The organism is Mesorhizobium sp. M1273 (genome assembly GCF_040318195.1).
In the GTDB taxonomy this organism is placed as follows: Bacteria; Pseudomonadota; Alphaproteobacteria; order Rhizobiales; family Rhizobiaceae; genus Mesorhizobium.
In genome coordinates this window covers 399,253-455,943 of the sequence record NZ_JAMYLV010000001.1, presented here as the reverse complement: position 1 = coordinate 455,943, position 56,691 = coordinate 399,253, and the positions used below count along the sequence as shown (strand labels likewise).

At 63.8% G+C, this 56,691-nt stretch carries 54 protein-coding genes and 1 pseudogene (2 of these 55 cut by a window edge); 18 read left to right on the top strand and 37 right to left on the bottom strand.

Annotated features, from left to right (window positions below; all coding sequences use genetic code 11):
* The 8 genes in view from NKH30_RS02120 to NKH30_RS02085 are tightly spaced (at most 55 nt apart) and all read right to left on the bottom strand, a layout consistent with a single transcriptional unit that may run on beyond the window.
* Positions 1-669, bottom strand: the 5' portion of a protein-coding gene (locus NKH30_RS02120; protein WP_352472915.1) for an ABC transporter permease. Its footprint begins 297 nt before the window's first position; 669 of the gene's 966 nt are visible here — the first part of the coding sequence; the start codon lies at positions 667-669; its stop codon lies beyond the left edge, outside the window.
* 5 nt (positions 670-674) lie between these two features.
* Positions 675-1,625, bottom strand: a complete 951-nt coding sequence (locus NKH30_RS02115) for an ABC transporter permease (RefSeq protein WP_352472916.1) — start codon at positions 1,623-1,625, stop codon at positions 675-677.
* Positions 1,622-2,365 (bottom strand): ATP-binding cassette domain-containing protein, encoded by a 744-nt coding sequence (locus NKH30_RS02110; protein ID WP_352772059.1) that lies wholly within the window; start codon positions 2,363-2,365, stop codon positions 1,622-1,624. Before NKH30_RS02110 ends, NKH30_RS02115 begins: the two co-directional genes overlap by 4 nt.
* Positions 2,358-3,095 carry an ATP-binding cassette domain-containing protein gene (locus NKH30_RS02105; RefSeq protein WP_352472918.1) on the bottom strand — a complete coding sequence of 246 codons (738 nt, stop codon included), beginning with the start codon at positions 3,093-3,095 and terminating at the stop codon, positions 2,358-2,360. The genes NKH30_RS02110 and NKH30_RS02105 overlap by 8 nt, the downstream gene beginning before the upstream one ends.
* A 55-nt stretch (positions 3,096-3,150) precedes the next feature.
* On the bottom strand, positions 3,151-4,338 hold the full coding sequence (locus NKH30_RS02100) for an ABC transporter substrate-binding protein (protein WP_352472919.1): 1,188 nt from the start codon (positions 4,336-4,338) through the stop codon (positions 3,151-3,153).
* 21 nt (positions 4,339-4,359) lie between these two features.
* Positions 4,360-5,502, bottom strand: a complete 1,143-nt coding sequence (locus tag NKH30_RS02095; protein WP_352814748.1) for an ABC transporter substrate-binding protein — start codon at positions 5,500-5,502, stop codon at positions 4,360-4,362.
* Between the two features lie 20 nt (positions 5,503-5,522).
* Positions 5,523-6,683: a CaiB/BaiF CoA transferase family protein gene (locus NKH30_RS02090; RefSeq protein ID WP_352472920.1), complete on the bottom strand. Its 1,161-nt coding sequence runs from the start codon at positions 6,681-6,683 to the stop codon at positions 5,523-5,525.
* A gap of 3 nt (positions 6,684-6,686) precedes the next feature.
* Positions 6,687-7,238 (bottom strand): MaoC family dehydratase, encoded by a 552-nt coding sequence (locus tag NKH30_RS02085; protein ID WP_352472921.1) that lies wholly within the window; start codon positions 7,236-7,238, stop codon positions 6,687-6,689.
* A gap of 190 nt (positions 7,239-7,428) precedes the next feature.
* On the opposite strand from NKH30_RS02085, the gene NKH30_RS02080 reads away from it, so the two are divergent.
* On the top strand, positions 7,429-8,526 hold the full coding sequence (locus NKH30_RS02080; protein WP_352472922.1) for a lactonase family protein: 1,098 nt from the start codon (positions 7,429-7,431) through the stop codon (positions 8,524-8,526).
* A gap of 52 nt (positions 8,527-8,578) precedes the next feature.
* Here NKH30_RS02080 and NKH30_RS02075 read toward each other — a convergent pair whose 3' ends face one another.
* The 6 genes from NKH30_RS02075 to NKH30_RS02050 all read right to left on the bottom strand — a co-directional run bounded on the left by NKH30_RS02075 (position 8,579) and on the right by NKH30_RS02050 (position 17,509).
* A complete protein-coding gene (locus NKH30_RS02075; protein ID WP_352994012.1) occupies positions 8,579-11,827 on the bottom strand; it encodes an AfsR/SARP family transcriptional regulator in 3,249 nt (1,082 codons plus the stop codon).
* A gap of 437 nt (positions 11,828-12,264) precedes the next feature.
* Positions 12,265-12,987 (bottom strand): phosphoadenylyl-sulfate reductase, encoded by a 723-nt coding sequence (locus NKH30_RS02070; RefSeq protein ID WP_352502966.1) that lies wholly within the window; start codon positions 12,985-12,987, stop codon positions 12,265-12,267.
* 36 nt (positions 12,988-13,023) lie between these two features.
* A complete protein-coding gene (locus tag NKH30_RS02065) occupies positions 13,024-13,464 on the bottom strand; it encodes a di-heme oxidoredictase family protein (RefSeq protein ID WP_352814634.1) in 441 nt (146 codons plus the stop codon).
* A 26-nt stretch (positions 13,465-13,490) separates the two neighbouring features.
* A complete protein-coding gene (locus NKH30_RS02060) occupies positions 13,491-14,453 on the bottom strand; it encodes a YeiH family protein (RefSeq protein WP_352814636.1) in 963 nt (320 codons plus the stop codon).
* On the bottom strand, positions 14,450-16,456 hold the full coding sequence (locus tag NKH30_RS02055) for a di-heme oxidoredictase family protein (RefSeq protein WP_352994009.1): 2,007 nt from the start codon (positions 16,454-16,456) through the stop codon (positions 14,450-14,452). Before NKH30_RS02055 ends, NKH30_RS02060 begins: the two co-directional genes overlap by 4 nt.
* A gap of 339 nt (positions 16,457-16,795) precedes the next feature.
* Positions 16,796-17,509, bottom strand: a complete 714-nt coding sequence (locus NKH30_RS02050) for a GntR family transcriptional regulator (protein ID WP_023676076.1) — start codon at positions 17,507-17,509, stop codon at positions 16,796-16,798.
* Positions 17,510-17,767: 258 nt separating this feature from the next.
* On the opposite strand from NKH30_RS02050, the gene NKH30_RS02045 reads away from it, so the two are divergent.
* The 6 genes from NKH30_RS02045 to NKH30_RS02020 all read left to right on the top strand — a co-directional run bounded on the left by NKH30_RS02045 (position 17,768) and on the right by NKH30_RS02020 (position 23,698).
* Positions 17,768-18,856, top strand: a complete 1,089-nt coding sequence (locus NKH30_RS02045; RefSeq protein WP_352472207.1) for an ABC transporter ATP-binding protein — start codon at positions 17,768-17,770, stop codon at positions 18,854-18,856.
* Positions 18,857-18,892: 36 nt separating this feature from the next.
* Complete coding sequence (locus tag NKH30_RS02040) at positions 18,893-20,182, top strand: ABC transporter substrate-binding protein (protein ID WP_352472208.1); 1,290 nt, start codon at positions 18,893-18,895, stop codon at positions 20,180-20,182.
* Between the two features lie 196 nt (positions 20,183-20,378).
* Positions 20,379-21,290 carry an ABC transporter permease gene (locus tag NKH30_RS02035; protein WP_352472210.1) on the top strand — a complete coding sequence of 304 codons (912 nt, stop codon included), beginning with the start codon at positions 20,379-20,381 and terminating at the stop codon, positions 21,288-21,290.
* Positions 21,291-21,294: 4 nt separating this feature from the next.
* Positions 21,295-22,113: an ABC transporter permease gene (locus NKH30_RS02030; RefSeq protein ID WP_352451583.1), complete on the top strand. Its 819-nt coding sequence runs from the start codon at positions 21,295-21,297 to the stop codon at positions 22,111-22,113.
* Between the two features lie 2 nt (positions 22,114-22,115).
* Positions 22,116-22,856 carry an aspartate/glutamate racemase family protein gene (locus tag NKH30_RS02025; RefSeq protein ID WP_352994005.1) on the top strand — a complete coding sequence of 247 codons (741 nt, stop codon included), beginning with the start codon at positions 22,116-22,118 and terminating at the stop codon, positions 22,854-22,856.
* A 5-nt stretch (positions 22,857-22,861) separates the two neighbouring features.
* Positions 22,862-23,698, top strand: coding sequence for a GNAT family N-acetyltransferase (locus NKH30_RS02020; RefSeq protein ID WP_352994002.1), 837 nt, complete (start codon positions 22,862-22,864; stop codon positions 23,696-23,698).
* Positions 23,699-23,749: 51 nt separating this feature from the next.
* Here the strand turns inward: NKH30_RS02020 and NKH30_RS02015 are convergent, their stop codons facing one another.
* The 6 genes from NKH30_RS02015 to NKH30_RS01990 all read right to left on the bottom strand — a co-directional run bounded on the left by NKH30_RS02015 (position 23,750) and on the right by NKH30_RS01990 (position 28,684).
* Positions 23,750-23,896: a hypothetical protein gene (locus tag NKH30_RS02015; RefSeq protein ID WP_352452379.1), complete on the bottom strand. Its 147-nt coding sequence runs from the start codon at positions 23,894-23,896 to the stop codon at positions 23,750-23,752.
* A gap of 76 nt (positions 23,897-23,972) precedes the next feature.
* The gene (locus NKH30_RS02010) at positions 23,973-25,265 is read right to left on the bottom strand and encodes an NAD(P)/FAD-dependent oxidoreductase (RefSeq protein WP_352994000.1); all 1,293 of its coding nucleotides are present in this window, start codon (positions 25,263-25,265) and stop codon (positions 23,973-23,975) included.
* Complete coding sequence (locus tag NKH30_RS02005; protein ID WP_352994061.1) at positions 25,262-26,239, bottom strand: branched-chain amino acid ABC transporter permease; 978 nt, start codon at positions 26,237-26,239, stop codon at positions 25,262-25,264. The genes NKH30_RS02010 and NKH30_RS02005 overlap by 4 nt, the downstream gene beginning before the upstream one ends.
* Positions 26,236-27,144 (bottom strand): branched-chain amino acid ABC transporter permease, encoded by a 909-nt coding sequence (locus NKH30_RS02000; RefSeq protein WP_352993997.1) that lies wholly within the window; start codon positions 27,142-27,144, stop codon positions 26,236-26,238. The genes NKH30_RS02005 and NKH30_RS02000 overlap by 4 nt, the downstream gene beginning before the upstream one ends.
* Positions 27,141-27,890: an ABC transporter ATP-binding protein gene (locus NKH30_RS01995; RefSeq protein ID WP_352993994.1), complete on the bottom strand. Its 750-nt coding sequence runs from the start codon at positions 27,888-27,890 to the stop codon at positions 27,141-27,143. Before NKH30_RS01995 ends, NKH30_RS02000 begins: the two co-directional genes overlap by 4 nt.
* Positions 27,887-28,684 (bottom strand): ABC transporter ATP-binding protein, encoded by a 798-nt coding sequence (locus NKH30_RS01990; RefSeq protein WP_352978638.1) that lies wholly within the window; start codon positions 28,682-28,684, stop codon positions 27,887-27,889. Before NKH30_RS01990 ends, NKH30_RS01995 begins: the two co-directional genes overlap by 4 nt.
* A 125-nt stretch (positions 28,685-28,809) precedes the next feature.
* On the opposite strand from NKH30_RS01990, the gene NKH30_RS01985 reads away from it, so the two are divergent.
* The 6 genes from NKH30_RS01985 to NKH30_RS01960 are packed head-to-tail and all read left to right on the top strand — an operon-like array spanning position 28,810 to position 33,189.
* Positions 28,810-29,547, top strand: a complete 738-nt coding sequence (locus tag NKH30_RS01985; RefSeq protein WP_352993991.1) for a GntR family transcriptional regulator — start codon at positions 28,810-28,812, stop codon at positions 29,545-29,547.
* A complete protein-coding gene (locus NKH30_RS01980) occupies positions 29,544-30,032 on the top strand; it encodes a DUF3830 family protein (RefSeq protein ID WP_352993989.1) in 489 nt (162 codons plus the stop codon). Before NKH30_RS01985 ends, NKH30_RS01980 begins: the two co-directional genes overlap by 4 nt.
* Entirely contained in the window at positions 30,033-30,392 is a 360-nt protein-coding gene (locus NKH30_RS01975) for a TIGR04076 family protein (RefSeq protein ID WP_352472221.1), read from the top strand.
* Positions 30,389-31,444: an aldo/keto reductase gene (locus NKH30_RS01970; RefSeq protein ID WP_352502977.1), complete on the top strand. Its 1,056-nt coding sequence runs from the start codon at positions 30,389-30,391 to the stop codon at positions 31,442-31,444. Before NKH30_RS01975 ends, NKH30_RS01970 begins: the two co-directional genes overlap by 4 nt.
* An 8-nt stretch (positions 31,445-31,452) precedes the next feature.
* Positions 31,453-31,881, top strand: a complete 429-nt coding sequence (locus NKH30_RS01965; RefSeq protein WP_352472224.1) for a DUF4440 domain-containing protein — start codon at positions 31,453-31,455, stop codon at positions 31,879-31,881.
* A 48-nt stretch (positions 31,882-31,929) separates the two neighbouring features.
* Positions 31,930-33,189, top strand: coding sequence for an ABC transporter substrate-binding protein (locus NKH30_RS01960; protein ID WP_352472226.1), 1,260 nt, complete (start codon positions 31,930-31,932; stop codon positions 33,187-33,189).
* A gap of 126 nt (positions 33,190-33,315) precedes the next feature.
* On the opposite strand, the pseudogene NKH30_RS01955 reads toward NKH30_RS01960, so the two are convergent.
* Together NKH30_RS01955 and NKH30_RS01950 are read right to left on the bottom strand one after the other, a co-directional pair.
* Positions 33,316-33,447: pseudogene (locus tag NKH30_RS01955) on the bottom strand (sigma factor-like helix-turn-helix DNA-binding protein); the annotation flags it as partial.
* A 201-nt stretch (positions 33,448-33,648) separates the two neighbouring features.
* Positions 33,649-34,188, bottom strand: coding sequence for an Lrp/AsnC family transcriptional regulator (locus NKH30_RS01950; RefSeq protein ID WP_352452390.1), 540 nt, complete (start codon positions 34,186-34,188; stop codon positions 33,649-33,651).
* 48 nt (positions 34,189-34,236) lie between these two features.
* Between NKH30_RS01950 and NKH30_RS01945 the strand changes: the two genes are divergently transcribed.
* Both NKH30_RS01945 and NKH30_RS01940 read left to right on the top strand, forming a co-directional pair.
* On the top strand, positions 34,237-35,418 hold the full coding sequence (locus tag NKH30_RS01945) for an MFS transporter (protein WP_352993986.1): 1,182 nt from the start codon (positions 34,237-34,239) through the stop codon (positions 35,416-35,418).
* A gap of 49 nt (positions 35,419-35,467) precedes the next feature.
* Positions 35,468-35,899: a GNAT family N-acetyltransferase gene (locus tag NKH30_RS01940; RefSeq protein ID WP_352993983.1), complete on the top strand. Its 432-nt coding sequence runs from the start codon at positions 35,468-35,470 to the stop codon at positions 35,897-35,899.
* On the opposite strand, the gene NKH30_RS01935 is transcribed toward NKH30_RS01940, so the two are convergent.
* From NKH30_RS01935 to murA, 9 genes are all read right to left on the bottom strand, one after another.
* Positions 35,896-37,026, bottom strand: coding sequence for an anhydro-N-acetylmuramic acid kinase (locus NKH30_RS01935; protein ID WP_352993980.1), 1,131 nt, complete (start codon positions 37,024-37,026; stop codon positions 35,896-35,898). The two genes, NKH30_RS01940 and NKH30_RS01935, sit on opposite strands and share 4 nt — an antisense overlap.
* Before the next feature lie 5 nt (positions 37,027-37,031).
* A complete protein-coding gene (locus NKH30_RS01930) occupies positions 37,032-38,033 on the bottom strand; it encodes a serine hydrolase domain-containing protein (RefSeq protein ID WP_352472236.1) in 1,002 nt (333 codons plus the stop codon).
* 69 nt (positions 38,034-38,102) lie between these two features.
* Complete coding sequence (locus NKH30_RS01925) at positions 38,103-39,851, bottom strand: ABC transporter ATP-binding protein (RefSeq protein WP_352993978.1); 1,749 nt, start codon at positions 39,849-39,851, stop codon at positions 38,103-38,105.
* The gene (locus tag NKH30_RS01920; RefSeq protein ID WP_352452396.1) at positions 39,848-40,687 is read right to left on the bottom strand and encodes an ABC transporter permease; all 840 of its coding nucleotides are present in this window, start codon (positions 40,685-40,687) and stop codon (positions 39,848-39,850) included. Before NKH30_RS01920 ends, NKH30_RS01925 begins: the two co-directional genes overlap by 4 nt.
* Positions 40,687-41,646, bottom strand: coding sequence for an ABC transporter permease (locus NKH30_RS01915; protein WP_352452397.1), 960 nt, complete (start codon positions 41,644-41,646; stop codon positions 40,687-40,689). The genes NKH30_RS01920 and NKH30_RS01915 overlap by 1 nt, the downstream gene beginning before the upstream one ends.
* Positions 41,647-41,680: 34 nt before the next feature.
* Positions 41,681-43,201: an ABC transporter substrate-binding protein gene (locus NKH30_RS01910; protein WP_352993975.1), complete on the bottom strand. Its 1,521-nt coding sequence runs from the start codon at positions 43,199-43,201 to the stop codon at positions 41,681-41,683.
* 100 nt (positions 43,202-43,301) lie between these two features.
* Positions 43,302-44,225 (bottom strand): N-acetylmuramic acid 6-phosphate etherase, encoded by a 924-nt coding sequence (gene murQ, locus NKH30_RS01905; protein ID WP_352819165.1) that lies wholly within the window; start codon positions 44,223-44,225, stop codon positions 43,302-43,304.
* A 184-nt stretch (positions 44,226-44,409) separates the two neighbouring features.
* Complete coding sequence (locus NKH30_RS01900; protein WP_352472242.1) at positions 44,410-45,300, bottom strand: glucosamine kinase nucleotide-binding domain-containing protein; 891 nt, start codon at positions 45,298-45,300, stop codon at positions 44,410-44,412.
* Complete coding sequence (murA, locus tag NKH30_RS01895) at positions 45,297-46,553, bottom strand: UDP-N-acetylglucosamine 1-carboxyvinyltransferase (RefSeq protein ID WP_352502988.1); 1,257 nt, start codon at positions 46,551-46,553, stop codon at positions 45,297-45,299. Before murA ends, NKH30_RS01900 begins: the two co-directional genes overlap by 4 nt.
* 187 nt (positions 46,554-46,740) lie before the next feature.
* Between murA and NKH30_RS01890 the strand changes: the two genes are divergently transcribed.
* From NKH30_RS01890 to NKH30_RS01880, 3 genes are all read left to right on the top strand, one after another.
* Positions 46,741-47,589, top strand: coding sequence for a MurR/RpiR family transcriptional regulator (locus NKH30_RS01890; RefSeq protein ID WP_352472245.1), 849 nt, complete (start codon positions 46,741-46,743; stop codon positions 47,587-47,589).
* Between the two features lie 212 nt (positions 47,590-47,801).
* Positions 47,802-48,911 carry a carbohydrate kinase gene (locus tag NKH30_RS01885; RefSeq protein ID WP_352472247.1) on the top strand — a complete coding sequence of 370 codons (1,110 nt, stop codon included), beginning with the start codon at positions 47,802-47,804 and terminating at the stop codon, positions 48,909-48,911.
* 12 nt (positions 48,912-48,923) lie between these two features.
* Positions 48,924-49,853 carry a pseudouridine-5'-phosphate glycosidase gene (locus NKH30_RS01880; protein WP_023676041.1) on the top strand — a complete coding sequence of 310 codons (930 nt, stop codon included), beginning with the start codon at positions 48,924-48,926 and terminating at the stop codon, positions 49,851-49,853.
* Positions 49,854-49,888: 35 nt separating this feature from the next.
* Here the strand turns inward: NKH30_RS01880 and NKH30_RS01875 are convergent, their stop codons facing one another.
* The 6 genes from NKH30_RS01875 to NKH30_RS01850 form a co-directional block, all read right to left on the bottom strand.
* Positions 49,889-51,304 carry an FAD-binding oxidoreductase gene (locus NKH30_RS01875; protein WP_352993972.1) on the bottom strand — a complete coding sequence of 472 codons (1,416 nt, stop codon included), beginning with the start codon at positions 51,302-51,304 and terminating at the stop codon, positions 49,889-49,891.
* 80 nt (positions 51,305-51,384) lie between these two features.
* Positions 51,385-52,659, bottom strand: a complete 1,275-nt coding sequence (locus NKH30_RS01870) for an amylo-alpha-1,6-glucosidase (protein WP_352472249.1) — start codon at positions 52,657-52,659, stop codon at positions 51,385-51,387.
* A gap of 32 nt (positions 52,660-52,691) precedes the next feature.
* Positions 52,692-53,732, bottom strand: coding sequence for an ABC transporter ATP-binding protein (locus NKH30_RS01865; RefSeq protein WP_352455248.1), 1,041 nt, complete (start codon positions 53,730-53,732; stop codon positions 52,692-52,694).
* Between the two features lie 21 nt (positions 53,733-53,753).
* Positions 53,754-54,596 (bottom strand): carbohydrate ABC transporter permease, encoded by an 843-nt coding sequence (locus NKH30_RS01860; protein ID WP_352502993.1) that lies wholly within the window; start codon positions 54,594-54,596, stop codon positions 53,754-53,756.
* Entirely contained in the window at positions 54,593-55,438 is an 846-nt protein-coding gene (locus NKH30_RS01855; protein ID WP_352993969.1) for a carbohydrate ABC transporter permease, read from the bottom strand. The genes NKH30_RS01860 and NKH30_RS01855 overlap by 4 nt, the downstream gene beginning before the upstream one ends.
* A 75-nt stretch (positions 55,439-55,513) precedes the next feature.
* Positions 55,514-56,691, bottom strand: partial view of an ABC transporter substrate-binding protein gene (locus NKH30_RS01850; protein WP_352993967.1) — the 3' portion only. The gene runs 91 nt beyond the window's last position; only the last 1,178 of its 1,269 coding nucleotides appear in the window; its start codon lies off the right edge, out of view; its stop codon occupies positions 55,514-55,516.

The following is a 56,691-nucleotide window of genomic DNA, read 5'->3' as shown; positions in this document are numbered from 1 at the left end:
GAAGGCGCTCGCGGCATAGGTCACGGTCCACATGCGGACCGGATCGATCAGCGCCAGCGGCGCAGCACCTGGATTGCTGCCTAGGGCGTAGAGACGGCGGCCGTATGGCGTGCGCGCCAGCACCAGCGCCACCAGCAAGGTCAACACCGCGACGCATGGCACCAGCCCCGGCACCGGCAGCGGTCCGACCGAACCGCCGATCGAAACGAAGGCGGAAACCGCTTGCGGCGCCGATCCGGATGGAAAACCACCGGTCCACAACAGGACGGCGCCTTGCACAATCATGCCGATGCCGAGCGTGACGATCAGCGGGTGGATGTCGAGCCCGCGCGAGATCAGGCCGTTCAGCGCCCCGATCAGTAAGGCGAGCGCGCTGACGACCGCGCAGACAAGAGCAAAATTCCAGCCGACGCCGTAGAGCTGTGCGGCAACGACATTGGCAAAGCCGATGATGAAGGGGATCGACAGATCGATACCGCCCAGGATGACGACGAGGGTCTGGCCGATCGATGCCACCGCCAGCAGCGAGGCGATCACCAGCAGCGCCCGGATGGCGAACGGCTGGGAGTAGCCCGGGATGAGCAAGGTGCCAAGGAGATGCAAGGCGACAGCGACGGCAAAGGCACCGGCGACGCGGGCATTGGTGGACTGGAACCAGTTCCGGCTCATGCTTCTCAGCCTTTCCGTCCCGAGAGCCGCTCCTGCAGCGCCGTCATGATGACCGCCACAACCAGGATCGCGCCATAGGCGATCTGCAGCACATAGGTGGAGACGTTGAAGGCGGTCAGCACGCTCTGCAGCAGGAAGATGTCGACAGCGCCGATGGCGGCGCCGGCGAGCCCGCCGCGCCCGCCGGCAAGGCTGACGCCGCCGAGCGCCACCGCGGCAATCGCGATCAGCGTGTAGGTCGGCCCGATATTAGGGTCGGCCGAACCGATCAGGGCGGTCAGCATGAGGCCGGCACAGGCGGCAAGTATGCCGGTCATGACATAGGCGATGAAACGTACTTTCGTCACCGGAATGCCGGCCGTGTAGGCGGCGCGGTCGTCGCTGCCCACCGCCATCAGCTGGTCGTAATAAGGCGTCTGCCGCACCAGCCACCAGAACAGGAAGATCAGCGCCAGCGGCAGTGCCGACCAGGGTCCGGCCATTGCCTTCAGCCAGCCCGGCGCCGGACCGATCGGCGCCGGCAGGATGGTCAGCGTCATGCCGGTGAGGATCAGATAGGTGCCGAGCGTCGCAACGATCGGCTGGATGCGAACGATGGTCGCCAAGAAGCCGTTGGCAGCGCCGACGATCGCGCCGATCAGAAGCGCCGCCGGCACGATGACCAGCGGCGAAGATATGCCAAGCCTGAGAAACAGCAGCTGGATCACCATCGCATTGACGAAGCCCATCAATGGCCCGACGGAAATGTCGATGCCGCCGCGCCCAGCGAGGATCACCGGAGCCGAGGCGACCGCTGCGCCGATCAGCGGCGCGGCGAGCCCGATCAGCGCCCCCCAGGCGGCAGGATGGAAGCGCGCCGGATTGAGCAGCAGATTGACCGCGATCAGGATGGCCAGCAGCACTGCCGCAAAGCCAGCGCCGCGCCATCGCGCCGCCATGCGCCGCAACCCGCTCATGCCGCGCGCCCGAACATGGCGGCGATCACCGTATCGCTTTTCATCGCATCTCCGGTGATTTCAGCCGCCACCTGCTGTTCGCGGAACACCAGCACGCGATGGCAAAGCAGGAGGATCTCCTCGATCTCGCTCGACAGGATGACCAGAGCCATGCCGTTCGCCGCCAGTCCACGAAACACATCGTAGAGGACATGGCGCGTCGCCACGTCGACACCGCGCGTCGGATCATTGAGGAGCAGGATCGCCGGTTCCAGCGCCAATGCGCGGGCCAGCAGCACCTTCTGCTGATTGCCGCCGGAAAGCGTGGTGATCGGGGCGTCCGGCCGTGGCGCGATGATCGACAGTCTGTCCCGATAGCGTTCATAGCGCTGCCGCCGCGCGGCGAAGCTGAGCAGACCGAAACGCATATCGCGCGACAGCGTCGAGACGGCAAAATTGTCGAGCACCGATTGGGTCGGAAAAATGCCGGTGGTGCGCCGGTCGCGCGGCAAATAGGCGATGCCGCCGGCGACCGCCTTGCGGAAATTGGTGATCGCGCGTGCTCCGGTTGGCGCCTCGACGGTCACCTCGCCGCCGGCCGGGCGTTCCAGGCCGGCCAGCACTTTCAGGAACCGCTCCTGTCCGTGGCCGTCGAGGCCGGCAAGGCCGACGATCTCGCCAGGCGCGATGGTTTGCGTCATGGGGCTTGCGCCCGGCGCGATCACCAGGCCACGCACCGAAAGGCTGGCGCGATCAGCCATGCGCCAGCTCCGCCGCCGTGCGTGGCGCCATCGCTCTGAGAAGTTCGGATGCGGAGGACGTGCCGCGTTCCTCAGTCGTCACCACGCTGCCGCCGCGCAGCACGGAAATCCGGTCCGAAAGCGACATCACCTCGTCCATGCGATGGGTGATGAACAGGATCAGGCAGCCTTCGGAGGCAAGCTTGCGCATCATGGCGAAGACCGCCTCGCGATCGGCAAAGTCGAGCGCCGCCGTAACCTCGTCAAGGATGAGAATGCGCGGGCTGCGCACCACGGCGCGGGCGAGCACTACCAATTGCTGAACCGCAAGCGGCAATTGCCCGGCCAACTGGTCGAGCGGGATCTCGGTCACCGCGAAGCGCTTCAGCACCGCTTGCGCGCGTTGCCGCCGCTCGGCACGCGGCACGGTGCGCGTCAGCAAGCCGTCGAGGCCGAGCAGGATGTTGTCCGTCACCGAACGGTCAGGCGCGATCAGCACTTCCTGGAACACGGTGGCGAACCCGGCGCCCTGGAACGCCGCCGGCGAGAGGCCGGTAAAGGGCGCTCCGTCGAGCAGGATCGCGCCGCTGTCCGGCTGGACGATCCCCGACAGCAGCTTGACCAGCGTGCTCTTGCCCGAACCATTCTCGCCCAGGATGGTGTGGATCGTGCCGGCGCGGAATGCGATTGAGGCATTGGCCAGCGCAATCGTTTCGCCGTAGCGTTTCGAGATGGCCTGGACTTCCAGCATGAGCAATCCTGATGGAGAAAGCCGGCACCGCCCGTGCGGAGCCGGCCTTCGTATCCTACTTGGCGCAGGCGTCCGGCACCTTCGAATAATCCCAGCCCTTGGTGGGTGCCGGATTGGCGAAGTAGGCATCGAGCCATTCCTCCGGCATCGGATCCTTCGGCGGGACCGGGAAGATCGAGACGGCGTCCGGCGTCATGCAGTCCTTGTACCAGGCGCCGAGGTCGGCATTGTGCACCGGCGGAATCGGGATCAGCAGCGTGTTGAGCTTCGCCTTCTGTCCGTCGAGCATGCGCACGCCGACACGAAACAGCGTCTCGGCCGTCCAGTGCGGCAGAACCGCATGGCCTTCGAAGCGGTATTTGTCGGGATTGGCCTTCCAGTAGCCGAGCGCATCGCCGGTGATCGAGCCGGTGATCAGCGGGGCAGGGCGGCCGGCCTCGGCAAAGGCCTCGGCGACGACGCGGCTTTCGCTGCCCGTCGTCCACACCGCATCGATCGGCGCCGGATTGGTGGCGATCGCCTGCAGCACCGCCGTCTTGGTGACGTTTGCAGTCCAGTTGCCGTTGACGCTGCGCGAGACCTTGAGCTTTGAATTTTCGGCCAGCGCCTTGTCGGCGCCCTGGCGCTCCTGCACGACGATCGGGTGACCGGCAATGCCTTCGACCAGAAGCACGCTGCCGCCGTCCGGCATTGCTTTGCCGATCGCGGTCATCATGTCGTAGCCCCAGCGCGCATAGTTGGAATCGACATTGATCGCATTCGGGCTGGTCACCGACCCAGCTGCCGTGATGAAGGGGATGCCGGCTTTGGCTGCGGCATCGATGGCATCGTCCAGCGCCGTCGCCGAGCCGGGGATCGAGGTGATGATCGAGCATTTCTTGTCGATGAAGGCGCGGATCTGGTTGATCTGCTGACTGGCGTCGTTGTTGGAATCCGACACCTCGAAGCTCGCCACGGTGCCGTCGGCGATCAGGCCGTCGACCAGCCGCTTCAACTCCTTGGTCACGGTGACGCGCCACGGATTGCCCTGGTAGGACTCGGAGTGGCACCATTTCCACGGCTTTGACGGCGGCGTGAAATTATCCCAGGCCGACGGCAGCACCTTTTGCGGCGCGCCGTCATATTGTGCCTTCAGTTCGGTCGGCAATCCAGCAATCACGCCCGAAACGTCTTGAGCGCAAGCTATGGTCGTGACCGATGCAAGTGCGGTTGCGGCCATAAGGCCGCGGATCAGGCTGTTCATGTTCTCCTCCGTTCGGTTGTTTCAGGCTCCTCCGCCGGCAACGCCGGACACCTGCGTCGAAAGGCTCTCCCGAAACAGGCGATTGAGATCGGCAACGACGCGAGCGGCATTGTGCCTTTCGCTCAGGCCGAGATTGATGCGATCGGACGCCGCCTGCTGGAACGCCATGTAGCCGTCGTGCCGCGGCCTCACCCAGGCACCTTCGAGCGTAGTCCGCGTGTCCTTGTAGAAATTGCCGGCGGCGGCGTTGACGGCGGCATCCGCCCAGGCTGCCGCATGGCCGGGCTGGCCGCCGGCCGAGGCGTAAGGGCCGCGCTGCACGTCACCGCTGGCGATCCAGTAGGCGAAGTCGATTGCTGCCTGTCCGGCCCTCGAGAAGGCCGACACGGCGATGCCGGTCCCGCCGAGCGCCGAGCTTTTGGGGCCGGCATTGCCAGCGGCCGGGATATCCGCGAAAGCCAGGCGGGTGGGTCGAAACCCGGCGATGGCATAGGAGACATAGCCATAGATCAGCGGCGCGCAGGCGATCCGCGAGCCGGATCCGGCCGTTTGCTCCAGAACCGCGATCGGATCCATGCCAAGACAGGCCGGGTCGACGAGGGCTGCGATCTCGCGCATCATCTCGAAGACCTGCTTGCCCGCTGCCGGATCCACGTGGTCGCCAGGGCCTTCACCGGCGGGCCGGCCGAGATTGCCGGCAAGCGTGTAGAACACCATCAGCGAATGCGGCGGCCTCAGCGGCAACATCACGTGGCCTTGCCGGGCCAGATCGAGGGCATCGGCCCAGCTCGCCGGCGCAGCCGAAAGCATGTCGGGCCGCCATGCCTGCACCTGGCTGGCCGCGTCGATCGGAAACGCCCACTGCCGGCCTTGCCAGTTGTAGCTCGGAAAGGACCGGCCGACACTGCCCGCCGCAAGTGCCGCGCGTTCGGCTTCCCGGCCGGCGACATCGAGCGGCGCCAGGCAATTCTCGGCGGTGATCTGGCCGACATGCGGATGGTCGACGACGATCAGGTCGTAGGCACGGGCCAGTTCCTCGACCGGGAAGGATTCGAAATCCTGCAGCGAGCGCTTGTCCCATTCAACGGCGATGCCAGTTTGTTGCTTCCACAGTCTCGAACAGGCGACCATCGGGTCATAGCCGCGCGGATGGCTCCAGGTCATGCCTTTGAGCGTGGCGTCGCTCACAGCCCGAACTCCGCGCGGATTTTTGCGCTGTGCTCGCCGATGCGCGGCGCGGCCCGCTCGACCTTGGCTCGGATGCCGTCGACCCTGAGCGGCGAGCGCGTGGTGAGGATCGAAACGTCATCCTCGCGCGTCACCGTCTGCAGCATGTCGAGGACCTGGAAGCCTTCGCTGGCCATCATTTCCGGCCAGGTCAAAACCTTGGCGCACCAGATGTCGGCAGGCTCGAGGATGGCAAGCCATTCGTCGACCGTCTTCGTTGCGATCTTTTGCGCGATGATCGCCTTGATCTCGTCGCGGGCAGTGAACCAGGTCGACGGCTGATCGCGGTAGGGCGCAAGTTCCTCGAGCCCGAGGAGATCGGCGAGTTTCGAGATCGGCGTCATGGCGATCGCCAGATAGCCGTCCTTGGCCGGATAGACGCCGTAGGGCGCCGAGAGATAGGCGTGCGCGCTGCGGAAGCTCGACCGCCGCGGCAGCCGGCGCCCGTCATTGAGGTGCGTGGTCAGCACCTCGAATTGGAAGTCGACCAGCGCTTCGAGCAGGCTGGTCTCGACATGGCTGCCCTTGCCGGTCACGCCGCGCCGCACCAGTGCGGCGAGGATGCCTTGCGCGGCGGCGGAACCCGCCAGCATGTCGGCGATCGCCAGGCCGAAGGGCACCGGCCCTTGGTCCTCGTCGCCGTTCAGCCACATCACGCCGGAGCGCGCCTGCGCCAGCAGATCCTGCCCCGGCCGCTTGACCCACGGGCCTTCCTCGCCATAGCCACTGATCGAGGCATAGACCAGGCGCGGATTGATCTTGCGCACCGCCTCGTAATCGAAGCCCAGGCGTTCGATGACGCCGGGCCTGAAATTCTGGATCAGCACGTCGGCCTTGGCCAGCAGGCCGCGCAGCGCCGCAAGGTCGGCCTCGTCCTTCAAGTCGATGGCAAGGCTTTCCTTGGCGCGGTTGATCGCATGGAAAATGGTGGAATCGCCGCCGATCTCGGTGTCGCTGAGATAGAGCCGGCGCGACAGGTCGCCGCCGTCAGGCCGTTCGATCTTGATGACCCGAGCGCCGAGGTCGAGCAGCCGCAGCGAGCAGTAAGGCCCGGACAAGAACTGGCTCATATCGACAACGATGAGCCCGGTCAGCGGCAGTTCGGCAATGGCAGCCATTGCCTATTTCTCCGTCTTACCGGCGAAATCGGCCGGATTGCGGTACTTCACCGTCTGCAGGTGCTCGCAATAAAGCACGAGCTCGCCTTCACCCTTGAAGACTTCATAGCTGGCGCGGATCAGCCCCATTTCCTTGTATTTTGGCTTCTTGTCGAGGTTGGAGCGGATTGAATAGATCGTGTCGCCTATGAACACCGGCTTGATGAAGCGCAATTTGTCGTAGCCATACGAAAAGGCGTTGACGCAATTGGTGGCGACGAGACCGAGCCCGGCCGAGAACACGAAGGCCCCTGCCACCAGCCGCTTGCCGAAAATGCCTTGCGTCTCGGCGAACATCTGGTCCTGCACGTATGGATGGATGTCGAGCACCAGCGTGTTGAACAGATGGCTGTCGCCCTCGGCAATGGTCCGGCGCAGCGAGCGGATCTTCTGGCCGACCGGCCAGTCTTCGTAGAACCAGTTCTCCGCGTTCCAGACGGGAAGGTCGGCGTGATCCCTAGGCATGTTGGCGGGGTGTGTCGATGCCACGCCCACGGTTGGCGCGAAACTGCTCATGACAACTTCCTCTGGGAGCGGGAATCGTCCATCAGGGCGCGCCGCAGACCAGCGAAATGCATGATCGATCCTCCCGTCAATCTTCTTTTGTGAATAGTATTTTCACATATGGGGTTGCGTTGCAAGCGAGTCTCGGCGAAATTTTGCCTGCTCCGTTGGGGCCAATGCCGGCGGAACAAGGGAGGAAGTGATGCAGAATGCCTGTCTGATTTTCGTCGGCAGCCTCAATCGCGACGCCCCGTATTTTCAGGGCGCGCGCGGCATCGGGCTGGGTGTCTACAGTTTCGACGAAGGGACGCTGCAGACGAAGAAACTGGCCGAGACGGGAGACATCGACAATCCCACCTTCCTGTCGGTGACGCCGGACGGCTCCCACGTCTATGCCAACTCAGAAGTGTTCACCTGGCGCGAAGGGGTGGTCTCGGCCTACCGTTTCGACAGGCAGACCGCCACGCTGTCCTACATCAACAAGCAGCCGACGCTGGGCAGCATCACGGCGCACAACACCATCACGCGCGACCGGACCAAGCTGCTGGTCGCCAATTACGGCATGGGCGAGGGCGGCCCCGATCGCTCGGTCGTGGTCTATGGGTTGGGTGAGAATGGCGGCCTGACAGCGCCGTTGTCGAGCGTTGCCCATAGCGGGACCGGACCAGATCCTGCCCGCCAGGAGCGGCCGCATGCCCATAGCGTAACCGAGACGGTTGCCGGCGGCATGGCGATCGTCGCTGACCTCGGCATCGACCGGCTGGTGTCCTATCGCATCGGGCGCGACGGCAGCCTGACGAAACTCGCCGAGTCGGCGCTTGCGCCAGGCGCGGGTCCGCGCCATCTCGCACTGCATCCGGGCGGTCGCTTCGTGTTCGTCATGAACGAGCTGGATTCGACGGTTGTCTCGCTGGCGCTGGACGAAGCATCAGGCAAGCTTACGGTGATCGACAGCAAGCCGGCCGTGCCGCCCGAGGCGCGCGACGGCAATCACTGTGCCGACGTCCAGATCTCGCCTGACGGCCGCTTTCTCTACGGCTCCAACCGCGGTCATGACAGCATCGTCGTGTTTTCGGTCGACCAGCAAACCGGCAGGATTGCTCTTGTCGACTATACGCCTTGCGGCGGTGCCACGCCGCGCAATCTGGCACTGACGCCCTCGGGCGGCCATCTGTTCTCGGCCAACCAGAATGCCGACCGCATCTCGATTTTCGCCCGTGATGCCGCAACCGGCCGGCTGACCGACACCGGCCGATCCATCGATATTGGCACGCCGATGTGCGTGAGGATCGTGCGTTGAGCGCTGGCGGGTGAAAATTCCGCCAGTACCATGGCCATAAGAACGTGTCGTTTCAATACGAGGATCGGGACGCCCGTCGCGCGAGATAGGGAGCCACCAGCGCGCGTATGTCTGCGGCCGCTACGTCACCGGCAGCACGCAATGCGCGCTCGCAGCGCCCATATTCGTCAACTGCGCCTTCGAAATCATTGCGGCACAGTTGCTCCTTTATCAGCGCTTTGCAGATCGGTCCGGCATCTGGATAGAAGTCCAATACCGCTAGATATATCGCCCGTGCTTTGTCGGCTTGGTCGGCCGCCTCCAGCCGCTGGCCGAGCCGCAGCCCAAGATCGATCAGTTCGCGACGCACGCGCTCGCAAGCCGGGAGCGACCAGGAAGCGGTTCGCTCGTGCAACAACAACGGACCCGGGAATGCATGGAAGAGCGCCTCCGCGTCTGGCCGCAATCCCTCCGCATTGACCTTTGCGACAGTCTTGAGCCGTGCTTCCCAGTCGGCGAGGTCGACCCAGACCTTGTCCGATGCAAGGCGAAGCTTGCCTTCGCGCTGGACGATGAGGTCGGTCCGTCCCAACAGCTTGCGCAGCCGATGAAGCGCCTGGTCGCACGCCGCCCGCGCCTGGTCGCCGTCGAGGTTGGGCCACAGCCAGTCCTGAATGGTCTCCTGCGAGCGGGTATTTTCCTTTGAGATCGCCAGCACTCGCAGGATGTCGAGGGCCTTCGTCGGCGGCTTCGCGCCGAGCGCGAGAGGGTTTGCATCGAGTTCGAGCCGAAAGCCTCCGAGGACGTGGACCCTGAGCGGCCAGGGCCAGGCGGTGGGCCGCCGGGGCGGCGGCTCGAGCCGGCGTTCGCGGATCAACGACCGGCAGAACTCGGGCTCGATGCCGCGCTCAAGCGCATCGCCAAGCAGTTCGGCGAGCAATTCCGGGACATTGAGCAGCACCATTGGCCACCTGATGTCGCGCAGCGCTTCCAGGAAGGCCTGCAGCCGGTCGCCATAGTGCGGATCGTCGCTCCACAGGTTCTCCAATGCGGCCGCTGCCAGAATGCATATCTCGGTTCGCTTGTGGGCGCCGCCGTCCAGCCGCGGCAGCAGATCGCTGAGAAGCACGGCGGCTTCGCGCGGCTTCCTGTCCGCCAGCAGCACCTGGAACTGCGTGATGTAGTGCGGCCAGCGCTCGATCATCGGCTCGTTCGCCGCCTCGATGGCAGTCATGAAGCGCTCGCAATCCTGGTAAGCGGCCGTGAAATCGCCTTGCCTGGCATGGAGCGCGGCGTGGCAATCGGCGACGACGGCGACCTGCGTGGTGAAACGGCTGTCGGCGATCTCGGCCAAACGCTCGACCACTTGGTGGAACTCGGCAAAATCGTTGCGGACCTTCATCTGCATTTGCAAATGATAGAGCCCCCCGAACTCCACGCCCCTCAGCGATTCGCGCTCGCCAATTGCGATCGCCGCCCGCAACGCCGCTTCGGCCGACGGATAGGGAAAATCCCTTCTCTTATAGGGAAAATAACGTCCACTTTCCGCACCAAAGGCGACCAGCCACATGCCGAGAATCCAAGGCAGCACGCTCTTGTCACTCAAATCGTCAACGACGCTGTCGACGGCCTTGGCGAACAGATCGGCGCGCATGGTCGATACCGAAAGATCGATCAGCGTTTCGCTGGCAAGCAGCCGCAATCCGCTCGGATCGTGCTCGGGATTCCGGGTCAACCGCTCCAGGAGTTCGGTTTCGAGTGCTTGTCCGGCGGGGCTGCTGCGATAGCAGTCGTCGCCGAAGTTCAGCGCCCGCATCATGCCAATGCGTACCAGCATCGCTTCCTCGGAAGGTAGTTCCGGAAGCCCGCGTTCGATCAGCTCGAACGCCCGTCGCGTCCACATGGACAGACCTTCGTACGTGCGCCAGCTGGCAGTCTTGACCAACACCGCCCGCGACACAGTGAGGCACAGGCCGCGCAGATCGTCGGCCTCGCCAAAGGCTTGCCACGCCTTGGACAGCCAACGCTCCGCCGCAGCGTCGTCGGGCATGTGGGCCACGCCCAGCCAATAGAAATGCCAGCCATTCATGATGGTTTCCGGCAATCGGCCGCACCACTCGATGAAGGTCGCGCGGCTCCCTTGCGCCAGCAAGTCCTCTGCGCGGCTCAGCAGCAGGTCGCTCGCTTGGTCCCAGTCGTCGGCCTGTAAGGCGAGGCGTATGGCTTCGTCATGACGGCCCGCCCCCGCAAGGACCTTCGCCGCCTTTCGCCGGAGCGATTGCTGCTCTTCCCTGGCAATTTGCTGTGCGAAACGACGCTCGAGGAAGTCGCGCAAGAGGTCATGAAGGTGAAAGATATCGCGGTTGTTTTCCGAGCGCGTGACCAGAAACTGTCGCCTGTAAAGCCTGTCGAGCAGCTTTCCTGCTTCGCCCGACCCGATCATCTCGTCAGCCAACCCGGCGCTGATTTCGGGCAGCAGATTGAGTTTCAGCAGCATGTCCTGGTCGACGGAGGGAAGGGAAAGGAAGAAATGACGACCGAGAACGTCGGGCAGCACGTTCTGCCCGCCGGGGACCGTCTCCGTTGTGCCGTCCAGTCCGGCTTTGGTGCCTTGGTCCGCGAGCAGGACGAGCCCGACCGCCCAACCGCGCGCCGCCTCGACATCGACCCGAGCGGCGTCCCTCGAACGCAGGTGGACGAGATCGCGCGCTTCCGCGGTCGAGAATTCGAGCGCGTGGCGGTCGATGACAGCCATTTTGCCCTTGAGAATGAGGTCGCCCAATTCCTCCTGGGGCAGCGTGCGTGAGACACAGATGCAGCGGACGGTGTCAGGAAGTTCACGGAACATCTCGGAAAGCACCGCCCGAAATTCTGCGGTATCGGCGTCGTGCAAATCATCGAGCACCAGAATTGTGCCGGGCTTTAGCCGAGCGAAATAGGCTCTGGAAAAGCGCCTGGCGAACTCCTTCGGCTGCTCGGCATACTCGACGCCGAAGACCGGCATGTCTCCAGCCGAGACTGAGTCCAGCGACTGCGCCAGATATTGAAAGAACCGCGCTATATCCTGGTCGCCCTCATCGACACGGTACCATATGTGCGGCGCCTCGACGCTTTCGAGATAATCGATGACCGCGGTCGTCTTGCCGTAGCCGGCCGGTGCCGCCACCCAGCATACGCTCGACCGCGACACCCGATCGATCGCTTCGAGAACGCGGTTCCGCCTCAATATCCTGGCGCTGCGCGGGGCCGCCAGCTTGGCGATCCGGCCTGTGCCCGAGAGCGGTTGCGTCGCATCGGCTTCAAAGGCATCTAAGGCGGCCATGGGGGCTCCCGCTCGACCAATCATCGAGCGACGGTCGTGCTGCCATGACCGTCCCGCCGATCCGATTGACGTTAGCCTGGCGCAGTCATGCGACAATTCGTGGGGGCTTCGTAGATGAAGCGGCACTGGCTGATCCCGGGAGGGCGGATCTCGATGGTTGCGCAACCTGAAACTGGGCAATGGACGGCGGGCGAACCTCGCACTCGGTCTTCGACCGTCGGCTCCAAATCCGGTAGAAGACCTGATCATGGCTATTCCCTCCGATTGGCAAGCTCATGGGCTGCCTGGCAGTCCTTTCCAAACGCACGAGCTCATCCTGTGCGCAGTGGCATCCGCGCACATCGGTACGGTCACCTAGTTTCCCGGCGATTGATCTCCCAGTTTTCGCAAGCGTGCCTAGTTTTCAAGGCTTGTTGGGCGCCCGGGTCTTCGGTGCCTTACGCAACCGGAAATCGGGAAGCGGACGGGACCGGATTGTGCGAGGGGATGGGCGACCGGTGGATCCCGCACTCTGTTTTCGACAATCCGCTCCAGCGGCCCGCGCGCGGATTGTCCGCACTGCCGCACGCGACGGTGCAGGGCGCACAACCGATCGAGAAATAGCCTTTTTCGATGAGCGGATGCCGGGGGAGGCGATGATGGTCGAGATAGACCTCGATCTGCTGCCGGGTGAAGCGGGCGAGTGGCTCGATCTTCAGGCGTCCGTCAGTTTCTTCCAGCGTCGCAACATCCGTGCGAACTCCGCCATGATAGCGCTTGCGGCCGGAAATCCAGGCCTTGAAACCGCTCAGGGCCTTCTCGAGCGGCAGCACCTTGCGGATGTGGCAGCACCGGTCCGGATCGCTGCGGTGCAGCGATCCAGAGCCGTCGAGCACCCGCAGGACGTTTGCCCGGGGCGTGACGATGCGCACGTCGGTGAGGCCGAGCAAGGCCGTCAATTGCGTACGATAGGCGACCGTTTCCGCAAACAGCTTTCCGGTATCGAGCGTGGCGATGGGGAGCGACCTGTCGATCGATGCGGCCATGTGCAGCAACACCGCAGATTCCGCGCCAAATGAGGAGACGAGCGCTACCTTTCCGCGGAACAAGTCGGTGACGAGTGGCGCCAGCAGCTCGGGTCCGTCGAGATGGTTCAGCTCCGCGATGATGCCTTCATGCATGGCGATTCGGTCCGGTTTTGGCGTGACGCGGCCGGTTCATAGTCTGCTCACGAAATCGAGGACCGCCTGGCGGTCGGCCTCGTCCAGGCCGAAGAAGCGGTCGCGGACGATCTGCGCCGTGCCGCCATGCGCGAACACTGCATCGCGCAGTGTGGTCGCGCGGCCGTCATGCAGGAAGCGCTGGCGCAGGCGGATGCCGACCAGCGGCGTTGTCCGCCATTCGGCGCCGATGGCGTTGCCCTGGATGATCTTGTCGTCGAGCGCCGATCCCATGTCGTGCAGTAAAAGGTCCGAGTAGAGCCTGACTTCGCCTTTTGTGCCCGCCAGCGCCGGCACATGGCATTTGGCGCAGCCGACCGAAGCGAAGAGCCTTCCGCCATCGCTGGCCAGCATTGCGCTTTCGCTCGAGACCGACGGCGAGGCCAGGAAGCCGGCCGAGAACGGGATCAGTGCGCCAGAGGCCAGGGTTGCCGACAAAAGCACTCCGCTGGAGCCGAGGCCGATCAGGCGCCACGCACCGCCGGCTTCGCCGAGACGGCCGATGCGTGTGTGATCCCGAGCGCGACCATCACCATCAGGAACAGGAACTGGTCGACGTCGAGAATGCCGCGGCGCAATTGCGGATCGAGCGTGATTTGCGAATTGAGCATCACCACGCCGATGAAGGCGACGATGAACCACGGGAACGGGATCGGCGTTGCTCCGGGCGCGCTCTTGCGGCCGCGAAAGAACGTGCCGATGGCCAGCAGAAGCGGGATGAGCATCAGCACCTTGCTGAGCTTGACGAGGGTAGCGGTGTTCAGCGCCCCGTCCGAGACTGCGAAGGAGGCGCCGTAGACCTGCGCCAGTTCGAAGATGCTCGCGCCGACGAACACGCCGTAGAGCCGGTCGTCGAGATGCGGCAGCCAGCCGCCCAGGAACATCACGGGATAGACGAGCAGCGCCGCGGTGCCGCTGAGCGTGATCAGGGCGATCGCAACCCCCGCGCTCTGGTCGCGTGCGCGCATCAGCGCAGCCACTGAGAGAATGGCGGCTGCGCCGCAGACGGCGCTTCCGACCGCGACCAGCAACGCGATCTCGGCCTCCAGCCTGAACAGCCTACGTGCGATGGCGTAGAGCAAAGCCGCGACCAGGATCAGTTCGATGGCCGCCACCGCGAGCGGCATCAGCCCGAGATCGAGGAACAGTCGCGTCGTGATGCGGAAGCCGACAAGGACGACCGCCAGGCGCAACAGGTAGCGCTTGGTGAAGTCGAGCCCCGGGCGCAGGACGTCGGGGCAGGCAAAGCTGTTGCCGATCAGCAGCCCGAAGAGCATGGCGACGAGGACCGGATTGCGCGACAGCGGCTCGCCCAATCCGCCGGCAATCCAGCCGCCCGCAAGGGCGAGCGCGGCCGCCACGGCTATACCGGGCAAGATCGAGTGCGCTTGTTCCGGCGCATGCGAAAACGTCAGGGCGATGCTCATCGCCTGGCCTCCTCGGCCGGGGTGAGCGTTCGCAGATAGGCAGCCACCGCCTCGATCTCTCCGGACCCTTGTTCGACGGGTTGCGTGTCCGTCCCGCTGTGGCCGGAGACGACGCTGGTGATGCCGAGCTCCCTGGTGAAAGCGTCGGCGACCATCTCTTCGAGGACCGCAATGTCGGCCTTCCAGCCATAGCGGCCGACGCGCGTCGCGCCGTTGGCATCGAGGACATAGTGCGGGCGGCCCTTGATCCCGTCGCCTTTGCTGACTGCCTGCGCCTCGATGACGCTGTCGGGTATGTCGTCTATGCCAGCGACGCCGTAGAGGCTGGGCGGCATGCGCAGCGAGATGACATTGGCCTGCTGCGGCAGTGCAGCCGGTTCAGCCGCGATGCCGGCACCATCGCGCAGCATGTAGCGCCGGGCGACCGGGCTGTTGGGATGATCGATCGGGACCGTGCGCCCGGATCCCGGATCCATATGGGCTATCCTGCGCGCGAAACGGTTCTCATCCGCGCTCGCACCGCCGGGGCCGGGATGACAGGACAGGCAGGACGTCGCATTGAACAATGGTCCAAGACCGGTCCGCGGCGTGAAATCGGTGTGAAACAGCTCCCTTCCGCGAGCGGCGAGATCGGGGTTGGCGGCAGCATTTTGCGTCTGCTGGGCCGTCGCCGACACGCCGTGCTCGTCAAAAGCAGGAACCTCGAGCAGCGCTCCGTCGCGGCCGGGAAATCCGGGAAGCTCGCCGCCTATCGTTATCCAGATCCGCTGCGCGTCCGCCGACATTGCGATGGCTCGCAGGCGATCGCCGCCGAGAGGCCCAAGGCCAGGGATGTCGATCGTCGCTCGGGCGAGAAGCCGGCCGTCCTGGCTTATGCGCAGCAGCGAGCCGTCGCCGCGATTGGCGACGAACAGGTCCGACCCCCCGGCAAGCGTCGTATGGCTCGAAAAGTGCGGATTGGCGATCTCGGGGACAGCGGCGGCAATGTCGACTGGACGATCGAATTCCGGCAGCGAGACCATGCCAGCCCCGGCGACCGTGAAATGCCGCCGGTCGTCTTGCAGTTTCAGCAGCACCAGCCGGTCGCGGCCGGGGTCGGCGATGTAGAGAACACGGTCCGGGTTCCACTTGAAGGCAATGCCGATGACGCCGGGATCGTCGCCGCTGTTGCGGCCCATGCTCACCGTGCCAGGGCCGGCTAGGCCGTCGACACCGTCCTGGACATGGATCTGGACCACGCTGCCGTCCGCAGTGACCGCGCCGAACACGGCAAATCCGCTGCCGTCCGGTGACGGGCCGAGAAACGCCGTTCCGAGCGCACCGGTCTGCAGCCCGCCGGGCGTCAGTTGGCCGCTTGCCCGGTAGTTCAGCCGCTTCGCCAGCCATCCGTTGGCCAGCCAGCCGCTCGCCAGCCATCCAGTGGGTTGAGCGATCTGCGCTTGTTCGCGATCGGTAGACCGGCCGCCGGCCAATCCGTTCGGCGCGTTGGCGATCCAGGGCCTTCCAAAGGCGTTGTTGATCGAGATGTAGCGCGGTCCGGATGCCGCCGCCAGCCGCGCCGTTCGAGCCTGGCCATTGTAGCGCCGGTTGAGGAATGGCTCGCTCTGCGCCGTGTAGAGCTGGACTGGGCTCGCTCCGCCATAGTCGGCTAGATCTTGGTCGGTGAGATCCTGCGGAACCAGGATCGTGCCCGATTTGTCGCCGCGCGGATCGATTGACAGGATCGCGCCAGGTTTGAATTCGAGATCGCCTGGTGGCGCGCCGAAATTGCTGCCTACCGCGACCAGAACCCTAAGCGGATCGAGCACACGTCCTTCGCGCGTGGTCAGCAGGAATTCCGGATTTCCCGGTATCGGTCCGCCATTATGAAAACGCCCCACCTCGCGCACGCCGGCCACGCCCGGCAGCCCGACGGCGACGATACGGGCGCCCAGGCGCCAGGCGGAGATGTGATCGCTGGTGAAGCCCACCGTCGGCAGCAAGATGAAAGACACCGCTGTCATTCCGGAGATAATCCGGCCAAACGAAAGGTCCAGCGAGGCGCAGCTTCGCCGCGACCGACGAGCTCTGACGAAATCCATAAGCACCGCGGCAAGGCCCTTGCGCATTGCGACATCCCCGGCTCGATACCTCGATGCGTCTACATGCGGCCCCGAGCATGTGACGCTTATCTCGACGCAATCATTGAGCGGGTGCACTTACGTATCGTGTACGGCACCTCAACCGCCGGCCGTATCTTGCGCTTTGGGGGAAGGCGTGCGGCCGCGCGCGCTTCGCAAGGCAAGCGCTTGTCGGGCAAAGGTGATTATGGGCATGGCGAGGTTGCCGCGAACGGCAAATTTTCAGAACTCGAGCGCCTGCCTGAGTGCCGGGCCGCTCCTGACGCGCAAATCGAGGTCGGCCTCGATATGGTCGATGTGGTGCAGCATCAGCGCGCTGGCGCGTTCGGCATTGCCATTTTCCAGCGCCTCGAGGATCTGCGTGTGTTCGTTGTGGCCGCAGCTCGAGATGCCCGAGCGGCCATAGAGTGCGATCACCAGCGATGAACGAGCGACCAATTCCTCCATGAAGCGCTGCAGGATGACGTTTCCCGCGACCGACGCCAGAAGCAGGTGAAAATCCCCCGACGCCTTGATCTCCGATCGCCTTGCGTTCGGTCCGCGTTCGGCGATGAAACGGCCTTCTTCGTCGAGCTGGGCCTTGAACGCGGCGACATGCGCCGGCGTCATCCGTCCGGCGGCGGCGATCGCGATGCCTGGTTCGATGAGCCGGCGCGAAGCAAAAACCTGCCGCGCTTCCTCCGGCGACGGATTGGCGACGAAGGCGCCGCGATTGCGCTCGGTGCGCACCAATCCCTCGAAGGAAAGCATCTGCAGTGCGGCACGCGCCACGGTGCGGCTGACATCGAACAGCGTGCCGACTTCGCCTTCGGAAAGCTTTGTTCCCGGCGCCAGCCGGCGATCGACGATCGCGTCGCGCAACTGGTCGCGGATCGCCTGCGCGCGATCCTCGTTGGCGGCCTCGATAGCAGGGAAGGTCTGGTCGGCAATGTTCATGGCAGTGGTCCTGCCTTCTTCTACCCTGAATCGCATCGCTTGGACGAGAGACAAAGTGAATACAGAGATGAAAAAGATTGCATACGATCTTTGCGGAGATCGGCGGCAATCGCCTATAATTTGTGCATTGCACAAGGCCGACGTATCGGCAGCTACATAGAGGCGGCCCTGATTTCTTCGAGGATTCAGTCAGTTGGTGCGGCGGTGCGCAACTGGCACGCATGATGCTTTGGCTAATCCGACCAAAGGGGAAGCTGGATGTCCAAAGCCGCCGAAATCGACATTGTGTCCGTTTCGAAAGTCTATGGCGCGACGACTGCCGTCGAAGGCATCAGCCTGAAAATCCCTGCCGGAACCTATTGCTGCCTGCTCGGTCCGTCCGGCTGTGGCAAGACCTCGACGCTGCGCATGATCGCCGGGCACGAGAGCATATCGAGTGGCGACGTGCGTCTCGGCAACACAGTGGTCACCGACCTGCCGCCGGCCAGGCGCGGCACTGCCATGATGTTCCAGTCCTACGCACTGTTTCCGCATCTCGACCTGATCGACAACGTCGCCTTCAGCCTGAAGATGAAAGGCGTCGGCAAGGAGGAGCGCCGCGCCAAGGCGCTCGACATGCTGAAGCTGATGCAGATGGAGGCCTATGCCAGCCGCCGCCCGGCGCAGCTTTCCGGCGGGCAGCAGCAGCGCGTTGCCCTTGCGCGCGCCTTGATCACCGATCCCGAGGCGCTGTTGCTCGACGAACCGCTTTCGGCGCTCGATCCTTTCCTGAAGATCCGCATGCGAGCCGAACTGAAGAAGCTGCAGACGTCGCTCGGCATCACTTTCGTCCACGTCACCCACAGCCAGGAAGAGGCGATGGCGCTGGCCGACCTGATCGTGGTGATGAACGACGGCCGTATCGAGCAGGCGGCGCACCCTCGCACGGTGTTCGAGCGGCCGGCCACGGCCTTCGTCGCTCGTTTCATGGGCGACCACAATGTCATCTCCGGGCGCGTCGCCGGCAGTCGCGACGGCATGGTCGTTTTCGATGTGCCCGGCGGCGTCACGCTCGCCGCCAGCGGGCAGGGCAGGGAGACCGGGGAACCCATCGACATCGCCATTCGCACCGACCACGTGCGCATCGGCGAGCCGCCGGCAGCCGGGCTCGGCTTCACCGGCATTATTGCAAACGTCGAGTACCGCGGTTCGACCGTGAAGCTCTCAGTCAATGGCGCCGGCATCGAGGATTTCACGGTGATCGTCGACGACACCAGCTTCTTCGCCAGGCCGGTTGCCGTCGGCGACGCAGTGCCGATCGCCTGGGACGCCGAGGACGCGATCGTCCTTGGCCGTCTCGATTCCTGAAATCCAGCATAACCAACCAAAACAGGGGAACTGAACATGACCAACACCACCGACAAGAAGACTGGAATATCGCGACGTTCGCTGCTCAAGACAGGTGCCGCCGCCGTCGGTTTCGCCGCCGGTTCCGGCGCCATATCAGGCTTTCCGACCATCTGGGCGCAATCGAACATCACGCTGCGCCAGTTCGGCACCGGCGTATCCAACCTCAATGCCATCGCCGACAAGTGCAAGGCCGACCTCGGCATCACGCTGGAGATGACAGCAACCGATTCCGACGCCGCCGCGCAGCGCGCTGTGACGCAGCCCGACAGCTACGACATCGCCGACATCGAATACTGGATCTGCAAGAAGGTGTTCCCGACAGGCGTCCTGCAGCCGATGGATGTCAGCAAGCTGAAATATTACGACGAGCTGGTGCCGCTGTTCAAAACCGGCAAGCTGACGCCGGACAGCGTCATTGCCCAGGGCACCGCGCCGCATACCGTCGGTTACGTCGAGGCGCAGGACAGCAAGGTCTTCGCCAAGGCGCCGACCAACTGGTTCACCATGGTGCCGACGATCTACAATGCCGATACGCTCGGCATCCGCCCCGACCTCGTCGGCCGCGATATCACCACCTGGGCCGACATCATGGATCCGGCCTTCAAGGGCAAGACCGCCATCCTCAACATCCCGTCGATCGGCATCATGGATGCGGCGATGATCATGGAGGCAACGGGCAACATCAAATACGCCGACAAGGGCAACATGACCAAGGAGGAGATCGACAAGACGATCGACTTCCTGATCAAGGCCAAGCAAGCCGGCCAGTTCCGCGCCTTCTGGAAATCCTTCGACGAGAGCGTCAACCTGATGGCTTCAGGCGAAGTCGTAATCCAGTCGATGTGGTCGCCGGCCGTGGCCGCGGTCCGCTCCAAGGGCATCGCGTGCCGGTTCCAGCCGCTCAAGGAAGGCTACCGGTCCTGGGGTGGCGGGCTTGGCCTGGCAGCCCATCTCTCCGGCGCCGAACTCGATGCCGCCTATGAATACATCAACTGGTACACGTCCGGCTGGGTTGGCGGCTATCTCAACCGTCAGGGCTATTACTCGGCCAACATGGTGTCGGCCAAGAAGTTCATGTCCGAGGACGAGTGGGGCTACTGGATCGAAGGCAAGCCGGCAAAGGGCGATATCCTGTCGCCGGACGGCAAGGTCATGGAAAAGGCTGGCGCCGTGCGTGACGGCGGCTCGTTCGAAGAGCGCATGGGCAAGGTCGCCTGCTGGAACTCGGTCATGGACGAGGACCGCTACATGGTGAAGCGCTGGAACGAGTTCATCGCTGCTTGATGCCCTCTGCCTTCTCCCCTTGTGGGAGAAGGCAGATTGGCGCGCAGCGCCAAGACGGTTGAGGGGTGCTGGACGGAGCACTGTTGGTGCCAAGCTGGAACACCCCTCATCCGATCGAGCTTCGCTCGGCCACCTTCTCCCACAGGGGGAGAAGGGCACACCCTCAGTCGCATCGCCGACTTCGACCGAGATATAGATGGCAGTAGCGCTCGAACAATCCACGCACGTTACGTCTGCAAGGCCTGCCAGACGTAGGCGCTCCTTTGCCGGAGTCGCACCCTATCTCCAGGCGGCACCGCTGGCGCTGATCCTCGGCGCGTTCCTCCTGCTGCCAATTCTGATGATCGCCGTGGTCTCATTCTGGGATTACGATTTCGCGGCGATGTATCCGGATTTCCTGACCACCAATTATTCCGACACGCTCGGCTCCTGGGTCACCTGGAAAACCTACCTGAATACGCTGAAATACGCCGCCATCGTCTGGGCGCTGACGCTGTTCATCGGTTTCTGGGTCGCCTATTTCCTTGCCTTCCATATCAGGACCACGGCCATGCAGATGGTGCTGTTCCTTGTCTGCACGGTGCCGTTCCTGACCTCTAACATCATCCGCATGATCTCGTGGATTCCGGTGCTTGGCCGCAATGGCCTGGTCAACTCGACGCTGGTGCAAATGGGGCTGATCCCGAAGCCGATCGAATGGCTGCTCTATTCCGAATTCGCCGTGGTGCTGGCCATGGTGCATCTCTATACGCTGTTCATGGTGACGCCGATCTTCAACACGCTGATGCGCATCGACAAGTCGTTGATAGAAGCCGCGCGCGACGCCGGCGCTTCCGGCTGGCAGGTTCTGTGGAACGTCGTCATTCCGCTCGCCAAGCCCGGCATGGCGATCGGCACCATTTTCGTCGTCACCCTGGTGATGGCCGACTTCTCGACGGTGCAGGTGATGTCCGGCGGGCAGAGCGCCTCCGTCGCGCTGATGATGAAGAACCAGATGTCGCTGCTGCAATATCCGGCAGCTGCCGCCAACGCCGTCGTGCTCTTGGTGCTGGTGCTGCTGATGGTCGCGGGCATCCTGCGCATCGTCGACATCCGCAAGGAGCTGTGAGGCGATGAGCCAGGACAAGCGCACCCTCGAATTCTATGTGTTGGCGGCGTTCTTCGGTCTTTTCGTGTTGTTCCTCTACGGCCCGCTTTCGGCGATCCTGATCCTCTCTTTCCAGGGCGAGAACGGCGGTCTGACATTTCCGCTGAACGGCGTGTCGCTGCACTGGTTCGCCAATTTGTTCGAGCGCCAGGCGGTTGGCGACTTCGGCGGCAGCTTCAAACGCTCGCTCGTCCTTGGCCTGATGGTGATGGTCGTCACTGTCGCCGTGTCGCTGCTCGCCGGCCTGGCCTTCCGGCAGAAATTTCGCGGCGCAACCGCACTGTTCTATCTGGCCGTCGCCAGCCTGGTCGTGCCGTCGATCATCATCAGTCTCGGCATCGGCGTCGTCTTCCAGCAGATCGGCTTCCGCCCCGCCTGGTACACCTCCGCTTTCGGCGCCCATCTGACCTGGACCTTGCCTTTCGGCGTGCTGATTATGTTTGCTGTCTTCAACCGGTTCTCGCCAGCCTATGAGGAAGCCGCGCGCGATCTCGGAGCATCGTCGTGGCAGACCTTTGCCCATGTCGTGCTGCCGATGATCGCGCCCAGCCTGATCGGCGTCGGCCTGTTCGGCTTCACTCTGTCATATGACGAGTTCGCCCGCACGCTGATGACCTCGGGCACGTTCAACACGTTGCCGCTCGAAATCTACGGCATGACGACGAATGTCACGACGCCGGTGCTCTATGCGCTGGGCACCGTGACGACCGTGTTTTCCTTCCTGGTGATCCTGCTGACGCTCGGCGCAATCGTCTATGTCGGCCGCCGCCGCGAGCGTGCCTGACAGTGCAGATCCTCGTCGTCAATCCAAACACCACCGCCAGCATGACCGACACTATCGCGGCGGCGGCCCGATCGGTCGCTGCTCAATCGACGAAGATCGTTGCCGTCACCTCGTCGATGGGACCTGTATCGATCGAAGGCTATTACGATGAAGCACTTGCCGTGCCCGGCCTGCTGGTCGAGATCGCCGCCGGCGAACGCTCCGGCGCGCAAGCCGCGATCATTGCCTGTTTCGACGACACCGGCCTAGATGCCGCGCGCGCCATGGCCAACATTCCGGTCATCGGCATTTGCGAGGCATCGCTCAGCACGGCCTCGTTCATCGCCCAGCGCTTCACCGTCGTCACCACCACCGGACGTTCGCGCGTGCCGGTCGAAGGGTTGGTGCAGCGCTATGGCATGGCAGGGCGGGCACGTGTGCGCGCCGCCGATATCCCGGTTCTTGCCCTCGAAGATCCGGCGTCCGACGCACTGCTCAGGCTGCGCAACGAGATTGCGCGCGCCATCGACGAGGATCGCGCCGAGGCGATCGTGCTCGGCTGCGCCGGCATGGCCGATCTGGCGGCGGCGCTGCAGCGGGAATTCGGGCTTCCGGTCATGGACGGCGTGGGCGCTGCCGTGAAACAGGCCGAGGCATTGATCGCCCTTGGCCTGACGACATCCAAGCGCGGCGCCTATGCAAGCCCGTTGGCAAAGTCTTATCATGGCGCGTTGAAATCCTTCGCGCCTGGCGCCGCCGAGTGATCGCAATGCCCCGAACGATCCGAACGCTCGCACGTGAGGAAGTGCAAACCCTAGTCGATTGGGCGGCGGCGGAAGGCTGGAATCCCGGCCTTAACGATGCCGCGCTGTTTCAGGCAGCCGACCCGCAGGGCTTCATCGGCGCCTTTATCGATGGCGAGATGGCGGCCGGCATTTCGGCCGTTGCCTATGGCGACGGTTTCGGCTTCATCGGCCTCTACATCTGCCGGCCGGACAAGCGTGGCCAAGGCCATGGCAAGGCGGTCTGGGATGCCGGCACGGCGCGGCTCGGCAAGCGCACGATCGGCCTCGACGGTGTCGTCGAACAGCAGGCCAACTACCGCAGCATGGGTTTTGCACCGGCCTACCGGACGATCCGGTTCATGGGGGCACCGAATGTGCCGGCAGCCGTCGGCAACGACATTCGCGCCATAGGGCCGGAACTCGTGCCGGACATACTGGACTATGACCGCCGCTTCTTTCCCGGTCCGAGGCGATCCTTCCTGGAACACTGGCTGCGCCCGCCGCACATGGCGCTTGCGATCCTCAAGCACGGCGCCATTGCGGGATACGGCGTCGCGCGCCAATGCCGGGACGGCTGCAAGATCGGCCCGCTCTTTGCCGACAGCCTGGACGCGGCAAGCCATCTCTTCGCCGCGCTCGCGCACATGTCCGGTCCCGGAAACGTCCATCTCGACGTTCCCGAAACCAGCCGGCAATTTGCAGACTTGCTGTCGTCCGCAGGCCTTCAACCGGGCTTCGAGACGGCTCGGATGTACAAGGGAAAGGCGCCGCAGCTCATGCAGTCCGGAGTTTTTGCGATAACGACGTTGGAGTTGGGGTGAGGCGGTACAAGCCGACTTCCAGTGCAAAGTCGGGCAACAGGACCACGCGGTCTATTTTTCCTGAACTGAAATGCCGGAATCGTCGATGCGAAGTTCCACGCCTTTCGGCCTAGTCTCCTCGCGATAAACGTAAATCCCCAACGCAATAACGGCGACGGCCAAAGCGCCGATGATGAGATAAAGATAGTTCTGCTTCATACGCTGTCGTTAACAACATGGTGTGGGCGAGTCTAGCAGTTCGGGTATCAGGACGGCGGCCGGAGACGCACGTCGATCAGCCATCCAGCCGGTCGCGCAGCATGCTCCAGGGGAGCACCATGTTTGGTGCATGCCGCATCAGGCTATGGAACGGGATCGGCGACGGCGGCGCAAACGGCAGCGGCAAATCCTGAGGCTTTGTTCCCTCAGCCCAATCCGCAAGCACCTTGCCCATCGCAGTGGTCATGGCGATGCCGCGTCCGTTGCACGCCAAGCCGGCGATCAGCCCGGGGCCGAGATCGACGAGGTGCGGCAGGAAGTCGGGCTCGACGGCAGCCATCCCCGACCAGCTGTATTCAAGCGGCGAGATGTCCGGGAGATCGAGATGCCCGGCAAGCCGCCGCCAGATCGCCCGCGGCACGCGCGTGTCGGCACCGGGGCCAAAAACATGCATGCCGCCGGTGATCAGCCTGTTTTCGCCGTCGAAGCGGAAGGTGAAGAGATTGCGTCTTGTGTCGCCGACGCCTTGCCCGCCAGGAAGCAGGCGAGTGCGTATTTCGCGCGGCAGCGGCGCTGTCGCGATCTGGAAGATTTTCAGCGGGAAATAGGTTCGCTGCAACGCGCGATCCAGCGCTCCGCCATAGGCGTTGGTGGCGACCAGCACCTTTCCTGCGCGTACCGAACCGGAGGCCGTCTTCAAAGCCCAACCATCGCCTATGTGATCGATCGACGCGACACGCGTATGCTCGAAGATGCGCGCTCCGGCCTTTTCCGCCGCGTCGGCCAATCCGCGCGCATATTCGACCGGATTGAGGACGCCACCCGATCTGTCGATCCAGCCGCCGAGATAACCGCGAACGCCGGTCAGCTCTTCGACCGCCTGTCTATCCAGCGCAACAGCCGGCCTTCCGCGTGGTGCCCATTGTTCGGCGCGCGATCTGGTCTTTTGCAAAGCGGCCGGTGAATGGGCTGGTTGTATCCAGCCGCTCTGGACGGAATCGCATTCGATGGCATGCCGCCTGATCAGGTCGAAGACGAGGTCGGCGCTGCCGGCGGCCAAATCGACAAGGCGTTCGCCGCGTTCGGGCCCGAGCTGGGCAATGATATCGTCGGGGTCTCTTTTCGCGAAATTCGGCACGACGAAGCCGGCATTCCTGCCGGTTGCCCCCCAGGCGATGATTTCCGCCTCGAGGACGGCAACCGAGATGCCTTTCTCGGCACTGTGCAGCGCGGTGGAAAGGCCTGAAAACCCGCCGCCGACAATTGCCAGATCGACATCGAGTGCGCCTTCGAGGGTGGGCCGGTCGCGGCGACTGCGGCTGACGGCATGCCAAAGGGAAACGCCGTGCGGCCGGGTCACAGCGTTCATGAGCCGCTCTCGCTCGGGGCCACGCGTGCACGCTTGCCGAACCTTGGACGCCGCGGCCTGTCGCCAAACAGGCCGTTCGGCCTGACCAGAAGGATGACGCACAGCATCACGCCGATGGCGACGATCTGCAGCGAAGCGGCGCGGGCCTGCTGTTCGGGCGAGAACAATATACTGGTCAAGGCTCCCGATCCGGCCCATATCGCCCAGACCAGGATGCTGCCGATGACGGCGCCGATGTTGCTGCCCGAGCCACCGACGATCAGCATCACCCAGACCTGGAAAGTCAGCGCCGGCAAATAATTGTCCGGGGCGATGAAGCCGGTGAAATGCGCCTGCAGCGCACCGGCAAGCGCCATGATGGCGCCACCGACGGCAAAGGCCTGGACGCGGTAGAACCGTGCGCTTTTGCCTAGAGATATCGCGGCCCGCTCATCCTCGCGAAGCGCCTTCAACACGCGCCCCCACGGGCTGCGCGACAGATGCTCCAGCGCGAGATAGACGATCAGCGTCACCACCGAGACGATCGCAAGGTTCGAAAGGTTGAACAGCAACGGCGTTTCGGCAAGACCGCCGAACGGACGCGGAATGAAGCCGATGCCGAACGGCCCGCCGGTCAGCTTCTGGGCATTGAGCGCTACCAGTTGCACGACGACGGCGACGCCGAAAGTAGTGATCGCCAGATAGTCCGATCTCAAACGTAGCGTGGCAATGCCGGTGATGGCGGCGGCGACGCCGCCCAACAGCATGGCGCCAAGCCAGCCGATAAGGATCGGCAGGTCGAAGCCGCCCAGGCGCGCGGCATCGTCGGGCGTGGTCAGCAGCGCCGAGGTGTAGGCGCCGATGGCAACGAAGCCGGCGACCCCGACATTGAAAAGCCCGGTCAGCCCCCATTGCAGATTGAGCCCGAGCGTGATGAGCGAAAAGATCAGCGCGGTGGTCAGGAAGAAGGCGCCGTAGCCGAGCAGATCCATCAGCGTTCCCTCACTCCGAAAAGGCCGATGGGCCGCACGAACAGCACCGCCATCAGGATGATGAACGAGGCGGCTGCCCGCCATTCGGCGCCGATCAATTGCACGGCAGCCGCTTCGGCCATGCCGATGATCAGGCCGCCGAGAACGGCGCCGGGCACGCTGCCGATGCCGCCGAGGATGGCGGCCGCGAACATCGGCAGCAGCATCTCGAAACCCATGAACGGGCGGATCTGGATGAGAATGCCGATCATGACGCCGGCGACGCAGGCCAGCGCGCCGCCGATGATCCAGGTGACGCGCACCACCCCGGCGACGTCGATGCCGACGATGCGGGCAAGTGCCGCGTTCTGGCTCAATGCCTGCATCGAGCGGCCGGTCTGGGTCCGCGTCATCAGGAGATGCACGCCGAGCACCAGCACGGCGGTCAGCAGCAGCAGCGCGATCTGGTCCGGGGTGATGCGGATGCCGAAACCTATCGGCATGGCGATCTGGATCGCCCGGCTGAAATAGGTCGGACGCGAGGTGAAGATGAATTCGAGCAGGCTTCTCAGCGCCATCGAGGCGCCGAAGCTGGCCATCACCACGATGATCGCCTGGCCCTTGGCCCGCAGCCGCGCGAACAGCACCATGTCGAGCACCAGCGCCAGCAGGCCGGTGGCCGCCATGCCGATGATGAGCGCGACGATCAGCGGCCAACCGAAGGAGAGGGGCGCGATCGGCGCGATCTTGCCGAAAATCGCGCCAATGGCGCCAACCACGGCGAGCGTCGCATAGGCGCCCCAGGCCATGAAGTCGCCATGGGCGAAGTTCGAGAAGCGCAGGATCGAATAGGTGAGTGTCACGCCGATGGCGCCGAGGCCGATCATCGACCCTGCCAGCAGTCCGTCGACGACGAATTGCAGGTTCATGCCGCGCTTCCTTGTCCAAGGTCGAGGCGGCGCTGGCCAAGATAGAGTTCAGCGACGACCGGGTCGTTCCAGAGCTCGGAGGCGACGCCCTGGTGCCGCTCCTTGCCCTCGACCAGCACATAGGCGCGGTCTCCAATGGCAAGCGCTGCCTTGGCGTTCTGTTCGACCAGCAGAATGGTGACGCCGGACTTTCGGATGCCGGCCAGCATCTCGAACACCATCGCCACGAATTTCGGCGACAGGCCGGCCGACGGCTCGTCGAGCACCAGCACCTTGGGATGGACGATCAACGCCCGGGCGACGGCCAGCATCTGCCGCTGTCCACCCGACAGATTGCCCGCGGCCGTTCTGCGCTGACGGGCGAGATCGGGAAAGGCCGCATACATTTCCTCGATGCGGGCTGGGACCTCGCGCGGCCTCAGGATGCCGCAGGCGACCCTGAGATTGTCCTCGACCGACATCAGCGGGAAGATGTTCTCTGTCTGTGGCACGAAGGCAAGGCCAAGGCGGACCATGATGTGAGCGGGCGACGCCGTGATATCCTTGCCGTCCAGCAGCACCGTGCCGCCGGTGATCGGGACAAGGCCGGCGATCGCCTTGATAAGGCTCGACTTGCCGGCTCCGTTGGGACCGAGAACGACGACGATCTCGCCCTGGTCGACGGTGATCGAAGCGCCGCGCACGATCGGAACGCCGGGCTCGTAGCCGGCTTCAAGGTCGCGGACATCGAGTACCCTTTGTCTCATGCCGCGCCCCCGAGGTAGGCCTCGATGACGCGCGGGTCGCGCGCCACCTCCTCCGGGGTGCCTTCGCACAGCAGCAGCCCGCTCGCCATGACCAGCACACGGTGGCAAAGCCGCGTCACCATGTCGATATTGTGCTCGATCAGCAGGAAGGTGATGCCGCGCGCATTGATGTCGCGGATGCGGTCGATAATGATCTCGAGCAGGGTTGCGTTGACCCCGGCCGCCGGCTCGTCGAGCAGGATGATCGCCGGGTCGGCCATCATCACGCGGGCCAGTTCGAGCAGCTTGCGCTGGCCGCCTGAAAGCACGCGCGCAGGTTCGTGCGCGAGGTGAGCGATCGTGACGAGCTCGAGCAGTTCGACGGCTCTTGTCTCGGCAGCCCTTTCTTCGGCAGCGACCCGCCGGGGCGTCAGGAAATTGGCGAGCAGTTTTTCTCCGGCCTGCCCTTGCGCGGCCAGCATGACGTTTTCGATCAGCGTCAGGTTAGGCAAGGGCCGGGGGATCTGGAACGTGCGGCCAAGGCCGCGGCCAATGCGGCGATGGGCAGCTTCCCCCGACACCGATACGCCGTTGAGGAGGATTTCGCCACTGGTCGGCAGAATGCTGCCGGCGAGCAGGTCGAACATCGTGGTCTTGCCGGCGCCGTTCGGGCCGATAAGGCCAAGTATTTCGCCCGGCCGGACGTCGAACGAGACATTGTTGACCGCGACCAGGCCGCCGAAGCGTCTGAGGACGTTCCTGGCCGTGAGGACCGGCGTACGGATCTCCTCCTGCCGTTCCGTCGTGTCGCTCATCAATTCCTCTGGCCGAAAAGCGATCTTCGTCGCCTATGATTTGATTTGTGATCACGCTTGCTTTGATCACGCTATTCGGCTTTAATTTCTTCCGCAAGCCGAAACGGCCAAGACCGGGATTGCCCATGCAGAAGGCCGCCATCGAAAAGAACAATGAGATGATCGCAGCCCAGCTTACGCCGGTCGGCCGCGAGACCGTGCAGGATCGCGTCTATTCGGAGCTGCGCCGCGCCTTGATCGGCGGCCTTTTCGAGCCGAGCCAGGTTCTGACCATCCGCGGCCTCGCCGACGCGCTGGTCACCAGCACCATGCCGGTGCGCGAGGCGCTCGGACGGCTGATCACCGAGAAGGCACTGGAGGCGCTTCCCAACCGTTCGGTGCGCGTGCCGCCGATCACGCTGGAGCGCATCGACGACCTCTTGCGGGCCCGCTCCCTGATCGAGGGCGAAGCGATCGCGCTGGCCGCCACGCGCATGAACCCGCGCCAGATCGCTTCGGTCGAGGCCATGCTCGGCGAATGGGACGAGATGCGGGCGCTGAAGCACAAGAAGGATATCGACCGCGAGGCCACGCTCAACCAGAGCTTCCACTTCGAGATCTACCGTTGCTGCGGTTCCGCCGTGCTGATCCCAATGATCGAGAGCCTGTGGTTGCAATCCGGGCCTTGCATCCGCGTTGCCATCTACGCCTTCTCCGACGCCGGCGAGGTCGATACGGCCCACTACCACCGCAGCATCGTCGCAGCGCTTTCAAGGCAGGATGCGCAAGGGGCGCGCGAGGCGCTGGTGGCCGACATCAGCCGGCCCTTCGCCTTTCTGCGCGACAAGCTCCAATCCACAAGCAAGGAAGGATTGAGGGCATGACGGCGCCTGGCATCAGCATCACCGAGCCACACTCGAAGCTTTCCGTGACCGCGCTGCTGTTGCCTGAAAAGGCGCCCGACAACGCCGCCTTCCTGCTGGCGTATCTCGAGCAGCCGCGCGTCGTTGCCGGCATCCATGCTATGTGGACGGGGCCGGAAATCTCCTGCCCGGTTCCATCAGCCGAACTTGAGGGCCAAACCTATGCCAGGCCCTTGCCGGCGGAGAACGCAACGCTGACGCCGCAGCCGGGCGACATCGTGTTGTCCTACGTGCCGCCGCGCATGTGGGGCGGCAACCCGAATGCCATCTTTGACGTCGGCCTGTTCTACGGAGCGGGTGCACGCCTGCTGTTCCCGATCGGCTGGCTTGCCGGAAGCGTCGTCGCGCAGGTGGTGCCTGAGGATCGCGATAAATTCGCAGCCGCTTGTGGCGTGATCCGCCGCAACGGTGCCTGCGACATCACCTTCACCCGGGTGGAGATCTGAATGGCTGAGACCGACGACAGTTTTGAGCTCTTCGACCTTCGCGTCGAGGCGGTTATCCCCGAGGGCAAGCCGATCTATTGCGGCGCCAAGCCCGGCGACTATTTCGAGTTGAAGGGCGAGATGCTGTCGATGCCAGCGGGGCAAGGTTTCTCGATCTATTCCATTGCGGCAGTGTTGCCGCTTCTGGCCGCAAAGCAGCGCCCGACCCACAGGAACGACTGGATGACGTCGGACGCCGAGATCGCTTGTCCGGATCCCAATTGTGCCAGCCGGCTGAGGATCGTCAGGACCGGCAAGCGGCGGTTCAGCCATGCCGAAACGACGGCGGTGCCGCTGCCGAAGGAGAATGACCGGAGATGACCGCCAAGGCTTTCGAGCTCAGCCCCGGCTATACGATCTCGCGCGTTATTCGCGGCGGCTGGCAGCTTGCCGGCGGGCACGGCGCGATCGACCGCCAACAGGCGGTAACCGACCTGATCGCCACCTTCGACGCCGGCATCAGGACCTATGATTGCGCCGATATCTATACCGGTGTCGAGGAGCTGATCGGCGCGGCACGCCTGCGCCTTGCCAATGAGCGTGGCCTTGATGCTGCCGCCAAGATGAAGGTGCACACCAAGCTAGTGCCTGACCTCGAACGGCTTTCCACGATCAGCCGCGACTACATCAGCAGCATCGTCGAGCAGTCGCTGCGGCGGCTGAAGACCGAGCGGCTCGATCTCGTGCAGTTCCACTGGTGGGACTATGCGCTGCCCGGCTATGTCGAAGCGATGGGCTGGCTCAACGAAATCCGCGGGGAAGGCAAGGTGCGCAACATCGGCACCACGAACTTCGACACGCCGCGGTTGGCCGAGATCCTGGCCGCCGGTGTGCCGCTGGTCAGCCAGCAATTGCAATACTCGGTGCTCGACCAGCGGCCAGCCAACAGCCTTGCAGCGCTCGCCAGCCGGCACGGCGTCAGTTTCCTCTGCTATGGTTCGGTGGCGGGCGGCTTCCTCAGCGAAAAATGGCTTGGCGCTGCCGAGCCGCAGACGCCGCTCGAAAACCGATCGCTGGTCAAATACAAGCTGATCATTGACGACTTTGGTGGCTGGGAGCTTTTCCAGGAGTTGCTTCGCACACTGAAGGCCGTCGCCGACCGCCACGGCGTCGATATCGCCACCATCGCCAGCGCCTGGGTGCTGGAGCAGCCGCAAGTGGCGGCCGTCATCGTCGGCGCTCGCAACCAGGCGCACGCCCTTGCCAATGCCAGAATCATGGACGTCGCGCTCGATGCCGACGACTGGGCGAGGATCGCTGCCGTGATCGCGCAAAGCCGTGGGCCGCTGGGCGACGTCTACACTTTGGAACGCGACCGTCACGGCCGCCACGGCTCGATCATGCATTACAATTTGAATGCAGGCAGGAAATGAACGCGGCCATGGACGAAAAGCCCTCCTTGCTTTCCCGCGCCAGCGCCGAGGTGGTCGATCTCCACCGCTTCTTCGTCGACTGGTTCAATGCGGCGAGTGCGGACAATTCAGATTTCAGGCGCTTCGAACGCGTCATGGGCGAAGGCTTCCGCATGGTTGTGCCGGATGGCCAGGTCCTCGATCGTGACGCGGTGCTCGACCATGTCAGGGCAAGCCGCGCCACTTGTGACGGCAATTTCACCATCTCGATCGAGGAAATCCGGGCCGGCTGGCAACAAGGCGACACGATCGTCGTCAGCTACATCGAAGCGCAGCAGCGCGCCGGCAAACATAGCCGCCGCCGCTCAAGTGCCGTTTTCACCACCAGTTCATCGGCGCCCAACGGCGTCGAATGGCGACATCTGCATGAAACCTGGCTGCAGATGCCGGAAGGCTGAACAGGCTCAAGACATCAATGAGAGTCGTGTAACGAAAGGGGAACAACAATGAAAAAGACCATACTTCAGATCACCACCGCGCTCGCACTGCTGACAGCGGCCGGCGCAGCGCAAGCCGCCGATTGCAAGATCACCGTCGGCCTCGTCATGGAACTGACAGGCCCGGCCGGCGAGTACGGCCAGGCCGGCGCCAAATCGGTCGAGATGGCCTTCCGCGACATCAACGATGCGGGTGGCGTCCGCGGCTGCGATCTCGCAACCGACACGCGCGACAGCCAGAGCCAGGGCAACATTGCGGTCGACGCCGCGACGCAGCTCGTGCAGGTCAAGAAGGTGCCAGTGATCATCGGCGGCATCATCTCCTCGGTGTCGATCCCGATCCTGACCTCGGTCACCGCTCCGGCCAAGATAGTCCAGGTGTCGCCTGCTTCCTCGTCGCCGACGCTGACGGCGCTCGGGCGCGACGGCAAGACCAACGGCATCTTCTTCCGCACCATCACATCTGATGCGCTGCAGGGCGTCGCCGCCGCCAAATATGCCATCGACAAAGGCTTCAAGAAGCTGGCGGTCATCCACGTCAACAACGACTTCGGCGTCAACATGGTGGCGGAATTTTCGCGCGCCTATAAGGCACTCGGCGGCACCATCGTCTCCGACACGCCCTACAATGAAAAGCAGTCGAGCTATGCCTCGGAAGTGACGGCGGCGATGGCCGGCGAGCCCGACGGGCTTTATCTCGTCAGCACGCCTGTCGACGGCGCAACCATCGCCCGCACTTGGATTTCGCAGGGCGGTGTCCAGAAATTCCTGCTCAATGACGGCATGAACAGCCCGGACTTCATCGAATCCGTTGGCGCGGATTATCTGAAGGATGCGTACGGCACTTCCTCCGGCACCAGCCCGACCGCATCGACCGAGTATTTCACCAAGAACTACAAGGAATTTTCGGGCATCGAACCGTCGAACCCGGCGGCCGACCGGTCGTATGATGCCGGCGCCATCGTCGGCCTGGCCATCGCCATTGCGGGCTCCGAGGATCCAGCCAAGATCAAGGAGGCGATGTACAAGGCGGTCGACCCGGCCGGCACGCCGATCTATGCCGGCAAGGACGAGTTCGCTAAGGCGCTCGGCCTGATCAAGGATGGCAAGCCGATCCGCTACGAAGGCGTCATCGGCCCGGTCGCCTTCGACAAATACGGCGACATCACCGGCCCGTTCCGCCTCTGGAAGATCGTCGACGGCAAGGTGACGACCGATGGCGAAATGACGACGGATGACGTCAACGCCCTGCAGGCGAAGCTTCAGTAAGCCGCCCCATGTCTTGTCCGGCATCGATCCCATTCCATTGAGGTTGATGCCGGACACTTGCATGTCCTGTTGCTGGTCAGGCCGGCCTGGAAACGACCACCGCACCAGCCCAGAGCGGCCTCGGTTCAACGCAGCTTTGACACCACCCACGGTCGAGCCGACGAGATCGGCAATCTCTTCCAGCGAATAGTCGAAGACATCCTTGAGCAGGACGCAGGCGCGCTCCTTGGGCGGCAGATGGATCACCAGCCGCTCGATGGCGCGATCCGCGCCCTGGCCCGCCGTCCAGCGAAATGAAGCTGCCCACGATCAATTTTCTCATCGCGTGTCTCCGGTTGCGCAACAGGCATCCCGTCGGATCCAAGAACCGGCGCAAACGAACCGGCCGGACGGATGACCACAGGATGCAGTGCCTGAGACGTTTCCGGTTCGACTTTGGATACGTGAGTACCGTTTGAGCTAATAAAGCGGCTTGGCCATGTGCCGGGGGGTCGGCCATTCCGTCGTTATCCCCGGCTGCACCGGCCGCTCGAGATAGGTCGACAGGACCACATAGCTTCGGGTCGAGGTGACGCCGGGTGTTTCGTAGAGGCGCGACAGCAGGCCCTCGAGCGCCCGCGTGTCCTCGGTGCGGACCTTGATCAGCATGCATGTGTCGCCGGCCACCGAATGGATCTCCTCGACTTCGGGGTGTTCGGAGATTGCCATCAGCTCCGGCGTCTTTCCCCACCCCTTGGTGTCGATATGGACGAAGGCAAGCAGCGGCTTGTGCACCGCCTTGGGATCGATGATGACCGCGGTGTTGCGGATGGCGCCGCTGCGCCGGAGGCGCTTGACGCGTTCATGGGCTGCCGGCGGTGAAAGGCCGACGCGGTCGCCGAGCTCGGCATAGCTGATCGTGGCGTCGTCGACCAGAACGCCTAATATTTTTCGGTCGGTTGCATCGATATCGCGGGCGGCGGGCCTGTTCTGCGGAATGCCATCTGTTTCTTCATCCATATTAAAATTCCCGATTGATGCAGAATTTAATACGGCCATTATTGCCATATGTCGAACACTGATCAAGTCGCCACATTCGCAGCGGCGCCCAGGCCGCCAATCCCGGCACTCGCTTACCTGCTGACGGGGTGCATTGCCGTGATCGGCTCGAACTCGCTGGTGCTCGGTCCGATCGCGCCGGCGGTGGCCGCGTCCTTCGGCACAAGCGTGCCGGCGGTTATGATCGCGTCGGCCGCGTTCGGGCTCGGGACGTCGGCAAGCGCCTTGTTCTTGGCGCGCTATATCGATCGGCTTGGCGCCCGCCGCATGCTGCAAGGGGCGTTGCTGCTGCTGGCGATAGCGCTCGTCGCCAGCGCCGCTGCGCCGACCGTGACGGCGCTGGTCGCGGCCCAGCTTCTCGCCGGCATCGCTGCAGGTGTCGCCATGCCGGCAATCTATGCCAGCTCCGCCGCGATTGCGCCGCCCGGCCGCGAAAGCGGCACCATAGGCGTCGTGCTGACCGGCTGGACGCTGAGCATGGTCGCCGGGGTTTCGCTGTCGGCCGTGCTTGCCGATCTGGTGCATTGGCGCGCGGTATTCGCTGCGGTCGCGGTGCTCTCAGCACTCGCCTTGGCCAGCCTGTCGCTGACCTCGCTCAGCGATGTCAGGAAGAGCGGTCCGGCACCGACGCCGCTGGGTGCGTTGGCCGTTCCGGGCATAGTGCCGCTGCTGGTCGCCTGCGCGGCCTTCATGACCGCGTTCTACGGCATCTACGGCTATCTGGGCGATCACCTTCACAACGGCTTGGGACGGCCGGTCAGTGCCAACGGGCTGGCCGCGCTCGCCTATGGTGTCGGCTTTGGCGCGGCGGCACTTCTTGACGGCGTTATCGACCGCTTAGGCGCGCGGCGTGTCATGCCATTTGCCTATCTGCTTGTCGCGGTCGTCTATGTAGTGATTGCCGCGGCAAGCAGTAGTTTTCATCTGACCATAGTGGTGATAGCCGTCTGGGGCCTTGCCAATCATTTCGGGCTGAACGTCCTGGTGATGCGCCTGTCGGCGCTCGACCCTGCGCGGCGCGGCACGATCATGGGCTTGAACAGCGCGGTGACCTATCTCGCGGTGTTCGTCGGCACCACGGCGTTCGGACCGCTTTATTCCACGTTCGGTTTTGCCACATCGGCGGTGGTTGCAGCCTTGCTCATGCTGATCGCTGCTGCGGCGGCGGCGTGGCGTTCGCCGAGGCCATAGCGCAGCAAGGCTTGCGTCTCGGTCCGGTCCTTCGATAGATGCTTCGTGGATGGACAGTACAACGCTTGAGACAACCGCCGATCCCTTGCCGCACGAGCTGGCTTTTCTCGGAGAGCGGCTTGCGGCGTTCAACGACAGTGATGTCGGCGCCTCCTGCAGGAAGGCATTGGCCGTGTTCGTGCGCGATGAGCACGGCGCTATTGTCGCCGGCATCTCGGGATATACAGCCTGGGGCTGGCTCTATGTGCAATGGCTCTGGGTCGATGAAAAACTGCGCGGCCAGCGCATGGCCGGCAGGATGCTCGAGGCGGCCGAGGGGGAGGCGATCGCGCGCGGCTGTCACGGCGCCTGGATCGACACGTTCAATCCCAAGGCGGCCAAGGCCTATGAGCGCCAGGGCTATCAGCCCTTCGGCGTGCTTGCCGATTTTCCCGTCGGCCGCAGCCGCATCTTCCTGCAGAAGAGGCTGAAGCCTGACTAGCCGGCAAGGCGTCCGCCGCACATCGGCTCTGGCACGCCGGTCGTACTGGGGAAGCTGATCGGCAAGCCCCTGAGCACGCGCACTGCCAGGAACGCAAAACACTCCGCCTCCACCGCATCGCCCTTCCAGCCAAGCGCCTCGGCCGGAACCGCTTCGACGCCAGCGCGGCTGGCAAGCATGGCCATGATCGTTGGGTTGTGTCGACCGCCACCGCTGACCACCAGCCGCTTCGGCCGGCGCGGCAGAAGATCGAGCGCCTTGCCGACGGCGGCCGCGGTGAAGGCCGTCAGCAGGGCTGCGCCGTCCTCGGCGTTCATTCCGTCCGCCATTGAGGCGCCGAAATCGAAACGGTCCAGCGATTTCGGGTAGGGTTTGGTCAAATACGGATGCTGCAGGAGCTTGGCCAGCCGCGCTTCGTCGACCGTGCCGGCGCGGGCAAGGGCGCCGTCGCGGTCCATTTCGCCGAGCCCCTTCGATTTGATGAAATCGTTCAGCGGTGCGTTGGCGGGCCCGGTGTCGAAGGCAACAACATTGTCCGTGCCATCCCACCAGGTGATGTTGGCGACGCCGCCGAGATTGAGCACCGCCGTGTCGCCGGTGGTGTCGGCTTCGCGCAGCAGCGCGGCGTGATAGGCGGCCGACAGCGGCGCGCCCTGGCCGCCGGCGCGCATGTCGGCCGAGCGGAAGTCATAGGCGACCCTGGTGCCAAGGATGGCATGCATCAGCTCGCCGTCGCCAAGCTGGCGGGTCTGGCCCAGTCGGCCCACTTGCGGGGCACGGTGCAGCACGGTCTGGCCGTGGAAGCCGACGACCCCTATATCGGCCATCGTCAGCCCGTGGCTTTCGACCAGATCCTTGACTGCCGCGGACTGGGCGCGCGTCAGCGCTTCCTCTGCCTCATCGAAGATTGCCGGTTCCGGCCCTGTGAAATTCCAGCTCCTTGCCTGCCGCAGCGTCTCTTCCAGCAAGGTCCGGATCGACTGCGGGTAGGGGGCAAGCGTGTAGATGCCGAAGTCGTCAATCCGTTCGCCGTCGGTCTTGATCAGCGCGACATCGATATTGCCGTCCAGCACGGTGCCGGTCATCAGGCCGACGGCCCACATGGGTTCGCCATTTTTCGGATTCATGGTTGTCAGGCTCCGTTGACGAGATCGCCGACCGCTTGGCGAAGCGCTGCGATCCCGCTGTTGAAATGACGTGTCGGATGGATCCGGTTGGTGAGCAAGGTCCAGGCTCTGCCTTTGTCGAAGTCGACCCACAGCCCGACACCGGTAAAGCCGGTATGCCCGATGGTTTCGGGGCTGCATAACCGGCCGCCGGACCAGCCTTCGTAGGGTCGCTCCCAGCCATGGGTGCGGGTTGCCGACAAGGGCGTGCGCATTAGCGCGATCGAACGCTGCGACGCGCCGGTCCCGTCCAGCAGCCCTTGCGCAAAGTCGAGGACCGAAGCCGCCATTCCGAACAGGCCGGCGTGACCGGCACCTTGCAAGGCCGAGCAATTGTCGTCGTGGACTTCGCCGCAGAGCACGCGATGACGCCATGTGCAGTCTTCGGTCGCCGCCGCTTGATCCCGTTCGGCGGAGAACGCGAAGCCCGGACCGGGATCCATCTCGCGAATGGTCTTGCCAGACAGGCGCTCCAGGACGAAGCCGAGCAGGATGAAGTTGATATCAGAATAGACCGGCTCGCCAGCCTGCCATTCGCGCTGCAGGATGAAGGCGCGCAGCAGGTCCGGATCGTGGCCATAGGTGTAGATCGGCGCGACGGCGGGAAACGGTGTCTGATGGCCGAGACACTGGCGAAACGTTACGTTCCGTTCCCAGGCTTTTTCGTCATATTGGCGAAGGTCGGGCAGGACGGAAATCAGCGGCGCGTCGAGGTCGATGACGCCTTCTTCCGCCAGTGCCAGGATACGCGACGTGGTGAAGATGATTTTGGTCAGCGAGGCCAGGTCGAACCATGTCCCGACATGCATCGGCCGTATCTTGGGCACGGTTTGAGCCCAACCGATTGCCCGGACGATGCGTTCGCCGTCCCCGTCAACTATGCCGAGCACGCCGCCCGGAATGCGCGATGCGGCCACGGCCGCTTCGAGCGGGGCGAATGCGCGGGAGAAGAAATCATGGTCGATCAACTACGCCTCCGTTTGGAAGGCAGCGATGGGGCTGTCCCTCCGGCCTTTCGTATCCTTGGGCGACAATCATCACACTTCCACCCGTGCTCTATGATCCGGCCCGAATTGCTGCCAATTAGCCGGCCCCGGCTCAAACCCCAGCGGACGCACGAGCGAGGGGACCTGGCGCGTGTCCAACTCGAAACGTTCATGCCGCCGGTCTATAGTAGGAACGGCCGCGATAAGCTGTTTGGTATAGGAGTGCTTCGGCTCCGAGAGCACCGATCTGGCATCGCCGATCTCGACAATCTGGCCGGCATAGATGACCGCGATGCGATGGGCGATCCGCTCGACGACAGCCATGTCATGCGAGATGAACAGATAGGCCAGCCCGAATTCACGCTGCAGCTCGATCAAAAGCTCCAACACCCTGGCCTGCACCGACACATCGAGCGCCGAAACCGCTTCGTCGAGGACGACAACCGAAGGATTGAGCATCAGCGCGCGAGCGATGCACAGGCGTTGCCGCTGGCCGCCGGAGAATTCGTGCGGATAGCGCTGCAGGCTGTTTTCCGGAAGGCCGACGCGTTTCAGCAGCGCGGCCATTTTCGCCCGCGTTTCAGCAGTTATCCGTCCGCCGGTAGCGATCACAGGCTCTGCGAGGATGCTTTGGATGGTGAGTCTGGGATTGAGCGAGCCATAGGGATTCTGGAACACCATCTGCATGGGCAGGGTGCTCTGCCCGGCGACGGGCTTGCGCGTGCTGGCCGAGATTGTGCCGTGCGTCGGGCGCACCAGCCCCAGAATCGCGCGGGCGGTAGTGGACTTTCCGGAACCGCTCTCGCCGACGACCGCCAATGTCTCGCCCGGCATTAGCTCGAAATCCACCCCGTCCACCGCGTGCACGGCACCGCTGGCGCGGCTGAAAAACCCAGCCTTGACCGGAAACCGCACTACGAGGCCATCGACCTTCAGCGCCGGGTCGGCAGCTTTTTGCGTTTCGCGTTGCACGTCCTTGCGTGCGGCACTGCCGCCGGCGAAATGCGGCACCGCATGAAGCAGATGCCGCGTATAGGGATGCCGCGGATCGTCCAATATCTGGTTCAATGCGCCCTGCTCGACAGCTTCTCCGCCCTGCATCACCATCACCTTGTCGGCGATGCCTGCAACCAGACCGATGTCGTGGGTGATGAAGATCATCGACATCCCGGTTTCCTGCTTTAATTCGGCGAGCAGCGCCATGATCTGCGCCTGCACCGTAACATCCAGCGCCGTCGTTGGCTCGTCGGCAATGAGCAGGCGCGGGTTGCACGCAATCGCCATGGCGATCATCACCCGCTGCAGCATGCCGCCCGACAGCTGGTTGGGCGTGTATTTCAGCCGCCTCGCTGCGTCGGGAATACGGACGCGGTCGAGCGCGTCCTTGGCTGCCGCCGTTGCTTGTCGTCCGGTCAGGCCGCGATGCAGGCGAAACGATTCCTCGATCTGCCAGCCAATGGTCAGCACCGGATTGAGCGAGGTCATCGGCTCCTGGAAGATCATGCCGATTTCGCCCCCGCGGATCTTCGTCAATTGCGGCTCGGCTGCGGCTGTCAGGTCGAAGGTGCTGCCGTCGGCCCGCCTCAGCTTGATCGACCCGCCGGTGATGCGGCCGCCGCCATAATCGACAAGGCGATTGATCGACAGCGCCGTAACCGATTTGCCCGAGCCGCTTTCGCCGACGATGGCCAGCGTTTCGCCGTCGGCGAGATCGAAGCTGACGCCGCGCACGACCTCATTGGCTTGCGGGTTGCGGCCGAAGCCGACGCGCAATCCGCTGACGGACAGCAGCGGGATCATGCGATCGATCTCCGCATCTTCGGGTCGAGGACATCGCGCAACGCATCGCCGAGCAGGTTGAAACCGAGGATGCCGATCATGATCGCCACGCCCGGGAAGATCATCAGCCAGGGAGCTGTCTCCATCAGATTGCGGCTGTCGCTCAGCATCAGGCCGAGCGACGCGGCGGGCGGCTGCGTGCCGAGCCCGAGGAAGCTTAAGCCGGCTTCGGTCAGCAGTGCCCAGGCCAGCGCCAGCGTCACCTGAACCGTCAGTGGCGCCACCAGATTGAGCAGCAGATGCCGTGTTACGATATAGCCCGCACTGCTGCCGAACGTGCGGGCCGCGTCGACGAATTCGCGCGCCTTGAGCGACAGAGCCGGACCTCGCACGACGCGCGTGAAGATCGGTGTGTAGACGATGGCGATGGCAATGACGCTGGTCGAGGTTCCCGGTCCCGCAACCGCGACGATCAGCAGCGCCAGCAGGATCGCCGGGAACGCCAGCACAACGTCCATGATGCGCATCACTAGGCCGTCCCAGCGGCGCCCGAACCAGGCTGCCGCCAGCCCGAGCACTGTGCCGGCCAGTGTCGCGACGGCGACCGAAAAGAAGGCCACGATGAAGGACTGGCCGATCCCGGTCATCAGCCGACTTGCGACATCGCGGCCGAACAGGTCCGTGCCCATCCAGTAGGTGCCGTCAGGCGCATGCAGCCGTTCGACCCGGTGCTGCGTCAGCGGATTGTGCGGCGTCAGCCCCAGCATGCCAAGCACGGCAAGCAGCAGATAAAGCGCAACGATGGCACCACCGATGCGGCCACTGGGATGCGCAAATATAGCCCGCAATGTCGCCATCAGTGCTCGCTTAGCCGGATACGCGGGTCGAGCGCGACATAGGCAAGGTCGACGAGGAGATTGACGATCATGAAGTTGAAGGCGATGAACAGCACGCTTCCCTGCACCAGCGCGTAGTCGCGCTGCAGGATGGCATCCAGCACCATGCGGCCGAGACCGGGCAGCGCATAAATCTGCTCGACGATGACAGCTCCGCCCAGGAGGTAGCCGAACTCTATGCCGCTCAGTGTCACGACCGGGATGAGCGCGTTGGGCAAGGCATGCCGCCAGATGACGCCGCGCGCCGAAACGCCCTTGCTGCGCGCCGTCCTGACATAGTCGTCGCTGAGCACATCGAGCATCGCCGAACGCGATATGCGGGTCACCGAAGCCGCGAAGGCAAATCCAAGCGTGACCGCAGGCAGCAACAGCTGGCCGAGATTGCGCAGCGGATCCTGCCACAGCGGCGAAAACTCGCCCATCGCCGGCAAAACGCCAAACCCCGCCGACAGCGTGTAGATGATCAGCAGGGCAAGGACGAAGTTCGGCGTCGACTGCCCGATCATTGCGACAACGCGCACGCCGAGGTCGGACAGCTTTTCGTTATGGGTGGCGGCAAAGATCCCCGCCGGCATACCGACAAGCAGGGCGATGACCATCGACAGCAGGGCGAGTTCCAACGTTAGCGGGAAACGCTCGAGGATGACGTCGAGCACCGGCCTGCCATAGGTGGACGAAATGCCGAGATTACCTTGGAAAAGACCAAGCAGCCAGCGCCAGTATTGGATGAACCAGGGCTGGTCGATGCCGAAATAAGCTGCAAGCGCATCGCGCTGCTGCGGCGTCAGCAGGCCGGCTTCGGTCCCCAGCATTGCCGTGATCGAATCGCCCGGAACCATCCGGATCGCCAGGAACACCACGATGGACACGCCAAGCAGGACGAGAGGGAAGGTCGCCAGTCGCCGCATCAGATAGTTCACGCGAAGAATATCCTCTCGTCCGGCATCAAAGCAGCTACTGGATCGTCACCTTGGCGAGGCTGAACAGCGAGCCTGTCGGCACCGGTTCGAATCCTGCGATATTCTTCTGCTGTGCCGTGTAGCTGTAGGACGTGTAGAGCCAGATCCAGGGCGACATCTCAGTGATGTGCTTCTCGAAGTCGGCGAAGATCGCTTTGCGCGCTGCCGGGTCGGTCTCGGTGCGGCCCTTCTGCATAAGACTGTCCAGCGTGTCGTCGATATAGTTCGCCACCTTCTGCAGATTGCCCGTCTTGGTCCAGTAGCGGTTGTACATAGTGTAGGGATCGGCCCTGCCGCCGTTCAGCGCGACGGCCATGTCGAAATCGCCCTTCAGCCAGGCGTCGACATAGACGTTGAGCTCCATCATCTTGATGTCGAGCTTGACGCCGATTTCTGCGAGTTGCGACTGGATCACCTGGGCTTCCGCCGCTGCCGTCGGCGGCTCGCCGGTGGCGCCGATCACGGTCGCCGAAAAGCCGTCGGCATAGCCGGCTTGGACCATCAACTGCTTGGCCTTCCCAATGTCGCGCTTATAGCAGAACAACTGCTTCGGATCGGTCGCCAGTGCCGGGATGGTCAGCGGGCCGGTGACCTTGCCTTCGCCGAGCGAGGCGGTGTCCAGCACTTCCTGCCGGTCGATGGCGCAGGAAATCGCCTGACGCACCTTGAGTTCGGTCATCGGCTTGCGGGAGGGATTGAGCTGCAGCACGTGATAGGCAAGCACCGGCACGCGGTTCAACTGCAGGCTGGCTTCCTTGGGCACCAGCGTGGCGACAAGCGGATCGTTGAGCAGGGCAAAATCGATCTGCTTGGTGCGCATCGCCGCCAGGATTGCCGTCTCGTCCGGCAGCACGCTGATATCGATGCCGTCGACGCCGGTCGCGCCGCCTGCCCAGTCCTTGTTGGCGACAAGCACTTCCTTGGAATTCGGATCCCATTTTTCGAGCTTGAACGGACCCGAGCCGATCGTTGTCGTGCCGATCGAGCCGGCCGCGATTTCGCTTGCCGGGACGATCGCCGCATTGACGTCGCTCATCGCCGTCAGGATCGGCACGTCCCGCTGCGAGAGGTGGAACACGACGGTGGCTGGATCGGGCGTGTCGATGCTGGCGATCGAGAGAAAGTTGGCGCGCGCCGCAGCACCCGTCTTCTCGTCGAGTATGCGCTCGAACGATGCCTTGACGTCGGCCGAGGTCACGGCGGCGCCGTTCTGGAATTTTGCTTTCGGATTGAGCTTGAAGCTCAGCTCCTTGCCGTCCGGCGAGAACTGCCATGAATCGGCAATCGCGGGCGTGATTTGCAGGTTTGCGTCGAGCCGCACCAGCGGTTCGTAGATCAGCTCCAGCAGCCGCAGTGAGGAGAATGCGGTCTGCTTGTGCGGATCAAGACCGGTGGCGTCCTGCGACCACGCCATATGCAGCGTCGCCGCACTCGCCTGCACCGGTAGCGCGGCGATGCCAACCATTGCCGCGAGCGTCATGCCGGAAAGCAGTTTCTTGCCAATGTGCCGTACCATTGTCGTTCTCCCATTATTGTTAAACCAGATGCCTTGCAGTTCCCCGGACCGCTTCAAAGGGACACACGCCCCGGACCATCGGCCCAGTATCCATGCGGTCTTACACCGTCTTTTCGCCTATCGCCTTGCGCAGGAAACCTCCCGCGTTGGCAAGCGCCTTACGTGCTTCTTCGACACCCATGCCGGTGATCGTCACCAGGATTGCCAGTTTTACATCATTGCCGGTCTGGTCGAGTGCCTGTCGTGCCTGCTGTGCCGCGCAGCCGGTCGTCTGCATCACGATCCTGACCGCCCTTGCTACAAGCTTCTTGTTGCTTGGATTGAGGTCAACCATCAGGTTCTGATAGCTCTTGCCGATGCGGATCATGCTGGCGGTGGACAGCATATTGAGCACCAGCTTTTGCGCGGTTCCCGATTTCAGCCGGGTCGAGCCGGTGAGGACCTCCGGGCCAACCACCGGAGAGATGCCAATATCGGCAATGCCGGCAATGGTCGATCGAGGATTGCAGGACAACGCCACGGTGGTGGCTCCCACTTCCTTGGCATAGGTCAGGCCGCCGATGACATAAGGTGTGCGTCCGCTGACAGCGATGCCGACCACCACGTCGTCGGCGGTCAGCTTGATGTCCTGCAGCGCCTTTATTCCCTGTTTCGGATCGTCCTCGGCGCCTTCCGCAGAGTGCACCAGCGCGTCGACGCCGCCGGCGATCAGGCCCACCACCATGTCCTCGGGTACGCCAAAGGTCGGCGGACATTCCGAGGCGTCGAGGACGCCGAGCCGGCCGCTGGTGCCAGCCCCCATATAGACAAGGCGTGCACCGTTCTGGAACGCGCTCACGATCCGGTCCACAGCCGCAGCAATGTCGGGGATGACCTTCTCGACGGCTGCCGCAACGCCTTTGTCCTCGTCATTGATCTTGCGCAGCACCTCGAGGGTCGGCAACAGATCGATATCCATGGTTTTCGGGTTCCGGTCCTCGGAAACCAGCCGCTCCAGCTCCGACATCAACCCTTGTTCGACCACTTCGCTTACTTTCAAGTGCGACTGCGAGCAGGACTGTGATGCCCGCAGCAAGCGGCGTCCAGTGCCTGCACCTGGCCGTCGGCTCCGTACCGGCTGCGCCGGTTCTGTTTCGTTAACTTCTTAGAATTCGATATTCCCTGTGTCAACGGAAAGTAGGAATATTATATTCCTTGCGAGCAAGGCATCACTGGCGGCAGAGGGATTTTCTGGCCAGGATTATGGCTCCCGAAACCGCGTCGCCGTCGGCCGGCTTCAGCCGTCGGCGGACGTCGGGAGCGAGCCATGGCTCAAGCGGGCTGGACAACCCTCCGAGCAGCGTAACCCGCGGCGCGCCTTTTTCGAACAGCACCCGCACGAAGGTGTCGATCTGCTCGGCAGCGCCTTGCACGATCCGCCGACCGGCCGGATCGCCCTGATCGGCATGGCGGATCACCATCGGCGCCAGGGCGGCATAGTCCGTCGCACTGGCGCGGTCCATCCAGGCCACCGCCTCGAACGGATCGTCCTTGAAGCGCTGCATCACCTCGGCCAGCAGCGCCGTCCGCTCATGCCGACCGTCATGGGCTCGCAAGGCAAGCTGCACTGCCTTCAGTCCGAGATCGGCGCCGCTGCCCTCGTCGGAAATCGGAAAACCGTAGCCGCCGACGCGCAGGTCGCGCCCTTCGACAAAGCCGAGCCCGATCGAACCGGTCCCGGCTATGACGATGGCGCCGTCTTGACCCGAATGCGCGCCAAGGCAAGCCGCGACGCCGTCGCTGACGAAGTCGATGCTCGCAAAGGGTTGTTCGATGCCATGAAACGCCTCGAGCGCACCCTTACGGCCGATGCCGGCAACACCGATACCCGCGCGGATCCTGGCGATTTCCGCCGCCGTGAACCCTCCCTCTTCGATCGCCGCGCCAAAGGCTTTGGCAATCGAGGCCCAGGCCACCTCTATACCGAGTCGCGTTGTCGCCGGGCCCGACAGGCCTTGCCCGAGCACGGTTCCTGCCTCGTCTTCGATACGCGCCCGGCAGCCGGTTCCGCCGCCATCGACGCCCAGGAAATAATGCGGAGACGCCCGACCGGCACTCATTGCCTTATTCGTTCGATCTGGGCGCCGCACAGCCGGAGCTTGCGGTCCAACTGCTCGTACCCGCGGTCGAGATGATAGACGCGATTGATCGTCGTCTCGCCCTCCGACACCAGCGCTGCTAGCACCAGCGAGACGGAGGCGCGTAGGTCGGTCGCCATCACTTGCGCGCCCTTCAGCTTCTCGCCTCCGCGCACCAGCGCCATGGTGCCTTGCAGCTTGATATTGGCGCCGAGCCGCATTAGTTCAGGCACATGCATGAAGCGGTTCTCGAAGATCGTCTCGCGCAACAGCGAAGCGCCCTCGGCACAGCACATCAACGCCATGAACTGCGCCTGGAGATCGGTCGGAAAGCCCGGATAGGGCTCCGTCGTCACGTCGACCGCCTTGAGCGGCCCGTCTCTCGATACGATCAGCCCGCGGTCGCCCGGCCATATTTTCACACCGGCTGCTTCGAGCAGCTGGACGACGGATGCCATGTGCTCGAGCCGCGCGTGGGTCAGCTCGAGCTGACCGCCGGTGACGGCCGCTGCGACGGCATAGGTGCCGGCCTCTATCCGGTCCGGAATGATGTCGTGCGTGGCGGCGCGCCAGTCTGTGCTGCCCCCGATCAGGATGCGGTGCGTGCCGGCGCCCTCGATCCGCGCGCCCATGTCGTTCAGGCAGGCGGCAAGATCGGCCACCTCCGGCTCGCGGGCCGCGTTGAGGATCTCGGTCTCGCCGTTTGCCGTCGTCGCCGCCATCATCGCCGTTTCGGTCGCGCCGACCGACGGCGAGCTCAAAACGATGCGCGCGCCTTTCAGTCCGCCCGGCGCAGACGCGACGATCAGTCCGTTTTCGATCGCGATATCGGCGCCAAGTGCGGCAAGTGCGGCGACATGCATGTCGACCGGCCGTGCGCCGATCGCGCAGCCGCCAGGCAGCGAGACCCGGGCATGGCCGAAGCGGGCAAGCAGTGGACCGAGAACCAGCACCGTCGCGCGCATGCGCCTGACGGTATCGTAGCTTGTCTCCCTGGAAGCGGCAGCACTGGTATCGATTGTGGCGGCATGCGCCGATCTGGTGACTTCGGCCCCATGAAGGCCGACGACGCCAAGCATGTTGTCGATATCCGTCACCTCAGGCAGGTTGGTCAGCTGCAGCGGATAGGGGCTGAGCAACGCCGCCGCTATTTGCGGCAAGGCCGCGTTCTTGGCGCCGGAGATCGTCACCGCGCCCTCAAGCCTGTGCCCGCCGACGATCCGCAATTTGTCCATGGCTCTGACCTAATCCCGAGCTGTCGGCGAGTCTACGATCTTTTCATGTCCGAATCGTCGACATGCCCGAAGGCTGGGCCGCAACCGCACCAGTCGAGATTTGATGGTTCATTCTTGGCTGTCAATCAGAGGCGGAATAATTTATTCCTTGGCTTGGCGTTGTCTATGACAGGCAATGGGGGAACGCATGTCCGTCCTGAAGAAGATCGAGGCCAAGCTCGAAGTCATGGCGCCCGGCGACCGCGAGATCGGTCAGTATATCGTCGATAATCCCGACCAGATGCTCCGCCTGTCGACGGCGGCGCTTGCCGCCGAGATCGGCCGCAGCCAGTCGAGCGTCGTCAAGTTCAGCCAGAAGCTCGGCTATTCCAGCTATCAGGAGCTTAAGCTCGCCGTCAGCGAGGCCAAGTCGCAGGAATGGCACGTGCCGGCCGGCATGATCCACGGTTCGATCGAGGTCGGCGACAGCTATCTGGTCATCCTGCGCAAGCTGATCGGCAGCAAGCTTTTGTCGATGCAGCAGACCGTCGCGGCCAACACCGAGCAGGAAATCGGCAAGGCCCTCGAAGCATTGAATGGTGCGCGCCGCATTCATTTGGCCGGCGTCGGCGCATCCTCGCTGGTGGCGCGCGATTTTTCCTACAAGCTGATGAAACTCGGCCGCAACGTGCTGCACGACAGCGACAGCCATGTGCAAATGGCCAATGTCTCGACGCTTGGAAGAGGTGACGTGCTGTTCGCGCTCTCCTATTCCGGGGCGAGCATCGAAACCCTGCGGATAGCTGAACTTGCCCGCAAACGTGGCACCACCGTGATCGCCGTCACCGGACTTCGCGACAATCCGCTGAGCCGGGTTGCCGACATTCGCCTCCACACGATCGCCGATGAAGAGCGCGCGCGCTCGTCATCGATAACTGCGCGTGATGCACAACTGACGCTGACCGACCTGCTGTTCATCCTGCTCGTGCAGAAGCAGCCTGACGCCAACGAATACGTCCACAACAGCGAATTGGCCGTCTCGGTGCTGAAGGCTTAGTGGTGTTCGCAGTCTCGCGTTAAGGCTCCCTGTTCTCGGAGAAATGCCCGCGCCGTAGGGCCTTCAGCGCGAGCGCGTCCGATAGGTCGACACAAGTGGCCTGACCAAATGTGGGCACCCGACCGGAAATGCCCAGGTCCAAACAACTGTTGACAGCAGCATCTGTTGTTATATCAACATTCAGCCTCGAATTTGGCGGGCCGGGTGAGACAATGGACGACCTTGGAGCACAGGAACAAGCGGTTCTCGACCTCATTGCCGCGAACCCATTCGCCGGCCAGCAGGACATAGCAACGGTGCTCGGCATCGCCCGCTCGACGGTTGCGGCCCACATCGTGCAACTCGTCAACAAGGGATACATTCTCGGCCGTGGTTACGTCTTGCCGACGTCCAAGCGCATGGTCTGCGTCGGCGGCGCGGTGCTCGACCGCAAATACCACGCCAAGAAGGATCTGATTTTCGAGACGTCGAACCCGGTCGACGGCTATCGCAGCTTCGGCGGGGTTGCCCGCAACGTCGCCGAAAACCTTGCCCGCCTCGGCGTCGACATAAGCTTCGTCTCGATCGTCGGCGAGGATGAAACCGGCCGCTCGCTAGTGCGGCATCTTCGCGACCTCGGCGCCGATGTCAGCCAGGTCATCACCACCACGGAACGGCCGACGGCGGAATACGCGGCCATCCTCGACCGCAACAACGACCTCGTGCTCGGCATTGCCGACATGGAGATCTTCGATCTGTTTTCGTCGTCCTATCTCGACCGCTTCTGGCCGCATCTGGCTTCGGCGACATGGGTGTTCATCGACTGCAATCTGCCGGCCGCGACCCTCGCAGCACTGATGTCGCGAAAGCAGGGTGCGCGCTTCAAGCTCGCGGTCGACACGGTATCGGCGCCGAAATCAGCGCGCCTGCCGAAGGACCTGACCGGCATCGATCTTCTGTTCACCAATCATGACGAGGCCAATACGATGCTCGGCATGACGGATGCCGACAGGCGGCTGACGCCGGAGCAAGCAGCGGCAGCGCTGCGCGCGGCCGGCGCCGGCGAGGTGATCGTGACCGTGGGCGCGCATGGATTTGCCGTTGCGACTGAGAGCGGTGTGACGACCATGCACTCCGTCCCGGCGCAGCCCGTCGATATCACCGGCGCCGGTGACGCGATGATCGCCGGCACACTCTACAAGGTGCTTTCGGGTGAGCCGGTCGCTCATGCCGTGCGCACCGGCGCGCTGCTTGCCACACTGACCACCGAGAGCGAATCCAGCGTCCATCCCGATCTGTCGCCGCGCTTCCTTGCCGCCGGCACGTACCGCATTCCTGCCTGAAAGCGAGATGATATGAAACCTTTCCTTGTCCACCTGAACGATGAAGTCGCTGCTGCGCTTGATGAAGGCCGCGCGGTGGTGGCATTGGAATCAACGATTATCACCCACGGCATGCCATATCCGGCCAATCTGGAAACTGCCCGTGGGGTCGAGACCGTAGTGCGTGAAAACGGCGCCGTGCCCGCCACGATCGCAGTGGTCGCCGGCAAGATCAAGGTTGGCCTCGACGACCGTGAACTGGAAGAGCTGGCAGCGGCAAAGGGCGTGGTCAAGGCTTCCGGGCGCGATCTCGCCGCCATCATGGTGCGCGGCGGCTCGGCCGGAACCACCGTCTCGGCGACGATGCGGATCGCCGCTTTAGCCGGGATCGGCATTTTTGCGACCGGCGGCGTGGGCGGCGTGCATCGCGGCGCCGAAGCCACTTTCGATATCTCCGCCGACCTGACCGAACTCGGCCAAACCGGCACGACCGTCGTCTGCGCCGGAGTTAAGTCGATCCTCGATATTGCGAAGACGCTGGAATATCTGGAAACTCAGCGCGTGCCGGTGATCGCCTATGGGAGCGATGATTTTCCGGCTTTCTACACCCGCTCCAGCGGGCTCAAGGCCGATCATCGCCTCGACACGCCCGACGAGATCGCGCGAGCCATGCTGCTGCATGACGAGATGGAATCCGGCACCGGCATTCTCGTCGCCAACCCTATCCCCGAAGCGGACGCGCTCGATCCGGCGTTCATCGACGGCACGATCGCAGCGGCCGTGGCTGAGGCCGAGAAGCGCGGCATCGGGCGCAAGGAACTGACGCCGTTTCTGCTCGCACGCATCAATGAGCTTTCGCAAGGCCGCAGCCTGAAGGCCAACATCGCGCTGGTCCGCAACAACGCCGCGCTTGCTGCCCGCATCGCCGTGGCGCATGCGGAATTGAAGAGCGCGACCAGATAGAGACAGCATCCGGCCAGCGCTACCGGCCTTCGATTTCAGCCCGGCGCGAGGTCGAAGATGCGCCCGGCATTGAGGATGTTGTTCGGGTCGAAGGCTGCCTTCAGGCGCCGCATGGCCGCGATCTCGGCGTCGCTGCGCACAAGGTGCAGCCATTCCTTCTTGTCCAGGCCGATGCCATGCTCGGCCGAGACGCCGCCGCCAGCCGCGGCCACACCCCGGTAGATGATCCCGTATGCGGCCGCCGGATCCGCGGTGCGGACCTGGTAATGCAGATTGCCGTCGCCGAGATGGCCGAAGACGTAGATGTCGGCGCCAGGGTCGACGGCCCTGATGCCGGCTTCTGTTTCGCCCAGGAAAGTCGCCATTCTCGCCAGTGGGATGCTGATATCGACGCCGATCAGGCCTGCCATCGAAAACAGGAAACGGTTGGCCTCCTCGCGCACCGCCCAGAGCGCCCGGAATTCGCGCGGCGATTGCGAGACGACCACGTCGTCGATCAGGCCATCCTCAACCGCCTGCATCAGCACCGCGGCAAAGCGTTCGGCGTCGCGGTCCGGCTCGCTGCCCTGTATTTCGGCCAGTACATAGACGGGTGAGCCGACCGGCAGCGGCGCCGGCGCCTCCATGCCGGCGATCATGGCGCCGTAAAGCGGTGCGAAATTCACCTCATACGCCGATAGCAAGGGCCCGAGCTTCCGCCTGAGCCGCGCAAGCAACGTGATCGCCGCGTCCAGCGAAGCAAGCGCGCAGAAGGCGTTGATCTCGGTGGCCGGCTTCGGATGCAGGCGCAGGCATGCGCGCGTGACCACGCCGAGCGTGCCTTCGCTGCCGATGAACAATTGACTGAGGTCGTAGCCGGAGTTGTCCTTCGCCAAACCGTTGAGCGAGGTCAGGATACTGCCGTCGGCAAGCACCGCTTCCAGCCCAAGCACCTGCGCCCGGTACATGCCGTAGCGCAGCACACGGATGCCGCCGGCATTGGTGGCGACATTGCCACCGACGGTGGCCGTGCCGCGCGCTCCGATGTCGACGCCGAACACCAAGCCGGCCGCATCGGCGGCTTCCTGCACCGCTTGCAGCGGCGCGCCGGCCTCGGCGATGATGGTCGCCGCCTCGCGGTCGAGAGCTTCAACGGAAGTCATGCGCTCCAGCGACAGCACCGCTTCGCCGGGTTGGATGCGAGCGCCGCCGGCAAGCCCGGTGCGGCCACCCTGAACGACGAGCCTCTGCCCGGCCTCGTTGCACAGGCGCAGAATGTCCGAGACCTCGCCGGTCGTACGTGGACGCAAGACGATCGCCGGCGGCGCGCCGTCCTTGCCGTCAGGATCTTCCCGGTAGCGTGGTCCGGCCTCCTCAGCCGAGACAATCGCTGATCGATCCAGCCGCTTTTCCAGCCGGGACAGGAGTTCGCCGGTCAGTCGGGGCCGAGCGCTCACGGATGTTGTGGTCATGCGCCGCTCCTGTAACAGCCGACGATAGACACGGACTGCTATTTGTCAAACCTTGCGGGACTGCCAATCGCGGCCGGCGCTCAGCCTTTCAAAAACTCGATCACCATTGCCGCGGTCCAGGTGAAGCGATTGCCGCCGAGCGGCTCGCCGCTGAGGGGATCGTAATATTCGGCAAAACCGCTCTCGGCGATCAGCTCGAGACTGGATTGCGTGATGCGTTGTGCGATTTGGCTGTGGCCGGCGGCGGCAAGGCCGTCGGCGATCATGTAGTTGACCACCAGCCAGACCGGGCCGCGCCAGTAGCGCTTTGGGTCGAAGCGCCCATCCTCAGGATCATGCGACGGGACGATGTAACGCGCTTTGCCGGCGATGCGCTCGATCGTTGCAGCGATGGTCGCTGCCCGGCTTTCCGGGATGGCCGAAAATACCGACAGAATGCCGCCGACCGACGCGCTGTCAACATGCTTTCCGGCCACTCGGTCGAAACAAATGTACTGGCCATGCGCGTCGCTCCACAGCCGTTCCATTGCCGAAAGCCCCTTTTCGGCACGGGCGCGATTGGCTTCTGCGATTTCGGTTTCGCCAAGTGCCTCGGCGAGATCGGCAAGGTCGGCGGCGGAACGGATCAGGATGGCGTTGAAGCCGGGATCGACGACCTGGAATGGCGAGGCATCGTGCAGCCGGGCATTATCCCAGCCAAGCCCGCGGAAATGCTGCAACAGCCAGACATAGCGGTCATACTGTGCCTTGGTTGGACGATGCGCCGGATCGGCGTGCAGGATGTCGCGGCGGGTGTAGGGCTCGACGCCTTCGGTCGGCACGCGCTCGAACGCCTCGTCCCAGTCGATCGAGTTGTCGCGGCCGGACTCCCATGGGTGGATTATGGCGACCAGCCCTTCGCCGTCCGGGTCGCGATTTTCGTAGAACCAGCGGTGCCAGGCGTCGATTTTCGGCAGCAGCGCGCGGGCGCGCTCGGCCGCCAGGGTCTTGTCCTTGGCCTGGTCGAACAAGCGGCGCACGGCAAAGCCGGCGACCGCCGGCTGGGTGATGCCGGAGGTGGCAGTCGGGCGATTGGTTCGCCAGACCTCCGGCCCGGGGAAATAGCCGTCGCTCCAGACATGGAAGACGATGTGCGGCACCATGCCGTCTGGCCATTGGTGGGCGAACAGCGTGTCGATCTCGGTCCAGGCGCGCGCCTCGTCATAGTGGGCAAGGCCGAGCGCGGTCAGGCAGGAATCCCAGTTCCACTGAAACGGGTAGAGGCCCTTGGTCGGTATGGTGTAGGTGCCTTGGTCATTTTCCCTGAGCACCTCGACGGCGCGGGCGATGGTTTCGTCGACAGCAAGAGATATCATCGGCGCGTTCGTACTTTCAGAATCGAAGGGGATCAAAGGGCGTTGGTGGTTTCGGGATCGAACCAGCGGATGCGATCGGGTTTGGGCGAAAGCCGCAAGTGATCGCCGACGGCGACCGTGGCATTCGATTCGAGGATGGCGCGGAACAGGCCGCCCTCGACGTCGCAGGTGACTAGCGTGTGCGGTCCGAGCGGCTCGACAACGCGCACGGTGGCGTTAATACCTTCGTTGCCGGCGTCCACATCCTCGGGGCGAATGGCGAATTCTATCGTCTGCTTGTCCGATTTGGGGCCGGGCAGCGTCAGCCCGGCGACGGTCCAACTGCCGTCGGCCGTCTTCGTCGCCGGGATGAAATTCATCGGCGGGTTGCCGATGAAGGAGCCGACGAAGCGGGCCGCCGGATTGCGGTAGACCTCTACCGGCGAGGCGGCCTGGACGATACGGCCCTGATGCATGACGGCGATGCGGTCGGCAAGGCTCATCGCCTCGACCTGGTCGTGGGTAACGTAGATGGTGGTGGTCTTGGACGCCGCGAGCACACCTTTGAGCTCGGCGCGCATTTCGAGCCGCAGCAGCGCGTCCAGGTTGGACAGCGGCTCGTCCATCAAGATCACGTCAGGCTCCATCGCCAGGGCGCGGGCCACAGCCACGCGTTGGCGCTGACCGCCGGAAAGCTGGCCCGAATAGCGCTTCAAAAGCTGTTCGATATGCATTAGCTCGGCGGTGCGGTTGACGCGCCCGTCGACCTCCTGCTGCGGCAGCTTCTTCATGCGCAGGCCGAAGGCGATATTCTCGAATACCGTCAGGTGCGGAAACACGGCGTAATTCTGGAACACCATAGCGATGCCGCGTTCGCGCGGCGGCAGATGGTCGACGCGACGGCCGCCGATCCAGACCTCGCCCTGGCTTGGCGTTTCCAGCCCGGCGACGATCCTCAGCAGCGTGGTCTTGCCGCAACCCGAGGCGCCGAGCAGCACCATGAATTCCTGGTCGGCGATGGTCAGGTCGATCGAATGCAGCGCGGTGAAGCCGCCGAAACGTTTTGCCACCTGCTTGATGACGATCTCAGCCATCGGCGTTCTCTTTTGTGCGCGTCATCGATTGGCGATCCCCCACATGGCGAACAGATATTTGCGGACGGCAAAAATGAAGATCAGTGCCGGGATAACCAAGGCAGCACCGCCGGTGAATTTGAGGTAGAGCGGCGATTCGCCAAGGCTCTGCAGCAGGAAGGCGGTCAGCGTCCGGTTCTCGATGGTGAGCACGGCGGCGGCAAACACCTCGTTCCAGGAGATGGTGAAGGCAAACACCGCGGACGCCGCGATGCCCGGCAGCGCCAGCGGCAGAATGACTTTTCGGAATGCCTGCAATCTCGTGCAGCCGAGCGTCCAGGCCGCCTCCTCCAACTCGACGGGAATGCCGGAGAACAGCGAGAAGGTGATCAGCACCGCAAACGGCAGCGCCAGCGTGGTGTGGACCAGCGCCAGCCCGATCGCGGTGTCGTCGAGGCCGGTGCGGATGAACATCACCGCCAGCGGCAGCGCCAGCAGCGGCAGCGGGAAGGCGCGGGTCATCAGCACGAGGAAACGGAACGTTTCCTTGCCTGGGAAATCGAAGCGCGACAGTGCGTAGCCCGCGGGTGCGCCGAAGCCGATCGAGAGGAGCATCGTCAGCGTGGCGACGAGAACGGAGTTCCACAGCGCCTTGGCGACGCCGGCGAAATTGATGAAGAAAGAAAGGCTGCCGAAATCGAATGACGGGAAGAAGCGCTTGGGAAAGGCGGTCACCTCTTCCGGCGACGACAGCGCGTTGACGATCAGCAGATAGATCGGCAGCAGCACCCAGACGCAAAGCAGGATGACCGTTGCGACCAGCAGCCAGTTGCCGGCTTTGCGGGCCGCAGGCGCGGCGATCGACAGCTCCGCGACGGTGCTCATATCCGCGCCTCCTTCGGCACACGCAGCACACGCAGGAAGAACAGTGTGAAACCGATCGAGATGGCGAGCATGAACAGCGCCATGGCGGCGGCGACATTGTGGTCCTGCAGCGTGAACTGCCAATTGTAGGTCTCGCCCATCAGCACCGGCAGATTGGTGCCGCCGAGTGCTGCAACCACGGCAAAGACCTCAAAGGCAAGGATGACGCGCAGGATGATCGCCGTCTGCAGGCTTGGGCGCAGCAGAGGCAGCGTGATCTTGATGAAGCGCTTCCACGGGCTAGCGCCAAAAACCTCCGCCGCCTCGTAGTATTCCCGGGGGATCAGCCCCATGCCGGCGACCAGAATGACCATCATGATGGCGGTCGCGCGCCAGATCTCGGCCAGCGCCACGGCGATGAAGATCGTCAGCTTGCTCTGGTAGCCGAGGAACATGACCGGGCTGTCGATGACGCCGAGATTGGAGAGCAAGGTGTTCAGGAAGCCGGACGGGTCGAAGATGGCGAGCCAGATCAGCCCGGCGGCCAGATCGGAGATGCCGAGCGGAATGGCGAAGATATAAAGCGCGGCGCTGCGTCCCGTTTCGAGCCGCGACACCGCGGTTGCCATCAGCAGTGCCATAACCAGCTGAATCGGCACGACGACGACGCTCAGCAGTAGCGTGTTGCGGACAGTGACCGGAAACTTCCAGCTGCCCGCCATGGTGCGGAAATTGTCGAGCGTAAAGCCGCCGTCGCGGGTGAACGCCTCGAAGGCGACCAACACGAACGGGTAGAGGAAGAAGACGCAGAGGAACAGCGTCGCCGGTGTCAGCAGCAGATAGGGCAGGGCCTTGCTGTGCATGGAGCGCTCTCTATTCGAAGCTTCAAAAGGGGTGGGCGCCCGGCGCGCTGGAAATCCGGACGCCCGGGAGGATTCTTAATCGACCGGGCAGGCGCCTTGCGAGGGCTTGTCGGGCGCCCAGCACGGCGCCTTCGCCTGTTCGATGATCGCTTTCAGCGCCGTCGCCTGTTCGTCGAGCACGCCGTGCACATCCTCGCCGCCGAGCACGATGCGCTCGAAGCTGTCGGTGTAGATCTGATTGAACTTGCCGCCGAGGCCGCCAAGTCCCATCGGCAGCAGCGCCGGCAACGCATCGGGAGCTCCGGTCATGGTGGCGATCACTGGGCTGAAGGCCTTCACCGAGGCCGGCATGTCGTCGGGCAGCTTGACGTCGACGATCGGGAAGAAGTTTGTCGCCTTCAGCGTCGCGATCTGGGTTTCCGGTTTCAGCATATAGGCGACCAGCGCCTTGGCCTTGTCCATGTCAGGCGAGGTCTTCGGGATAGCGACACCGGCCACCACCGGCATGTAGCCGCGGCCTGCCGGGCCAGCCGGCGCCGGGAAGGCGACAAACTCGTCGGGTTTCTGGTTGAAGGCGTCGGCGAGGCGCGCCACGTGATCGAATGCCACCCAGACTTCGCCGGTCAGCAGCGGCTCCTGCATGAAGGCATAGTTGGTCGAATTCGGGTTGGTGTATTGCCACAAGTCCTTGAGCTTATTCCACGCCGTCTCGGCCTCCGCCGAGCGGAACTTCGTCACCATTGAGCCGGTATACGATGGAAGGAGAAAACCCTCGAAGAAACGGTGCTTCAGCCCTTTCGGGCCGGCCGGAAAACCGAATTTGGGCGAACCGGTCTTTTCAGCGATGTTTTTCGCCCACTCGATCAGTTGGTCATAAGTGATGGTGTTGAGATCGGTGCCGGCCGGCAGATATTGCAGCGCCTGTTTGTTGGCCGCCATCAGAAAGGTGGCCTGCATCCATGGCAGGTACTTCTGCTCGCCGGTGCCGAGCATGCCGAGCTTCTTGTAGGTCTCGTTGACCGTGACGCCACCGAGATCGATGCCAGAGAGATCGACAAGGTTCGCGCCGACGGTGGAGAAGTCTCCGTGCAGGCCGCCGAGCACGCCTATGGTGCCGGCGCCGGCCTGCAGTTCGGCCTGAAGGCGGGTGAGCCAGGGCCCGTCCTCGGCGACCTGATAGTCGACCTGGCCGTCAAACCCCTTCAGCACTTCGCTGCGCATCTTCTGTGTCTCTTCCACTGGTCGCGCCTGTG

Coding starts and splice junctions, on each gene's coding strand:
- NKH30_RS02115 (WP_352472916.1), bottom strand. CDS start 1,625: ATGAGCGGGTTGCGGCGCATGGCGGCGCGATGGCGCGGCGCTGGCTTT.
- NKH30_RS02110 (WP_352772059.1), bottom strand. CDS start 2,365: ATGGCTGATCGCGCCAGCCTTTCGGTGCGTGGCCTGGTGATCGCGCCG.
- NKH30_RS02105 (WP_352472918.1), bottom strand. CDS start 3,095: ATGCTGGAAGTCCAGGCCATCTCGAAACGCTACGGCGAAACGATTGCG.
- NKH30_RS02100 (WP_352472919.1), bottom strand. CDS start 4,338: ATGAACAGCCTGATCCGCGGCCTTATGGCCGCAACCGCACTTGCATCG.
- NKH30_RS02095 (WP_352814748.1), bottom strand. CDS start 5,502: ATGACCTGGAGCCATCCGCGCGGCTATGACCCGATGGTCGCCTGTTCG.
- NKH30_RS02090 (WP_352472920.1), bottom strand. CDS start 6,683: ATGGCTGCCATTGCCGAACTGCCGCTGACCGGGCTCATCGTTGTCGAT.
- NKH30_RS02085 (WP_352472921.1), bottom strand. CDS start 7,238: ATGAGCAGTTTCGCGCCAACCGTGGGCGTGGCATCGACACACCCCGCC.
- NKH30_RS02080 (WP_352472922.1), top strand. CDS start 7,429: ATGCAGAATGCCTGTCTGATTTTCGTCGGCAGCCTCAATCGCGACGCC.
- NKH30_RS02075 (WP_352994012.1), bottom strand. CDS start 11,827: ATGGCCGCCTTAGATGCCTTTGAAGCCGATGCGACGCAACCGCTCTCG.
- NKH30_RS02070 (WP_352502966.1), bottom strand. CDS start 12,987: ATGCATGAAGGCATCATCGCGGAGCTGAACCATCTCGACGGACCCGAG.
- NKH30_RS02060 (WP_352814636.1), bottom strand. CDS start 14,453: ATGAGCATCGCCCTGACGTTTTCGCATGCGCCGGAACAAGCGCACTCG.
- NKH30_RS02055 (WP_352994009.1), bottom strand. CDS start 16,456: ATGACAGCGGTGTCTTTCATCTTGCTGCCGACGGTGGGCTTCACCAGC.
- NKH30_RS02050 (WP_023676076.1), bottom strand. CDS start 17,509: ATGAACATTGCCGACCAGACCTTCCCTGCTATCGAGGCCGCCAACGAG.
- NKH30_RS02045 (WP_352472207.1), top strand. CDS start 17,768: ATGTCCAAAGCCGCCGAAATCGACATTGTGTCCGTTTCGAAAGTCTAT.
- NKH30_RS02040 (WP_352472208.1), top strand. CDS start 18,893: ATGACCAACACCACCGACAAGAAGACTGGAATATCGCGACGTTCGCTG.
- NKH30_RS02035 (WP_352472210.1), top strand. CDS start 20,379: ATGGCAGTAGCGCTCGAACAATCCACGCACGTTACGTCTGCAAGGCCT.
- NKH30_RS02030 (WP_352451583.1), top strand. CDS start 21,295: ATGAGCCAGGACAAGCGCACCCTCGAATTCTATGTGTTGGCGGCGTTC.
- NKH30_RS02020 (WP_352994002.1), top strand. CDS start 22,862: ATGCCCCGAACGATCCGAACGCTCGCACGTGAGGAAGTGCAAACCCTA.
- NKH30_RS02015 (WP_352452379.1), bottom strand. CDS start 23,896: ATGAAGCAGAACTATCTTTATCTCATCATCGGCGCTTTGGCCGTCGCC.
- NKH30_RS02010 (WP_352994000.1), bottom strand. CDS start 25,265: ATGAACGCTGTGACCCGGCCGCACGGCGTTTCCCTTTGGCATGCCGTC.
- NKH30_RS02000 (WP_352993997.1), bottom strand. CDS start 27,144: ATGAACCTGCAATTCGTCGTCGACGGACTGCTGGCAGGGTCGATGATC.
- NKH30_RS01995 (WP_352993994.1), bottom strand. CDS start 27,890: ATGAGACAAAGGGTACTCGATGTCCGCGACCTTGAAGCCGGCTACGAG.
- NKH30_RS01990 (WP_352978638.1), bottom strand. CDS start 28,684: ATGAGCGACACGACGGAACGGCAGGAGGAGATCCGTACGCCGGTCCTC.
- NKH30_RS01985 (WP_352993991.1), top strand. CDS start 28,810: ATGCAGAAGGCCGCCATCGAAAAGAACAATGAGATGATCGCAGCCCAG.
- NKH30_RS01980 (WP_352993989.1), top strand. CDS start 29,544: ATGACGGCGCCTGGCATCAGCATCACCGAGCCACACTCGAAGCTTTCC.
- NKH30_RS01975 (WP_352472221.1), top strand. CDS start 30,033: ATGGCTGAGACCGACGACAGTTTTGAGCTCTTCGACCTTCGCGTCGAG.
- NKH30_RS01970 (WP_352502977.1), top strand. CDS start 30,389: ATGACCGCCAAGGCTTTCGAGCTCAGCCCCGGCTATACGATCTCGCGC.
- NKH30_RS01965 (WP_352472224.1), top strand. CDS start 31,453: ATGGACGAAAAGCCCTCCTTGCTTTCCCGCGCCAGCGCCGAGGTGGTC.
- NKH30_RS01960 (WP_352472226.1), top strand. CDS start 31,930: ATGAAAAAGACCATACTTCAGATCACCACCGCGCTCGCACTGCTGACA.
- NKH30_RS01950 (WP_352452390.1), bottom strand. CDS start 34,188: ATGGATGAAGAAACAGATGGCATTCCGCAGAACAGGCCCGCCGCCCGC.
- NKH30_RS01945 (WP_352993986.1), top strand. CDS start 34,237: ATGTCGAACACTGATCAAGTCGCCACATTCGCAGCGGCGCCCAGGCCG.
- NKH30_RS01940 (WP_352993983.1), top strand. CDS start 35,468: ATGGACAGTACAACGCTTGAGACAACCGCCGATCCCTTGCCGCACGAG.
- NKH30_RS01935 (WP_352993980.1), bottom strand. CDS start 37,026: ATGAATCCGAAAAATGGCGAACCCATGTGGGCCGTCGGCCTGATGACC.
- NKH30_RS01925 (WP_352993978.1), bottom strand. CDS start 39,851: ATGATCCCGCTGCTGTCCGTCAGCGGATTGCGCGTCGGCTTCGGCCGC.
- NKH30_RS01920 (WP_352452396.1), bottom strand. CDS start 40,687: ATGGCGACATTGCGGGCTATATTTGCGCATCCCAGTGGCCGCATCGGT.
- NKH30_RS01910 (WP_352993975.1), bottom strand. CDS start 43,201: ATGGTACGGCACATTGGCAAGAAACTGCTTTCCGGCATGACGCTCGCG.
- NKH30_RS01900 (WP_352472242.1), bottom strand. CDS start 45,300: ATGAGTGCCGGTCGGGCGTCTCCGCATTATTTCCTGGGCGTCGATGGC.
- murA (WP_352502988.1), bottom strand. CDS start 46,553: ATGGACAAATTGCGGATCGTCGGCGGGCACAGGCTTGAGGGCGCGGTG.
- NKH30_RS01890 (WP_352472245.1), top strand. CDS start 46,741: ATGTCCGTCCTGAAGAAGATCGAGGCCAAGCTCGAAGTCATGGCGCCC.
- NKH30_RS01885 (WP_352472247.1), top strand. CDS start 47,802: ATGGACGACCTTGGAGCACAGGAACAAGCGGTTCTCGACCTCATTGCC.
- NKH30_RS01880 (WP_023676041.1), top strand. CDS start 48,924: ATGAAACCTTTCCTTGTCCACCTGAACGATGAAGTCGCTGCTGCGCTT.
- NKH30_RS01875 (WP_352993972.1), bottom strand. CDS start 51,304: ATGACCACAACATCCGTGAGCGCTCGGCCCCGACTGACCGGCGAACTC.
- NKH30_RS01870 (WP_352472249.1), bottom strand. CDS start 52,659: ATGATATCTCTTGCTGTCGACGAAACCATCGCCCGCGCCGTCGAGGTG.
- NKH30_RS01865 (WP_352455248.1), bottom strand. CDS start 53,732: ATGGCTGAGATCGTCATCAAGCAGGTGGCAAAACGTTTCGGCGGCTTC.
- NKH30_RS01860 (WP_352502993.1), bottom strand. CDS start 54,596: ATGAGCACCGTCGCGGAGCTGTCGATCGCCGCGCCTGCGGCCCGCAAA.
- NKH30_RS01855 (WP_352993969.1), bottom strand. CDS start 55,438: ATGCACAGCAAGGCCCTGCCCTATCTGCTGCTGACACCGGCGACGCTG.